Below are 48,422 nucleotides of genomic sequence, written 5' to 3'. Positions count from 1 at the left end.
AACAGCGTCCGTTGCCGCAGCTGTCGGTGGATCTCCGCTCGGTGCTCATCCCGCAGCATCAGTGGCGCAGGGGGTCGGCTCATGCATTGAGCATACACCACCCATCGTTAAGTATCAATACATTTCGGACAATGCACTAGTACGCTTCAGGAGATAGCTTTTGCTTTGGCGGTGTGAGGCGCGGTTCTTTCAACGACTGCTACTATGTGGCACATCTACGGGACGATACGAATAAGGGCCGACGTCGGCTAGGGACGAGAGACACGAGAGCCAATTAACCGGAGTGTCGCGTCTCCTTAGCGTTTGAAAACACGACCTCGTAGTGTCTCACGAAGTCATCGAACTCGGACAGAACGGCCCGGGCTTCCGGTTCCACAACGGCCACCTCGGGACGCTCCCCGGCGAATTTCTTGATGGTCCCAAACGTATCCCACAGGGTGATCGCGAGGAACTCCACATACCCATCGGTCTCGCGCCGCAGCAAGTACGCACCTCGGTGACCCGCAATTGCCTTGAGGTGATGCGCAACTCTGGTTGTGAAGTGGTGATAGTAGGCGTCGGCGTGCATCGGGGTGGCACTTCCACGCCATGTGCGAGCGATCATGGGACCCTCCGCAAGAGTAGGCTTCAGTCTGTTCGTACCATCCGCTACGCGCAAGCCGACTCGCGCAGCATAGTTGTATCATGGTGGCACCGTGTCGCTAGAAGCGTGCCACATGCGCCACGATGCCTCGCGGGACAAACCTGAGAGGCCATACAAATTGTCTAAGACTGTCCAAGAACGAGGGCAAGAAGTCCTGCGCGGAATTAGACAATCGGCAGAAGGGAGGGCATTACCCTCCCCCGGTGTTCGCGTGTCTCTGTGAGGCAACTATGGGGCTTCTGGCATATTCTGTAGCCGCTTGGCGACCTTCCCAAACAGCAGGAACCCTGGCCCGTTCATATACCCCGAACGAAGTCACGACGGAAAATATTGCGCAGGTGTAATGGATGCGCTTGCCTGTCACGAATGCAGTGGCGACAGCGGGAAAAAGCGAAGGAGGTTGATGCGTGTGCAGTCTCAGGAGCCGGTGAAAAGAACGGTCCTCCAGCGAGTGGAACTTCCGGACGGGAGGATGGCGGCCATTTTGATCTTGGTTGAGGTTCAACCGAATTCAGAGTCTCCGCGACATATGCATCCCGGTGTCGAGGTTGGATATGTGCTTGAGGGTGCAATTGAGTTCCAAATTGACGAACAGGCGCCCAGATTGTTCAAACAGGGAGATAGCTTTTCGATTCCGCTAAATACACCTCATGTGCTCAAGGTCGGTCCCAGCGGGGTGAAGCTGCTAAAGCAGGAGTTCCAATGTCGCTGTTTCAAGCCACGATAGGCTTCCGCGAGAGACCGCGTAACTTCTGGGAGCGCATATCCGAACTGACGAAACAGGATCACACGCTGCACGTCACGTCGTTGGCGCACCTACTGATGGTGGAGAGGCTCGGGGAGGCGTACCAGAGGATGTTCTCCACCCAGGTCTTCATCGAGATCACGAAAGACGAGGCGGACAAATTCGACAAGTAGAGGCCGATCATGAGGCTTCGCTCTGCGCGCCGCCGTCGGCCGGAAAGATAGTCGCGAACCGCTCCACTTATGTTCACCCGCAACCAGGAGTGCCGGCCGGCCACCCGCCGTTGGTGTTGACCCGTTGTTCGTGCCACGTCGGACTGCCTACCTGTTGCCACCAATAGTCGAGGTCGCCGCACGCGTCGGTCGTGGTGATGACGACTGAGCCGTCGGCCAACGCGATCGACCGCGGATCGGTCCACCCACTGTAATTACCGTTCTCTCCGTCAGGGTGTTGCAGATTCCACGCACCATTGCTACCGGGCGACTGCCACCAGTAATCCAAATACGTTGGTGTGTTCGCATTTTGGGTGGTATCGTCCGTGGCGACGATGACGGGGTTGCCGCGGGCCCAGGCGATCGATGGGGCGCTGAACTCCCGGGTGCCGTTGGTGTTCACTTGTTGCTTGTGCCACGTTGCCGTCCCCGCGGCTTGCCACCAGTAGACGATGTTGCCAGGGTTCTGGAGTGCGGCGATGACCACCGCGTTGCCGCTCCAGGCGATGGAAGGATAGGCATCCCCGCTGCCCGTGTCCACGACCTGTCGGTGCCACGACGCCGTCCCGGCCTGCTGCCAGTAGTAGCAGAGACCGACGTTGCATGTGTCGGCGATCACGACTGACGTCCCCGTCCACGCGATCGACGGCTGGCTGGGGTGGGCATTCCCATCTTGGGACGAGACCAGCTGATGGTACCAAGTCGTTTGGCCTTTCTCCTGAAACCAATAGTGCAGCCCGTCCTTGTCGATCGCGGCGATGACGACGGATCTGCCGGTCCACGCGATGCTCGGCATGGAGTAGCCTACCATGTAGGGGGTTGTGACGCCGTTTACTACGGACCCGAAGGAGCAGCAGCCAGGGGGGCCGCCGGCCACGGGCTGCTGGTTCCACGTGGTGCTGCCGTTCGCCTGCCACCAATAGTAGAGGCCGCCGTTTCGTTGGTCCAGGGCGGCAATGACGACCGACGTCCCCGTCCATGCGATCGCGTTTGACCGGTACCCGGTCGGCGTACCGAGTGTCCACCCGCTCTCGTTGTTCGGACAATCGTTGCCTGACGCGACCTGTTCCTTCTGCCACGATCCGGTGCCGCCTTTCTGCCAGAAGTAGAAGAGGTTGCCGCCGTTCTGACGCTGGGGCGAGGCGACGATCACCACCGACGCGCCAGTGTATGCGATCCCGCTGGTGTAGATGGCGTCTTGACACGTGAACGCGCGTGCGGCAGGGCCTGCATAGACAGTCAAGCTCAGCGCGAATGCGATCGAGAACGCTGCGCTCAGCCCGCAACGAGCCCGACGGACATTACGCATGGCAGGCCTCCTCCTCGAATCCGGTCTACCGCCGAGGCGGCATTACCCCGAGTTTCCAGGCATCTATTGAGATACCGGCGTACCGGACGAGTCGGGTTGCGGCGTTTCATCATCCGGCTCACTATTGTCTAGGCTCCCGGTGCCCTCGCCGTTTCGGAGTTCCGCAGTCGCATTGATTCGGCGCACGTCACGTCCGGAACACATCCGTCGTCAAGTAGCGGAGCCCTGAATCCACGATGATCGTGGCGACGGTGGCCCGGGGGCCGAGTCGCTCCGCGACGCGCAGGGATGCGACCACGTTTGCCCCGCTCGAGATCCCGGCGAAGATCGCTTCCTCTCGGGCAAGACGCCTGGCCATCGCCTTCGCCTCGTCCGTCGCCACCGTCAAGATCTCGTCCACCTCGTCAGGCTTCCAGAGCGGCGGGAGGAAGCCGATCCCGATCCCCTCGATCTTGTGGGATCCCGAGGGTTTTCCCGACAGCACAGCCGACTCCGCAGGCTCCACCGCGACGACCCTGATATCCGGTCTGTGAGGGCGCAGCGCACGGGCGGTGCCGTGAATTGAGTGAGCCGTGCTTACCGCGTGCACGAAGGCATCCACGCGCCCGTCGGTCTGCTGCCAAATCTCCTCACCCATCGCATAGTAACCCGCTTCTCCGTCATGGTTGTTGAGTTGATCCGCCCACCAGTACCCCGGGCGGCGGCTGATCTCGCCGGCGGTGGCGATCATCGTCTTGATCAATTGTTCGGTGATCTTGCCTTCGCTGCTTGGCACGTCGGTAATGTCCGCGCCGTAGGCGCGCATCGTGTAGCGCTTCTCCACGCTGAACGCGTCCGAGAACACAAAGTGGGTCTTGTACCCGAGCGCGGCGCACACAAAGGCAAGCGAGATCCCCGTCGTCCCCGCCGTATACTCGACAAGTGTCCCGCCAGGAGGTAGGCGCCCATCCGCCACCGCCCGCTCCACCACCGTCCGCGCCATTCGGTCCTTCATGCTGCCGGTAGGGTTCGCGGATTCGAGTTTCACGACGACACGGGCACTGCCCGGCGTCACGACGTGCCGTAGCTCCACGAGCGGGGTGTTGCCGATCGCGTCCAGCACGTGTCTCGAGGTGGCGTTGACGTCTCTCACGGAGAACCTCCAACAACTCGCTGAGCAGGGCGCATTCCAGGTTCCGTCTTGCGAGAGGTTCTGCCCCGGTTCCTCCCGGCAGCCCATGCGAATATGCTTCCCGTGCTTCGCGAGCCCGCGCTGGTTTCCCCCTTCAACTCCGCAAAGCGGTCGCCGAAGTTCTCTGCGACGTGCATGGCCCGCAGGAGCCGCGGCGACCCGCCCGGAAGCGATCGACCACATCCGGTTGTCGATCGGCAGCGGTGCCCGCATGACCAGGGGGGAAACACGTGCTGCCGGCGCGCCTGCACGCGGGCACGGCAATCGTGCGGTGCGCGTGAGGAGGAGTCACAGCGGTGGAGCGCAAGCGGGATCTGCGGATCGCGGCGGACGTCGGCGGCACGTTCACCGATCTGGTGATGGTGCGCGAGGGAACCGGCGAGACGTATATCGCCAAGACGCGGACGACCCCGGCGGATCCCGCTGTCGGCCTGATGACCGGCGTGCGCCAGCTCCTCGCGATCGCAGACGCCGCTCCCGGCGACGTCTCCCATCTGCTGTTCGCGAGCACCGTGGCGACGAACGCGGTGTTGCAGCTCGCGGGCGCGCGGATCGGCCTCATCGTCACGAAGGGGTTCCGACACATTCTCGAGATCGGCCGCGCGAACATCCCCGGCCGGCTGACGAACGAGCTCCGGTACCGGCGGCCGGAGCGGCTCGTCCCGATCGAGCGCATCCGCGAGGCCGACGAGCGGTGCCTCGCGGACGGCACCGTGCTGCGGGCGCTCGACGAAGGGGCCGCCCGCGGCGCGATCCGCGAGCTCCTCGCCGCGGACGTCGAGTGCATCGCCGTCGTGCTGCTCCACTCCTACGCGAATCCCGCGCACGAGCGCCGCATCCGCGATCTTGTGGCGGAGCAGTCGGCCCAGACGGCCGTGACGTTGTCCTCCGACGTCCTGCCGGAGTACCGGGAATACGAGCGGACCATGACGACGGTGCTGAACGCGTACGTCATGCCCGCGATGGCGCGGGCGGTGCGCGGCGTGGAGCGGCGGCTGCGGGAAGACGGTCTGTCGCCGGCGCTCGCGGTCGTCCGCTCGGACGGTGGGCTGATGAGCGCGGACGCGGTCGTGCGGCAACCGGTCAATACGGTGCTCTCCGGCCCGGCGGCCGGGGTCAGCGGGGCCGCGTTCGTCGCGCGGCTGGCCGGATACCCGAACGCGATCTCGCTGGACATGGGCGGCACGTCCACCGACGTCTCGCTTGCCGCGGGCGGCACCGCGCGGATCCGCGCGGACACGTTCATCGGTGAGTACCCGGTGAAGGTGCCGATCACCGACGTGGTCACGATCGGGGCGGGGGGCGGGTCGATTGCGCACCTGACGTCCACCGGCGCCCTGCATGTCGGCCCGCGCAGCGCGGGCGCCGAGCCCGGCCCCGTCTGCTACGATCAGGGCGGCGAAGACGTGACCGTCACGGACGCCAACCTCGTCCTCGGCCGCCTGCCCGCCGTCCTCGCCGGCGGCGCCGTCATGCTCAACGTGGAGCGCGCGCGCGCCGCGATGCACGCGCTCGCCGCGCGGGTCGGCATCGAACCGCTCGCGCTCGCCGAGGGGATCCTCCGCATCGCGAACGAGAAGATGCTCGGCGCGCTGCGCGTCGTTTCGGTCCAGCGGGGCTACGACCCGCGCGACTTCGTGTTCATCCCGTTCGGCGGCGCCGGGCCGGTGCACTCCGGTGACCTCTGTCGGCTCCTCGGGATCCGCACCGCGGTGATCCCGCCCACGCCCGGCGTGCTGTCGGCCGTCGGAGCGCTCGTGTCCGACATCGTGTGCGTGTTCGGCCGGACGCGGATCCAACCGGTCGCCCGGCTCGCGTTCGACGAGGTCAACGCCGCGGTGGCCGCGCTCGGCGACGAAGCGCAAGCGTGGCTCGACGCCGAGCACATCGGACCGGACGCGCGCACGCTGGCGTTCAGCGCGGACCTCCGGTACGTGGGGCAGGCGTACGAGGTCGCGGTGCCGGTTCCGGAGCGCCTCGCGCCGCCGGGGCTCGCGGCGACGATCGAGGCGTTCCACGCGGAGCACCGTCGGTTGTACGGGTTCGATTGGCGCGGGCACGTCCCGGTCGAGATGGTCGCGCTGAAGGTGACCGGGCGCGGCCGCGTCGCCCCGGTGCGGATTGCCGGAGGGCCGTCCGGCGACGCGCGCGTCGGGGACGCCCGGACCGGCGCGCGTCCGGTGCGCTTCGATGGACGGTTCCTGACCACCCCGTGCTACGATCGCGGGCGTCTCGCGCGCGGTGCGCGCATCCCGGGGCCGGCGATCGTCGAGCAGCTCGACTGTACGAGCGTGATACTCCCGGGGCAGACGGCGCGGGTGGACGCGTCGCTCAACCTCGTCGTGGAGGAGGGATGACCGCCGTGGTGGATCCGATCACCCTCGAGGTGGTGGACAACGCCCTGTACTCCATGGAGAAAGAGATGGAAGCGACGATCGTCAGGACGGCGATGTCGATCGTGATTCGCGACATCTACGACTTCGGGATCTCCACGCTGGACGCCGGAGGGCGGCTGGTCCACGGGCTTCCGATGTCGGGGACGCTGATCCGCGAGGTGTTTCCGCTCGACGAGATCCACGAGGGCGACGTGTTCGTGTTCAACGACCCGTACCTCTCGCGGGGGGAGATGACCCATCTCGGCGACACCCAATTGTGCCGCCCCGTGTTCGCGGGCGGGCGGCTGATCGCGTTCGCCGCGGTGTGGGGTCACCACATGGACATCGGCGGGATCTCGGTGTCGGGGTTGCCGGCGACGTCGCGCGAGATCTTCCATGAGGGGATCCAGATCCCGCCGGTCAAGCTGTACGAGCGAGACATCCTCAACGACGCCGTCCTGAAGATCATGGCCCGCAACTCGCGCACACCGGAGATGATGATCGGCGACACACTCGCGATGGCGGCGGCGTGCACGATCACGGAGAAGCGCCTGCACGAGCTCGTGGACAAGTTCGGGTTGGACACGGTGCTCGCGTGCTTCGACACGTACGCCGCGCGGGCGCACGAGGCGATGGGCCGGCTGATCGCGGGGTTGCCCGATCGCCGGGTCGCGTTCGAGGACTTTTTGGATGACGATGGGGTGCGCGAGGGCGCGCTCCGGCTGTGCGTCGCGCTCGAGAAGCGCGGGGATCGGCTGCACCTCGACTACACGGGCACCGCGGGCCAGGCCGAGGGCGCGATCAACCTGATCCTGAACCCCAACCGCGTCACGCTCGAGATGTGGCGGTACCTGCTCAACTGGATCGGCCCGCAGCTCGGCATGGACGCGGAGGCCAGCCCCAACTACGGCGTGTTCGACCTGGTGGACGTTACGATCCCGCACCCGAGCCTGTTGTCCCCGGCGTACCCGGCCGCCGTGGGCGCGCGGCACCTGACGAGCTCGATGATCTACCGGGACACGTTCCGGGGGCTGATGAGCCAGTTGTTTCCGGGGAGCGTGCCGGCGTGCAGTAACGGTGTGATCCCCACGTACATGTTCCGCGGCACCCATCCCGTCACGGGCAAGGGGTACGTTTCGATGGAGTGCATCGCGGGCGGCGGGGGCGGCCGGCCGGACGCCGACGGCATCGATGCCCTGTGCCCCAACGCGAACCTCATCATCGCGCCCGTTGAGTTCCTTGAGACGACGTACCCGCTGCTCGTCGAGCAGACGGCGCTGCGCCGGGACACGGCGGGACCCGGCCGGTTCAGGGGCGGAGCGGGCGTCATCCGGTCGTTCGAGCTGCGCGCGCCCGAGGCCTATCTGTCATGGCTCGACGATCGCCAGACGCACCCCGCCTGGGGACTCGACGGCGGCCGGCCGGGCGTCCCCGGCGACGCCTACCTCGTTCGGGGCGGACGGACGTTCCGGCTGCCGACCAAGTACGACAACCTCCGCCTCGAGCAGGGCGATCGGATCGTCGTGCGCACCGGGGGCGGCGGGGGGAACGGCTGCCCGTGGGAGCGCTCGCCCGCGCTCGTCGCGCGCGACGTGCTGCGCGGTTTCGTCTCCGTCGCGAAGGCGCAAGAGGAGTACGGGGTGGTGTTCTTGGGAGACGAGCTTCGGGTGGACGACGCCGCGACTGAGGCGCGCCGCCGGGAACTCGCGCGGCGTCCCGTCGAACGCGTCGATCGCGGCACGGTGCTCGGCGGGCCTCCGCCAGGACGACTCCTCGAGGTGGACGGAATCCCGGAGCGGCCGTAGATGGCGGTCGCGCGTGCGGGGCCCGGCCGTCGCCGACGGCGCGTTGGCCTGCGCGCGCGGGACTAGGAGTTGTCCTTCCGTTCGTGGAAGGAACGGGCGCGCCCGACGTAGGGATCGGCGCGACGCGCGGCGCGGGAGGGGGAGTGGGAGTGACGGTGGTCGTGGGAGCGATGCGGTCCGTGGGAGTCCGGCTGGCGATTGCGGCCGGGCTCGTGCTCGTGGTGTTCAGTGTGGCCCCGTGCGCCTCGGTCGGCGCACCGGTCGGCGCGAACCAGACGCTCGTGGTTGCGGTCTCCCGCGACATGCAGAATCTCGATCCGACGAACGCCTCCTCGGACAGCTTCACCCTCGAGACGCTGACGAACGTCTACTCGTGGCTGATCGACTACAAGCTCGTGAAGCAGCCGAACGGGCAGACGATCGGCTCGCCGAACGAATTCGTCGGCGGCCTCGCGGAGTCGTTCCGGTTCACCGACGGCGGCCACAAGCTGGTCGTGACGCTCAGGCCGGGGCTCAAGTTCAGCAACGGCGATCCCCTCGACGCCGCCGCGGTGAAGTTTACCTACGACCGGTTGTACGACCAGAATGCGACGACCGCCGCGCTGACCCGCATGGCCAAGGTCATGGACAAGGACTCGGTCAAAGTGATCGACGCCCGGACCGTTGAGTTCGATATCTCGGACCCGAACACGCTCGTGCTCGGCAACATGTCGCAGTACGGGCACGCGATCCTGAACCCCCGCGTCGTCCGACCCCACATGACCGCCGCGGACCCGTCCGCGCACGAGTGGCTCAAATCGAACACCAAGGGCAACGAGACCGGACCGTACCTGCTCGAGTCGTGGGACCCGGGCGTGCAGTTCACGTTCGCTCGGAACCCGTACTACTGGGGGCCGCCCGCGAAGATCGCGCGGGTCGTCCTGCGGATCGTGCCGGATCCCTCGACGCGCCTCGCGTTGCTCAAATCCGGCGACGTCGACATCGCACGGGACCTGGCCCCGCTCGACGAGGTGGAGCTGTTGCACGATGCGAACGTCACCGTGTACCGGTTCCCGACGCGGATCACGTCGTTCCTCGGGATGAACGCGAAGATCGCCCCGTTCAACAACCCCAAGGTCCGGCAGGCGATCTCCTGGGCCACCCCGTACAACACGATCATCCGGAACGTGATGGTCGGGTTCGCGCAGCCCCTGACGAGTCCGGTGCCGGCCGGGATGCCGACTCACACCGACCAGTACTTCACGTACAAGACCGACCCCGCGAAGGCGAAGGCGCTGTTGGCCGAGGCGGGCTACCCGAACGGGCTCAGCCTCACGTTCACGTCGCGCGCCGACCTGGCCGAGTCGAAGGGCATCGCGGTGTGGGTCAAGAGCGCGCTCGCCAAGGCGGGAATGACGGTGACGATCAACGAGATGCAGGGGGCGGCGTTCACCGCGGCGCTCCAGCGGCACGAGCTGGCGTTCTTCCACCACCCGGGATGGAACTCGATCAACAACGACCCGTTCTATCACCTCTACTGGTTGCTCCAGAGCACGTGCTGCGACTACACCAACTACTCGAACGCCACGATCAACGACCTGATCAACAAGAACATCATCTCCACGGACCTCAAGGCGCGGGACGCCGCGTCGCGTCAGATTCAACAGATCGCGACCGACGAGGCGGCGTGGGTGTTCCTGTACCAACCGGATCTCGTGCTGGCGACCCGGAAGAACATCGGCGGGGTGATCTTCTACCCGGCCGACGTGCGGTTCCGGTACTACTTCATGACGAAGCAATAGCGGGGCCCCACGCGTCCGCTCCGGCTCGTCGCCCGACGGCTGCTCCTCGCCGCGCCCGTGCTGCTGGGGGTGACGCTGCTCACGTTCGTGCTGACACGCGTGCTCCCCGGCAGCCCGATCGATCAGATCGCGGGGCCGATGGCGAGTCAGGCTCAGCGCCAGGCGCTGCTCGTCCACTACGGCCTCGACCGGCCGCTGTGGGCGCAGTACGTCGCGTATCTGCGCGGGCTCGCGCAGGGTGACCTCGGGACGTCGTTCGTCACCAGCCGTCCCGTAGCCGCGGACCTCGCGGCGTTCTTCCCAGCGACGATGGAGCTGACCACCGTCGCGATGTTGCTCGCGGTCCTGCTGGGCGTGCCGCTCGGGGTGTGGGGCGCCGTCCGGCAGGGCTCCTGGGTCGACCACGTGACTCGTGTGCTCGCCGTCGCGGGCGTCGCGCTCCCGGTGTTTTGGGTGAGTCTCGTGCTGATCTACCTGTGCTTCTATCGGTGGCACCTGGTGCCCCCGCCGATGGGACGCCTCGGCGCCCTGGTCACGCCGCCCCCGACCGTGACGGGGTTCCTGCTCATCGACAGCGCGCTCGCCCGGGACTGGGCCGCGCTCGGCGACGCCGCTCGCCAGCTGATCCTGCCGGTCGCGGTGCTCGCGTTCGCCGCGGTCGCGCCGCTCGCCCGAATCGCGCGCACCAGCATGCTCGACGTCCTCGCGACGCCGTACATCCGCGCGACCCGATCGCTCGGCGTCCCATGGCGCAGCGTGGTGTGGACGTACGCGCTGCGCAACGCGATGCTGCCGGTGCTGACGATGGTCGCGATCGTGTACGGGTTTCTGCTCGGGGGGTCCGTGCTGGTGGAGACGCTGTTTGCGTGGCCGGGGATGGGGCGGTACGCGTTCAACGCGATCAGCGGCAACGACTACCCGGCCGTGCAGGGGTTCATCCTGTACGCCACGGTCGTGTACCTGGTGATCTTCGTCCTGGTCGATCTCGTCTCCGCGCTGCTCGACCCGCGCGTTCAGACGTGATGGACGGGCGGGGAAGAAGGGGGCGCCGTGGTCGCTGAGGCGGCGTACCTGCTGCGGCGAAACCCGATCACCCTTGTCGGGTTGCTGCTGCTCGTCCTGATCGCGGCCGCGTCGCTGGCCGCCCCGCTGCTGGCGCCGTACACGCCGCTGGGGACCGACCCGGGGGCGGCCCTGCAGCCGCCGAGCGCGCAGCATTGGATGGGGACCGACGAATTCGGCGAGGACGTGTGGTCGCGGGTGTTGTGGGGCGGCCGGATCGACCTCCTGATCGCGCTCGGCGCCGTCGCGATCGCGCTCGTCTCCGGCTGCGCGCTCGGCGCGCTCGCGGGGTTCTCGGGCGGATGGGCCGACGAGGTCGTGATGCGCGCAATGGACGTGCTCCAGGCGTTCCCGTCGTTCATCCTCGCGATGGGCATCGCCGCGGCGCTGGGCCCGAGCCTTCGGAACCTGATCGTCTCCGTTGCGCTGATCAACGTCGGGGTGTACGCGCGGCTGATGCGCGCGCGGCTCCTCGTCGTGAAACACGCCCCCTACGCCGAGGCCGCGCGCGGCGCAGGGAACCCGCCGTGGCGCGTGCTCCTCGTGCACCTCATCCCGAACTGCCTTACCCCGATCTTCGTGCAGTCGAGCCTGCAGTCCGGCTGGGCGATCCTGACCGCCGCCGGCCTGTCGTTCATCGGGCTCGGCGTGCGCGTGCCGACGCCCGAGTGGGGCGTGATGGTCGCGATGGGCGTGGCGCGCATCAACGCCGGTGAGTGGTGGGTTTCGTTCTACCCGGGCGTGATGATCGCGCTGGCGGTGATGGGTTTCAATCTGATCGGCGACGGTCTCCAGGACCTCCTGGACCCGCAGCGGCGGTAGCGATGCTGGACGTGCGCGGCCTCCGGGTGGCGTTCCATACGCGGCGCGGGGTCGTGCCCGCGCTGCACGGCGTGACGTTCTCGTTAGCGCCGGGCACGGTCACCGGGCTCGTCGGCGAGAGCGGGTGCGGCAAGACCCTCACCGCGCTCGCGATCATGCGTCTGCTGCGCCCACCGGCGGAAATTCAGGAGGGGGACGTGCGCTTGGAGGGGCGCGACCTCCGCTTCCTGCGCGAGCGGGAGATGGCGCGCGTCCGGGGCGAGGGGATCGCGATGATCTTCCAGCAGCCCCGCGCGTCGCTCAACCCCGTGTTTCCGGTGGCCTCGCAGCTCGTGCACGTGCTGCGGCTGCACCGCCGCCTGTCCCGGGGCGCGGCGCGGGCGGAGGGGGAGGCGCTGCTCGCACGCGTCGGTCTGGCGCGGCCGGACGCCGTGATGCGCGCGTACCCGCACCAGCTCTCGGGCGGGATGTGCCAGCGCGTCATGATCGCGCTCGCGCTGGCGTGCCGGCCGCGCGTGCTGCTTGCGGACGAGCCGACCACCGCGCTGGACGTCACGGTGCAGCTTCAAATCGTCGAGCTGCTGCGCGGGCTGCAGCGGGAGCTCGGGCTGACGGTGCTCCTGATCACGCACGATCTCGGGCTGGTCGCGGAGATGTGCGACCACGTGCACGTGATGTACGCGGGGCGCATCGTCGAGTCGGCGACGGCGGCGGCGTTGTTCCGGCGGCCGGCGCACCCGTACACGCGCGGCCTCATGGCGGCACGGGTGGGGACGGGCGGCCGGGCGCTCCCGACAGGGATCCCGGGACGCGTGCCGGCGCTCGCCGAGACGCCGTCCGGGTGCCCGTTTCATCCCCGCTGCCCGCTCGCCGGGCCCGGCTGTGCCGAGCAGGATCCCGGTTCGGAGGCGGTCGAGGCCGGTCACGCCGTGCGGTGCCACTACTGGCGGAGCGGGGTGGCGTAGGTGCTGCGCGTCGAGGGGCTCATGAAGCGATACGCCGTGCGCGGGGCAGGGGGACGGCGCCAGCAGCTGCATGCGGTCGACGGCGTGGACCTCGAGATCGCCGCGGGCGAGACGGTCGGCCTGGTCGGAGAGTCCGGCAGCGGCAAGTCGACCACCGGCCGGTGCATCCTCCGCTTCGAGGAGGCGTCGGGCGGCCGCGTGACGCTTGACGGCGCGTCCGTGACCGGCGCGCGGGAGGCGCGGCTGCGCCCGCTGCGCCGGAAGATGCAGATGGTCTACCAGGATCCGCTCGACTCCCTCAACCCCCGGATGCCGATCGGCCGGCAGATCGCGGAGCCGATCTGGCTGTTTGGTCTGGCGACGCGGCATGAGGCCGACCGACGGGTGGGGGAGCTGTTGGATCTCGTCGGGCTGCCCGCGGACCTGGCCCATCGGTACCCCCATCAGCTGTCCGGGGGACAGCAGCAGCGCGTGGCGATCGCCCGAGCGCTCGCCCCGGAACCGAGCTTTCTCATTCTCGACGAACCGACCGCGTCGCTCGACGTCTCCGTGCAGGCGCAGATCGTCCGGTTGCTGGCCGAGATCCAGAGCCGACGGGGTCTCGCGTACCTGCTCATCTCCCACGACCTCGCGCTGGTCGGCGTGCTCGCGCACCGGGTGGCGGTGATGTACCTCGGCCAGATCGTAGAGCTCGGGGCGACGGACGAGGTGTTTGCGCGACCCGCCCATCCGTACACGCGAGCGTTGTTGAGCGCGGCGCCGAAGGACACCCCCGGGGAGGAGCGCACCCGCGTGTTCTTGGGCGGCGAGCCCGCGGCGGCGATCGATCCCCCCGAGACGTGCCGCCTGCACCCGCGCTGCCCGTTTGCCGCGCCGTCGTGCCTCGACCGCCCGGCCGAGCTGCAGGGGTTCGCGCCCGGCCGGGCGGTCCGCTGCGTTCGGTTCCTCGATGAACATCTCGGCGGCGCCTGGACGTGGGTCCCAGGAGGCACCGGCACCGACGCGTAATTCCGTACCGAGCGCGCGGATCCACCGGGACCGCGCGGATCACAGGAGGTGGACCGATGCCGTTGTCGTCCGTGCTCGAGTTCGTCACCGGGCAGGCGCCGTTGTTTACGGAGCTGAGCGATCGGATCTGGGACACGCCGGAGCTCGGCCTGCATGAGACCAAGAGCAGCGCCACGCTGGCGGATGCGTTGGAGGCTGCGGGGTTCGCAGTCGAGCGTGGCGTCGCCGGGATGCCGACCGCGTTCATCGCGACCTACGGGCAAGGCGCGCCGGTCATCGCAGTGCTCGGCGAGTTCGACGCGCTGCCGGGGCTCAGCCAACAGCGCGGTGCGACGGAGCACCGCCCAATCGTTCCCAACGGTCCGGGTCACGGCTGCGGCCACAACCTGCTCGGCACCGCGGCAGCGGCCGCCGCGATGGCCGTCCGCCACGCGATCCGCCGCGGGGAGGTCAAGGGCACGGTGCGCTTCTACGGCTGTCCCGCCGAGGAGACGCTCGTCGGCAAGACGTTCCTGGTGAAGGAGGGTCGCTTCAAGGACGTGGACTGTGCGCTGACGTGGCACCCCGGCGCGGGGAACCAGCTCATGACCGAACAGCACACCGCCATGAACTCCGCGCGGTTCACGTTCCACGGGGTGGCGTCGCACGCGGCGGCGATGCCGGAGAACGGCCGCAGCGCCCTCGACGCGGTGGAGCTGATGAACGTGGGCGCGAATTTCCTGCGCGAGCACGTTCACTTCTCGACGCGCCTCCACTACGTGATCACCGACGGCGGTCTCGCGCCGAACGTCGTGCCGAATCGCGCCGAGGTCTGGTACTATGTGCGCGCGCCCCGGCGGTCTCAGGTGGAGGACGTCTACGCGCGCCTGCTCGACATCGCGCGGGGCGCCTGCCTGATGACCGGGACCACCCACGAGGTTCGGCTCGTCGCCGGGTGCTACGACACGTTGCCGAACAAAGTCCTCGACGGCGTGCTGCAGCGCACGATGGAGGCGATCGGCGCGCCGACGTACACCACCGAGGAGAAGGCGCTCGCGCGGGCGTTGCAGGCGACGTTTCCCGAGGGCGCGTTGCGCAAGGGGCTGGACGATCTGCGCCGGCGCGGCGTGGACTTGGGGCAACCCGGCGATCCCGGCACCGACCTGGTCGAACAGATCCTGCCGCCTCCGCCGTACGGCGAGCCGGCCGGCGGCTCCACGGACGTCGGCGATGTCTCCTACGTCGTGCCGACCGCGGAGATGCGGACGGTGACGGCGCCGGTCGGGATGCCGGGCCACTCCTGGCAGAACGCGGTTAGCGTCGGCAGCCCGATCGGCCGGCGGGGGATGCTGTTCGCCGCGCAGATCCTCGCCGCGGCGGTCTGCGACCTCATGAAAGACCCGGACCTGGTTCAGCGCGCGAAGGACGAGCATCGGGACGCGACCGTGTCGACGCCGTACGTCTCGCCGGTGCGGGACGTGCCGGGACCGGCGCTCGATCTGTAGGCGCGACGCCTCAAGACGCGAGCCCGCTCGATCCGGTCCCGGCATCGGGAGGGAACGCGGCGCACCGCACGACGAGACCGCCGAGAGGGAGGCCGCGATGCCGGAAGTCTACGTCCACGCCGTCAAGGGACGGACGCTCGAGCAAAAGCGCGCACTCGTGAAGGACATCACGGACGCCGTGGTCCGCAACTTCACCGTGTCTGCCGATGCGGTCATGGTGGAGATCGTGGAAGTCGAGCCGACCTGCAAGGCCAAAGGCGGCGTGCTGTTCAGCGAACGTCGGTAGGATGCCCGCGCGCCCCGCGGGGAAGGAGACCGGGTGACCTCATGGAAGTGAGCCGACATATGGCACATCGGTGGAGGACGTCATGACGCCCGGGGCACAGAGCGCCAAACTGGATCGCGAGGCCGATCTCCTGGACCGCGCCGGCCGGTACCTGGCCGGAGGCGGGCTGGGGCTGTTCGTGTTGCCCCCGGAGGTGAACCTCGTGATCGCCGAGGGCCACGGGAGCCACATCACGGACGTGTCCGGCCGGGATTTCATCGATTACCACCTCGGGTCCGGACCGGCCCTGCTCGGGCATGCCCATCCGGAGATCGTCGAGGCGGTCCAGCGGCAGGTCGCGAAGGGTTCAACCTACTACTTCCTCAACGAGCCCGCGATCCGCCTCGCCGAACGCATGGTCGGCGCGATCCCGTGCGCGGACCAGATCCATTTCACCGGATCCGGCACCGAGGCGACGTTCTTCGCGCTGCGTGTGGCGCGCGCGGCGACGGGGCGGCAGAAGATCCTCAAGTTCGAGGGCGGCTGGCATGGGATGAACGACTACGGGCTCTGGGGCACCGTGCCCTCGCATCCGAGCGCCTATCCCAACGCCGAGCCGGATTCGCGCGGGATTCCCGACGCCATCCGCGGGCAGGTGTTGGTCGCGCCGTTCAACGACGCGGCGCGCGCGGCGTCGCTCATCGAGCAGTACGCGAGCGAGCTGGCCGCGGTGATCGTGGAACCGCTCGAGCGCGTGCTGGTCCCGGTGCCGGGGTTCCTGGAGACGTTGCGCGACGTCACGCGGCGCCACGGCATCGTCTTGATCTTCGACGAGGTGGTCACGGGCTTTCGCATCGCCTGGGGCGGGGCCCAAGAGCGCTACGGCGTCGTGCCCGATCTCGCCACGTACGGCAAGGCGATGTCGGGAGGGTTCCCGATGGCGGCGATCGCGGGCCGGAGCGACGTGATGAAGCACCTCGACGCCCGGCGCGTCGACCGTGCGCACCTCGTCTGGGCCAGCGGTACGCTGAACGGCAATCCCGTGAGCTCGATCGCCGGGCTGACCGCGCTGGAGATCCTCTCGCGCCCCGGATCCCTCGAGCACTTCCACCACATCGGCGGCCGGCTGCGGCGCGAGATCGAGGCCCTGGGCGCCCGGTACGGGTTCGCCGCGCAGACGCCGGGTGAGGACGCGGTGTTCGGCGTGCGATTCACGAACCGGCGCCCGCTGCGGACCTGGGAGGACCTGCTCACCGCGGATAAGGACCTCAACCTGCGCTGGTCGATCGAGATGATCCGGCGCGGGATTCTCGTCAACCCCAACGAGAAGTTCTACCTCTCGCTGGCGCATACCGACGCCGACGTCGACCGCACGCTCGAGGCGTGCGATCAGGCGTTCGCGGCGATCAGGGGCTGACCGGAAATGGCGGAACGCACGTCGGACACGCGGTCGGGCGCGAGCTCCGGGTACGCCGACTGGCAGTTCTCGAGCTCCACGCGGCCGGTGATCCGAGGCCGCTCGCTCGTCGTCGCGTGCGGACACTACCTGGCCGCCGCGGTCGGGATGCGCATGCAGGCGCTCGGCGGCAACGCGTTCGACGCCGGCGTGGCGATGGTCTTTGCGCAGTCCGTGCTGGAGTTCCAGAGCTTCGGATTCGGCGGCGAGGTCCCGATCCTGGTGTACGACGCGCGGGAGCGCCGGGTCGTGGTGATCGACGGGAACACGCGCGCGCCGGCCGCGGCGACGATCGAGTGGTTCCGCGCGCGCGACATCGCGCTGATCCCGGGCGACGGGTTCCTGGCCGCGGGTGTCTGCGCGGTGCCCGATGCGTTGATCACCGTGCTCGACCGGTACGGCCGCCTGACGCTCGAGCAGGTGCTCGCGCCGGCGATCGAGCTGGCCGCCGGCGGCTTCCCAATGTACGAGGGCATGCTGCGGTCGATCGTCGACCATCAGGAGCGGTTCCGCACGGAGTGGCCGACCTCGGCGGCGTTGTTCCTCCCGGGCGGCGCCGTCCCCGCGCTCGGGGACACCTGGCGGAACCCCGACCTCGCGCGGACGTTCGAACGGCTCGTGGAGGCGGAGCGGGGGGCCCGGTCGCGCGGGCGCAGCGAGGCGCTCCGGGCAGCGCGGGATTGCTTCTACCGGGGCCCGATCGCGCGCGAGATCGTGGCGTACCAGCGCGACACCAAGACCCGCGACGCCAACGGAACGGTCTCGAACGGGTTGCTCGCGGAGGAGGACTTCGCCGCGTTCAACGTCCGTGTCGAGGCGCCGGTGTCGTCCGACTATTGCGGATACCAGGTCCACAAGTGCGGCCCCTGGTCGCAGGGGCCCGTGTTTCTCCAGCAGCTCGCGCTGCTCGAAGGCTTCGATCTGAAGCGGCTGGGGCTCAACTCGGCCGACTACATCCACACCGTGATCGAGGCGACCAAGCTGGCGATGGCCGACCGTGAGCGGTATTACGGCGATCCGGAGTTCGTAGACGTGCCGCTGCGCGGTCTTCTCTCGAAGGCGTACGCGGAAGCGCGGCGCGGCCTGATCGATCCGCGCGTGGCGTCCGCGGAGCTGCGGCCGGGCGACCCGTATCCGTTCGACGGACGTGCGGCGCCGTCCGGCCAGGTCGCGGTCGAGGGCCGCGGGTGGAGCGGAGGCACGACCGGCACGCGGGCCGTGGACGCCGACGGGAACATGTTCTCCGCGACGCCGAGCGGCGGATGGTTCCGCAGTTCTCCGGTGATCCCCGGGCTCGGCTTCTGCCTCGGCACGCGGATCCAGATGTTCTGGCTGCACGACCCCGCTCATCCCGGGGCGCTGGCGCCGCGGAAGCGGCCCCGCACGACGCTGACGCCCTCCCTCGTCACGCGGGAGGGGCAGCCGTATCTCGTCTTCGGCACGCCGGGGGGCGACCAGCAGGACCAGTGGACCCTGCAGTTCTTCCTCAACGTCGTGGACTTCGGCATGGACGTCCAGGATGCGATCGACGTGCCGAGCTTCCACACCGGCCACATGCCGAGCTCGTTCTATCCGCGGGCGGCCAAGCCCGCGGAGGTGACGCTCGAGGCGCGCGTGCCCGGCCCGGTGCTCGACGAGTTGCGCGCGCGGGGGCACGACGTCAAGGTCGTCGGCGCTTGGAGCCAAAACTACACGACGGCGGTCATGTACGATCCCCGGCGCCGGTTGATGGAGGGCGGCGCGAGCTCCCGCGGCGAGCGCAACTACGCAATCGGCTGGTAACGGTCGATTCGGGCCTCCCAGCGTCGCCGGGAGGGGTCGCCCGCGTCCTGCGGGGAGGGATCGATGTTCTCGGAGTCGGAGCGCGCCTACCTTCGGTCGCAGCGGCTCGCCCGGATCGCGACGGTGTCGCCGGCGGCGCAGCCGGACGTCGCGCCGGTGGCGTACGAGTTCGACGGGACGCACCTCTACGTGGGCGGGCTGTCGATGACGCGCACGCTCAAGTACCGCAACGCCCGTGCTCACCCCCGCGTCGCGATCGTGGTGGACGATGCCGGCGAGGGCCCGCGAGCCCCGCGGGGCGTGAAGATCCACGGCAGCGCGACGCTCGAGGCGCGAGACGGGCCCCGAGGGCCGAGGCCGGTCCTGAAGATCACGCCGGCGGCCCACTGGAGTTGGGGGATCGAGGGCCCGACGTTTCGCGAGGGTGCGCCCGTGATCAAAAAGACGAGCTGGTCTCGGGGATCGTGACGTCCGAGTCGGGCACCTCGTGATCGTCGACGCGCCGCCGGGGCGAGACGAGCGTCCGTGCCTCCCACACCTCGACCCCAGGGTCGATCCCACGCGGCATCCGCGAGCCATCCGGGGTCCGCGCGGGCGTCCCGACCGCACCCGCAGGCCTCCTGCTCCGCCCTCGATAGGGATTTCCGCGCGGGCCACGTATTTGATCCCCTACCTCGCCGCCTGACATCGAGTGAGGCAGGACTGCCCCGCTCTGAGCGGGGACGACCGCGACGACGCGCCAGAGGCGAGAAAGGGGCCGCGCGATGAGCGTTGTGATTCTTGATGGCGCACGCACCGCGTTCGGCCGCTTCGGCGGAGGTCTCCACCGCGTCTCGGCCACCCAGCTCGGCGTCGCGGCGGCACGCGGTGCCTTGACGAAGTCCGGGGTCGCTCCCAACGCCGTCGACCACGTTGCGTTCGGCAACGTCGTGCAATCGAGCGGGGATGCCGTGTACCTGGCGCGCCACATCGGGCTCGGCGCCGGCCTTCGCATCGAGTGTCCCGCGGTGACCCTCAACCGCCTGTGCGGATCGGGGCTTGAAGCGGCGGTCTACGGCGCCCGGCTGATCGAGGCGCGGGAAGCCGACGTGGTGCTGGCCGGCGGCGCGGAAAACATGAGCCAGGCCCCGTTCGTCGTCCGGGGCGCCCGCGAAGGGCTGCCGCTCGGACCGGCGACCTTGGACGACACGTTGTGGGCCGCGCTGACCGACCAGGCCTGCGGACTCGGGATGGCGGAAACCGCCGAAAATTTGGCAGACCGCTACCACCTCACGCGGGAGGCGCAGGACGAGTTTGCGGCTCGGAGTCACGCCCTGGCCGCCCGCGCGCGGACGAGCGGCCGGTTCGCCGAAGAAATCATCCCGGTCGATGCGCCGGGTCCCGGTGGACGCACCGCGGCGGTCGCCGAGGACGAGCACATTCGGCCCGAGAGCACCGTGGACAGACTCGGCAAGTTGCCCGCGCGGTTTCGGGAGGCCGGCACGGTCACCGCTGGAAACAGCAGCGGCATCAACGACGGCGCGGCGGCCGTGGTCCTCGCCTCGCCCGGCGCGGCCGACCGTCTGGGTGCCCGGCCGCTCGGTCGCTTGGTCTCGTGGGCCGCAGTCGGCGTGCCTCCGGACATCATGGGCATCGGGCCGGCCCCGGCGAGCCGGGAGGCGCTTGCGCGTGCCGAACTGCGGCTTGACCAGATGGATGTCATCGAGATCAACGAGGCGTTTGCCGCGCAGTACCTGGCGGTCGAGGCCGAGTTGGGACTCGATCGCGCCCGCGTCAACATCAACGGGGGGGCGATTGCACTCGGGCATCCGATCGGCGCAAGCGGCGCGCGGCTGCTGCTGACTCTGCTCTACGAACTTCGGCATCGCGGCGGACGGTACGGCCTGGCGTCCCTCTGCATCGGCGGGGGGCAGGGGATCGCTGCGGTGGTCGAGGCTGCCTGAGGCCGCACCACCGACGGGAGGGCGACGTGGAGACCGGCACGGAGACGAGGACCGCGGCCGTTGACGGTCGGGTGGTCCACGCGCTGTGCGTCGTCGGCGCCGGAGCGATGGGCCACCAGATCGCGATGCTGGGTGCGCTCGCCGGCTGCCGGACGTCCGTCGTGGACGTGCGGGCGGAGGCGCTGGACACCGCGCGGAGCAGCGTCCGAGCACACGCGGAGCGGTGGACGCAGCACAACCGCCTGACCGAAGCGCAGGCGGCGGACGCCCTGGCGCGGCTGCGCTGGTCCACCTCGTTGGCGGACGGCGCGGCGGAGGCGGATTTCGTCATCGAGGCGGTGGTCGAACGGCTCGACGAGAAGCAGGCGGTCTTCCGCGCGCTCGATCGCCTGGCGCCCGCTCACGCGATCCTCGCCACGAACTCCAGCACGATTCGCGCGTCCCTCCTCGCCTCGGTGACCGCGCGCCCCGATCGCGTCTGCAACATGCATTTCTTCAACCCGCCGCTCGTCATCGAACTCGTCGAGGTGGGGATGTCTCCGCAGACCAGCGAGACGACGGCCGCGACCGCGATGCAGCTCGCCCGCCGCATGCGCCGCACCCCCGTGCTGCTGCGCAAAGAGATCTCCGGATTCCTGGTCAACCGCATCCTCGCCGCCCTCGTCGACGAGGCGGTGCGTCTCTACGAGGGCGGGATCGCGTCGTTCGAAGACATCGACATCGCGGTGAAGAAGGGGCTGGGCCACCCGATGGGCCCGTTCGAACTGATGGACTTCGTCGGCATCGACGTTGCGCACGACGTCCGGATGCAGCGGTTCCAAGAAACCGGCGACCCCGCGCAGCGCCCCGCGCGCAGCGTGACCGACAAGTGCGAGCGCGGCGAGTTTGGGCGCAAGACCGGCAAGGGATGGTACACGTACCCGTCGCCGTCCGCCGGTGCGACCCGGCGTGACGGCGCGGACGGTGGGGAGTGAGCAGGAGATGGGCGCGCCGCACCCCGTAGGCGGACAGTGGCTGCTCGAACCGTCTCTCCCCGGGGACGTGTACACGCCCGAGCGCTTCACGGACGAACACCGCCTCATGGCCCGCTCCGTCCGAACGTGGCTCCAGCACGAGGTCGAGCCGGTCGACGCGCGGCTGGAGGAGAAGGATCTGTCTCTCCTCAAGAGCGTGCTCAGGAAGGCCGCCGACCTCGGCGTCTTCGCGGCGGATGTGCCGGCCGACTACGGAGGCCTGGAGAGCGACCGCATCATGGGCCTGGTGCTGGCCGAGACCATCTCCCGCGGGTCCCTCTCGTCGAGCGTTGGCGCACACGTGACGATCGGGATGCTGCCGATCGTCTTCTTCGGCACACCCGCCCAGCGTGCGCGCTATCTGCCACGGATGGTGACGGGGGAGCTGATCGGCGCCTACGCGCTGACCGAACCGACCGCCGGCTCGGATGCCCTCTCGATCCGCACCCGCGCGGTGCCGGAGCCGGGCGGCGCGGCGTACCGCATCAGCGGCACCAAGCAGTTCATCACGAATGGGGGCATCGCCGACGTCTTCATCCTGTACGCCAAAGTCGACGGGACCCAGTTCACGTGCTTCATCATCGACCGCGAGACGCCCGGGTTCGCCGTCGGCCCCGAGGAACACAAGCTCGGCATCACCGGGTCGTCGACCACGTCGTTGTTCCTGGACGACGTCCGGGTCCCTCGCGACCGCGTGCTCGGTGAGATTGGCCGGGGGCACACGATCGCGTTCAATATCCTGAACGTCGGCCGGCTCAAACTGGCCGCGGGGTGCGTCGGCGCGGCCAAGCACGCCCTCCGTCACGCGGTGGCGTATGCGCAAGAGCGCTCCCAGTTCGGGCATCCGATCGCGTCGTTCGGGCTGATCCGGCAGAAACTTGCGGCGATGGCCACGCGCCTGTATCTCGCCGAGAGCATGGTGTACCGCGCGGGCGGCCTGCTCGATCGCGCCCTGGGCCGAGTCGACCGCGACGGAGACGCGGAGCCCAAAGACGTGGCCGGGGCACTCGAGGAGCACGCGCCCGAGTGCGCGATCAACAAGGTCTTCGCCTCTGAGATGCTCGATCTGGTCGTGGACGAGATGGTGCAGATCTACGGGGGCTCCGGGTTCATCGAATCGTATCCCGCCGCGCGGGCGTACCGGGACGCGCGCATCAACCGGCTGTACGAAGGCACGAACGAGATCAACCGGCTGCTGATCTCCGGACAACTCCTCCGCCGGGCCGCCGGCGGACGCCTGCCGCTTCTGGACGCGGCGCGACACGCCGCCGACACGCTCGGTCAAGCCGCGACCGGGCCGACGCCACCCGGCGGGGAGAGTGACCCCGCCGATGTGCTGTCGCGGATGAAGACGGTCGCGCTCGCGTGTCTCGGACGGGCCATCGAGCGGTTCGGGAAGGAGGTCACCGAGCAGCAGGAGGTCCTGGCCTGGCTCAGCGACTTGATCATCACGGTGTTTGCCGTTGAGTCCGGCGTGCTGCGCGCGCGCCAGAACGGCGGGGCGTCGGGCGACGGCCTGATGGCGCGGATCGGCGCGCTGGCCGCGGCCGAGGCGCTGCCGTCCTTCGCCGATGCCGCGGCCAGGATCGTGGTGGCGGCCGAAGGGACCGCGGGGGCCCGCCAGACGCTCGCCGGCGTCCAGCGGTTGCTAGCGACGACGCCGGTGGACCCTGTCGCGGGACCCCGGGCGGTCGCGGAGAGCGTGCTCGAGATGGGCGGATACCGGCTGGGACTGCCGGCGGTGTAGGGACGAACCCGAGGAGGGACGCAGACGATGGCGACGATGCGGTACCAGTTGACGTTGCCGGCCATGCTCGAACGAGGCGAGGGGCTCTTCCCGGGGCGGGAGATCGTATCGCGGACCGCCTCCGGGATCTTCCGGTACACGTACCGAGACTTCGGACAGCGGGTGCGACGGCTGGCCTCGGCGCTCACCACGCTCGGCGTGCGCAAGGGTGATCGCGTCGCCACGTTGGCCTGGAACCAGCACCGGCACCTGGAGGCGTACTTCGCGATTCCGTCGATCGGTGCGGTGTACCACACCCTGAATCTCCGGTTGCCCCAGGCGCACCTCACCCACATCATCAACCATGCCGAGGATGGGATCATCCTCGTTGATGCGGACCTGATCCCGCTGCTGGAAGCGATCGCGCCGCAACTGACGACCGTCACCCGCTACATCGTCATGAGCGACGGCGATGTTCCGGCCACCGGGCTGCCGAACGTGTCGTCCTACGAGCAGCTGCTGTCGTCGGCGGCGCCGATGCGTCGGTGGCCGGAGCTGGACGAGTGGGACCCGGCCGGCATGTGCTTCTCTTCAGCCACGACCGGCATGCCGAAAGGCGTCACGTTTACGCACCGGGCCCTGTGGCTACACGGACTGGCGCTGTCGCTGGCGGACACGGTCGCGGTCTCGCAGCAGGATACGATCCTGCCCATTGTGCCGATGTTCCACGTCAACGCGTGGGGCCTTCCGTTTTCCGGCGTGTGGATGGGCGCCAAGCTGGTGCTGCCCGGGCCGCGCCCGGACGCGCGTGCGTACTGCGAGCTGATCCAGAACGAGAAGGTGACGCTGGCGGCCGGGGTCCCATCCGTGTGGATGGCGGTCCTCGCGCTGCTGGAGAACGAGACATTCGACCTATCGAGCCTGAACCGGGTGTTGTGCGGCGGGTCCGCAGCGCCGCGCGCGGTGATCGAGGGCATGGAGAAGCGGCTCGGCGCGCGGTTCATCCACGCGTACGGCATGACCGAGGCCGCGCCGCTCACGCACGTGTGCAGCCTCAAGCCGCACATGGCGGCGTGGGACGACGACCGCAGGTACGACGTGAAGGTTCGGCAAGGGCTCCTCGTCCCCGGCCTGGAGATGCGGGTCGTGGGCGGTGATGGCGGCGACGTGCCGTGGGACGGCAAGACGATGGGCGAGGTCTGGCTCCGCGGCCCCTGGATCGCCGATGAATACTATCGGGACCCACGCACGGCCGACACGTTTCAGAACGGCTGGTACCGCACGGGGGACGTGGCGACGGTCGACCCCGAGGGATATCTCGGCATCGTCGACCGGATGAAGGACGTCATCAAGTCCGGCGGCGAGTGGATCTCGTCGGTCGATCTCGAGAACGCGATCATCGCCCATCCCTCGGTCGCCGAGGCATCGGTCGTCGGCGTCGCGCATCCCAAGTGGCAGGAGCGGCCCCTGGCCTGCGTCGTCGCCAAGCCCGGGCGCACGGTGACGAAGGAAGACATTCTCGAGCACCTCAAGGGCCGGTTCCCATCCTGGTGGACGCCCGACGACGTGGTCTTCATCGCCGAAGTGCCGAAGACGAGCGTCGGCAAATACGACAAGAAAGTGCTCCGGGAGCGGTACGCAAACTACCTGTTGGAGGCCAAGACCGAGCGGGCGCGCTGAGCACACCCCAACGCTCCGCTGGCCAGGGTTGAGTCGACTCGCCTCCGGCGCGCCCTATCCCGGGTCGCGCTCCGAGCCCGGTGGCGTTCCGTGGTCGGAGGATCCCTCCCCAGGCGCGGTTTCCGGCGCCGGTGCGCTTGGTGCATCGGGGGCAGGGGACGGTGGCGTGTCGCGATGTCCGCGCCGCCCGCGACCGCCCGCCACCAGCACGTAGAGCACGGGGATAAAGAAGATCCCCATCAAGGTGGCCGTGGTCATGCCGCCCACCACGCCGGTGCCGAGCGAGTGGCGCGAGTTGGCGCCGGCGCCCGTGGCGAACACCATCGGCATCGCGGCGAACACGAACGCGAGCGACGTCATCAGGATCGGGCGAAGCCGCAACCGCGCCCCCGCGATCGCGGCGTCGATCACAGGCAACCCCTCCCGTTCATGCTGTTCCTTGGCGAACTCGACGATCAGGATCGCGTTCTTCGCCGTGAGACCGATGAGCATGACCAGTCCGATTTGCACGTAGACATCGCTGAGCACATCCCGGAACAGGATCCCGCGCACCATAATAGCCGCGAGCGAGCCGAACGCCGCGATGGGCACGCTGAGCAAGATGCTGAACGGAATGGACCAGCTCTCGTAGAGCGCCGCGAGAAGCAGAAACACGAGCACGAGCGCGAGCATGAAGATCAGCGCCTGAGTGCCCCCGGCCTGTTTCTCCTGATAGGCCAACCCGGTCCACTCGTATCCGTACCCGGCGGGAAGCGCCGTGCGCGCCACCTGTTCCATCACGTCGATCGCACGCGCGGAGCTGGCGCCGAACGGGGCCTGCCCGTCGATCTCGGCGGCATAGTAGCCGTTGTAGCGCGTGACGGTCGCCGGTCCGCTGCCCGGGGTGACCGCGACGAGCGTGCTGAGCGGCACCATGCCGCCTGCCGCGCTGCGGACGTACAGCCCCCCGATGTTGTCCGCGGTCATGCGGAACGCCGGCTCGGCCTGGATCATGACCTTGTAAACCCGCCCGAAGAGGGTCACGTTGTTGATCTGCAGCCCGCCGAGGAACGCGGACAGGCCCTGGTAGACGCTGTCCAACGACACGCCGAGGGTCGCGGCTTTGTCCCGGTTCACGACCACGTTGTAGCGCGGCGTCGTCGTGCGGAACCCGGTGGACAGCGCGGTCACCTCGGGATGGGTGCTCGCGGCGCCGATGACCCCCTGCGCCACCCGCGCCAGCGCGTTGAAGTCGCTGGTGCCGTTTCGGTCTTCCGCGATGAACTGGAACCCGTTGACGTTGCCCTCCCCGGGGAGCGGCGGAAGCGGGAACGCGAACCCGATCGCTTCGGGAAACCGGGAGAACGCGGCGTTGGCGCGCACGAGGAGCGGAAACAGCTGCTCGTCGCGGGAGCGGCGTTCGTCCCAGGGCCGCAGGGTGACGAACGCGGCAAAGGCGTTGGAGTTGATGACCCCGCCGCCGAGAATGTCGTAGCCCCCGATCGTAAAGATCTGGTCGACGCCGGGAAGAGTCCGCAGGAACTGCTCGGCCTTCCGCTCGACGTTTTCGGTGCGATCCTGCGTTGCCCCGTCGGGCAGGCGGAACGCGACGACGAAGAACCCCTGGTCCTCGATCGGCACGAACGTTGACGGTAGGATGCGTACGATCTCGAACGCGATCAGGGCGACAAGCGCGAGGGCGACGAGCATACCCCACCGGACGCGGATCGCCCAGCGGAGCAGCCTGATGTAGAGATCGGTGCCCCACGCGAAGAGGGCGTTGAACCCCCCGAAGAACCAGGCGAGCGGCCCGCGGGCGGCGGCGCGGGGCTGCAGCAGCAGCCCGCAGAGCGCCGGCGTCAGCGTGAGCGCCACCAGCCCAGAGAGGGTCACGGCCGAGACCAGGGTGAGCGCAAACTGCCGGTACAGCTGTCCGCTGAGGCCGCCGATGAAGGCGGTCGGGAGGAACACGGCGTCGAGCACGAGCACGATGCCGATGATGGGCGCCTGGACCTGGCGCATCGCGGCCTCCGCTGCGGCGAGCGGCGCAAGGCCCTCATCGATGTGGCGCTCCACCGCTTCGACGACGACGATCGCGTCGTCCACGACAAGCCCGATCGCGAGCGTCAGGGCGAACATCGTCAAGATGTTGACGGTGAAGCCCAAGGCGTTGAAGATCGCAAACGCGCCGATGAGGGACACGGGGATGGCGAGCATCGGGATGAGGGTCGCGCGGGCCCGGCCGAGGAAGACCGTGACGACGACGAGGACGAGGAGCACCGCCAGCCCGAGGGTTCGGGTGACGTCGTTCAGCGCCGCGGTGATGAACAGCGTGCTGTCGAACGCGATGTCCGCGGTGAGTTCCGGCGGGAACTGCTTAGACAGGCCCGCGAGCGCGGCGCGCACCCCCTGGGACGCCGCCAGTGCGTTCGACCCCGGGCTCTGCAGAAGAATGATGATGGCGGAGGGGTGCCCATTCCGCCAGCCGCTCGTGCCGTAATCCTGCGCGCCGAGTTCGGTCCGCGCGACGTCCCGCAGGCGCACGACGGTGCCGTCGGGCAGCGTGTGCACCGCGATGTTGTCGAGCTGGCTCGCATCCGACACCTGTCCGTTCGCGGTTACCGTGTACTGGATCTGCGTGCCCGGGAGGCTCGGCCGCAGTCCGAGCGTCCCGGTCGGGGCGATGACGTTTTGCGACGTGATCGCGTTCGACACGTCGCCCGACGTCAACCCGAGCGCCGCCAGCCGGTCGGGGCTCAGCCAGGCGCGGAGCGCGTAGCTCCGCTGCGGGAAGATGAAGTAGTCGCCGATGCCGGGAACCCGGAGGAACGGATCCACCAAGTGGAGCAACGCGTAGTTGGAGAGAAACGTGGGGTCGTAGCTGTCGTCCGGCGAGTACACTGAGACGCCCATCAAGAAGTTGGGTGACGCCTTGCGTACCGTGAGGCCGAAATTGTTCACGGCGGCGGGCAGGTTGGCGGAGGCTTGACTGACGCGGTTCTGGACCGCCACGGCATCGAGGTCGGGGTCGGTCCCGAGCGCGAAGGTCACGGTCAACGTGTACTGCCCGTTCGCCGTGCTCTGCGATTGCATATAGAGCACGCCGGGGGTTCCGTTGACGGCCTCCTCGATCGGTACGGCGACGTTCTGGGCGACCACCTCTGCGCTCGCGCCGATGTAGGTGGTGCTGACGGTCACGGTCGGAGGCGCGATGTTCGGGTACTGCTCGCGCGGGAGCGCGGTGTAGGACAGGGCGCCAACGATGACGATCAATATCGAGATCGCCATCGCGAAGATCGGGCGGTGAATGAAGAACCGACTCAGCACGGGCGGCCCCCGGTCGGAACCGCGAGCCCGTTCGTCCCGGGGAGGGGCGGTGCGGGCCGGGTCGTCGGCGACACCCGGATCCCCGGGCGCACCTTTTGCACACCCTCCACGATCACTCGCTCCCCGGCGCGCACGCCGTCGAGGACGATGAAGAACTGCCCGTACGGCCCACCGTCCGTGAGCGACCGCACCGAGACCGTGTTGTCCGACCCAACCACGAACACCGTCTTGACGCCCTGCACTTCCTGGATCGCCACCTGCGGGACGAGGACGGTGTTCGGACGATCCTGCAGCTTGGCGCGCACCCGAGCATACATGCCCGGCCGCAGCAGCCGCTCGGGATTGGGGAATACCGCTTGCACGATGATCGTCCCGGTCTGCGGATCCACGGCCCGGTCAAGGGTCCGGAACGTGCCGGGGTGCGGATAGGTGCTGCCGTCCGCCAGCACCAACTGGAACGACGGCACGTTCAGGGCGCTCGCTCCCGTGCGGGCCGCCTCCGTGGAGGCGCGCTTCAGGAGGCCGAGGAACGTCACCTCGCTCAAATGGAACTGCGCGACGATCGGGTCCACCGTGGACATCGTCGCGAGCTGCGCGTTGGCCCCGACGAGGTTGCCCTGATCCACGCTCAACAGCCCGACGACGCCGTCGACCGGCGCCTGGACCGTCGTATAGTGGAGGTTCAGCTGGGCCTGCGTCACGGCCGCCTGGGCCTGCTGGACGCCCGCGCGGGCCTGCTGGATGCCGGTCTGCGTCGACAGGGCCGTGTTCTTCACCACCGCGACTTGCGCCGCCACGTTGGCCGCCGCCGCCTGCTCCGCCGCGGTATCGTTGTCCAGCTGCTGCTGGGCGACCGCCTGCTGCGCCACGAGATAGCGGTCGCGCTCCACCTGCTTCTGGGCGTTCACCTGCGTCGCTTGGAGTGCCGCCAGTTGCGCCTTGGCCTGGGCGAGCTGCACCTGTTCGAGCGCCTGCTGCAGGTTGGCCTGCGCGGTCGCCAGCTGCGCCTGCGCCGATTGGAGCGCCGCCGTGTACGGACGCTGATCGATGACGAACAGCAGCTGTCCGTGTTTCACCTCGGCGCCCTGCTTAAACAGGACCTGCTCGAGCGTGCCGCCGATCTGTGCCTTCAGGTCGACGGTCTGGACGGCGACTGTTTGGGCCACGTTCTCTTCGTAGATCGGCACGGTCCGCTGGATCGCCTCCGTGACGACGACGGCCGGAGGCGGCGGGGCGACGGCCCGAGTGTCTGGCGTCCGTGCCCGGGCGCTGCACCCGGCGAGGACCAAGCCGGCGATCGCGGCCGTCAGCGCGAGGCCCCGCCGGCGCCATCCGTGGTGCGGGGACGATCGAACCGGTTGTGGCGGCCTCGCCGAGGGGCGCGGTGCGCCCGTCCGGTATGTCATGGGTCCATCCCACCTCTCCGATTAGCTTGTTAGCTTGGACGCCCCGCGCCCGCTCCCTGCCCGGCCGGGCGGGCACACGGTACCCCGGGGTCCCGGGGGCAACTGCGGTCCCTACGCTAAACGACGCGAACGGCGGCGCGCATCCGCGGCGCGTCGGTTGGACCCCCCCGGGTGCCGAGGAAGCGGCGGCGATTTCGGCTACGCGACGGAGCGAAGCCGCGGGTCGAACGCGTCACGGACCGCATTCCCGAGCAGGTTGAAGCCGAGCACGGCGAAGAAGATCGCCATCCCCGGAAACGTCGGATACCACCAGGCATCCACCATGTAGCTGCGCGCCTGTGCGATGATCGCGCCCCACTCCGGCGTGGGCGGCTGCGCGCCGAGGCCGATGAAGCTCAGGCTCGCCGTCGCCAGGATCGCGAACCCGATGTCGATCGAAGCCTGGATCACGACCGTCGTGCCGACGTTGGGGAGGAGGTGGCGGAGCAAGATGCGCGGTCGCCCCGCGCCGAGGGAGACGGCGGCCTGGACGTACTCCTGCTCGCGCATCGACAGCAACTGCCCGCGAACGAGGCGGGTGTACCACGGCCACCACGACAGGGCGATCGCGAGCACGGTGTTGGACAACCCGGCCCCCAGCGTCGCGGCGATCGCGACCGCCAGGACGAGCCGCGGAAACGCGAGAAACACGTCGGTGGTGCGCATCAGCACTTCATCCACCCATCCGCCCCAGTAGCCCGCGATCAGCCCGAGACCGACGCCGAGCACCATCGCCAAGACGAGGACGACGACGGCGACGGCGAGGGAGATGCGGGCGCCGGTGAGCACCCGGCTGAGCAGATCCCGCCCCAGGTCGTCGGTCCCGAACCAGTGGTTGGGCGACGGGCCTTGGAGCTTCTCCGCGGCCGAGATGTGGAACGGATCGTGCGGCGCCACCGCCGGGCCGAACAACGCGACCAGGACCAGCAGCGCGACGCTCGCCGCGCCGATCCACGCTCCCGGGATGCGCGTGAGCAGCCGGAACGAGCGGCGCAGATAGCTCGTCCCGGCGGTGGTCCCGATACTAGTAGCGGATGCGGGGGTCGACGACAGCATACAGGATGTCCACGCCGAGGTTGATCAGGACGAACATCACGGTCAGGAGCAGAGACGTCCCCATGATCGCCGAGTAGTCGAGCGTCGTGATTGCGTTGACGCTGTAGAGCCCGACGCCCGGCCAGTTGAAGATCAACTCGACCAGGAAGACGCCACCGAGCAGGCTGCTGGTGTACAGTCCCAGGACGGTGATCACCGGGATGAGCGCGTTGCGCAGTCCGTGGTGGAGGAACACGCGCTTCGACACCAGGCCCTTGGCCCAGGCGGTTCGGACGTAGTCCTGCGAAAGGACCTCGAGCATCGTTGAGCGCGTCATCCGGATCGTGGGCGCGAGCGCCGTGAGCGCGAGCGTCAGGCTCGGCAGGACGAGGTGGAGCGCGGCGCTCTGCAGGTCCCCGAGGTTGCCGGCGAGCGCGCTGTCCACCACGTACAGGCCCGTCACGTGCGGCGGGGCCGTCGCCGTGATGGCGAGGCGTCCTGCGAGCGGGAACCAGTTCAGCCACCGGACGAAGATGAGCTGCAGCAGGATGCCAAAGAAGAAGATCGGGAACGAGAGCCCGCTCACACTCAGGACCTGCGCGAGCAGGTCGATCACACTGCCGGACCGGACGGCGGAGAGCACGCCGATGGGGATGCCGACGACGATGGTCAGCAGCATCGCGGCTCCCGCGAGTTCGATCGTCGCGGGGACGTACTCCGTCAGGTCGCTCAGCACCGGGCTGTTGGTCTGCATCGCCATGCCGAGGTCCCCGCGCGCCAGCTTCCCGAGGTACACGACGTACTGCACGGGCAGGGGCCGGTCCAGGCCGAACGCGTGCCGGACCGCGGCGACCTGATCCGGCCCGGCGTGCTCGCCGGCGATCAGCTTCGCGGGGTCCGCCGGGACGAGATGGGTGAGGATAAAAAGAAGCAGGCTCACCCCGACCAGCAACGGCGGGAGCAGGGCGAGCCTTCTCAGGATGTAGGCAGCCAACGGCTGCGGCGCCGGCTAGCTCTTCGAGATCGCGTACAGGTCGAACGTATTGCCCAGGTACGGATTGAAGCTGTACCCTTGGACGTTCGACCGCATCGGTACGCGGTTGATCAAGGTCCCGATGAAAATCGCGGCGGCCTCGTTCACGATGACCTTCTGGGCGTCTTTGTACAGCTGGATGCGCTTCGGCTGGTTCGTGATCTGGTTCGCCTGCTTCATCAGCGCTTCGACCTTGTCGTTCGCGTAGAAGCTGAAGTTCCACCCCGCGGTGCCCCACGCGTCCTTGCCGAACGTGGCGTCGAGCATCGACGAGGGGTCCGCGTAGTCGGGGTAGTTGCGGATCGGCAGCAGGTCCGGCGCGGTCTCCGGCTTGCCGGCCTTGTCCAGCAGGACGGAGGACTGCATCTCCTGGATCGTGACGGTGATGTTGAGCGGTTTGAGCTGCGCCTGGATGATCTGCGCGACCTTCTGGTACGTCGGGTCGCCCTGGAACACGAGCAGGCTCAACGTGAAGCCGCCGGTCGGATGGCTCGACTCGCTGAGGAGCTGCTTGGCTTTCGCCATGTCCAGATGGTACGGCTTGTCTTCGGCAAAGAGATGCGCCGGATCCGTGTTGGGCAGCGGGCCGTACAGCGGGTCCAGCTTGCCGTTGAAGATCAGGTCCCGGGCGCCATTGTAGTCGAACGCATAGGAGATCGCCTGCCGGATCTTCACGTCGTTGAGCGGCGGGCGTTGGCAGTGCATCGCGATGTAGAAGATTCGCTGGGTCGGGAACGACGCGACCTTGATCCCGTTCTCCTTCGAGAGCGCGTCGATGAGGTCGGGTGCCACGATCGTGAGGACGTCCGCATCGGCCTGTTCGAGCATCAGGCGTTGCGTCGACGCCTCCGGGGTGATCTTGAAGATGATCCGCTTCACGTGCTGCCCCTGCCACCCGCCCCAGTACCCCGGGAACGCTGAGAGCACGACCTGCCCGGCGCCCTTGTCATAGCTCTCCAGCACGTACGGTCCGGTGCCGGCCGCGTTGGTCGCGAGCCAGCCCTGCCCCATGTCGGTGCCGGACGTATGCGCGGCGATCGCCGCCGGGCTGACCATCAGCGCGCCCGACACGGCCGCCAGCTTGGCCGCGAACGCCGCGTCGGGGCCGGTCAGGTTGAACTTGACCGTCAGCGGGTCGGGGGTGTCGATGGTGTCGACGACGCCCTTGTACGCGTAGCCCATGCCCCGGTTGATCTTGATCAGGCGCTCGACCGTGCTCTTGACCGCCGCGGACGTGAACGCCGTCCCGTCATGGAACTTGACGCCGGACCGCAACTTGAACGTCCAGACCTTCGCGTCCGGCGTGCTCTGCCACGACGTTGCGAGCCTCGGGACGATCTGCGCCGTGGCGCCCCGCAGCGTCACGAGACTTTCGTAGATGCCCCGGGTGATGCGGACGGTGTTGTCGTAGACGATGTTGGGGTCCAGGGTCTGCACCGACGTGTCCTGCGCCACGACCAACGTGTCTGGGCCCGCCGCGGCCGCCGCGGCGCCCCCGGGACGGAGCAGATCGTCGAGGCCGGCCGTGCCGGCCCCAAGCGCGGCCGCGCCGAGGCCGAGGGTCTGGAGGAACCTGCGGCGAGAGATCCCCGACCGCCAACCACCATGCGTCATCGTGTCCCCTCCTTCACGAATGATGCTGTTCCGCCTACGGTCGTTCCGCCTGGATCGTTCCGGCGACAATGGCCGACACGTTTCGTGAGCGGTCGGGGCGAGTCCTCTGTGGCCCGTTACATACCGCTTGCGAGACAGTCCTCCGCCGCGCGGCAGGCGGTTCGCACCGCATCGACCACCGCGTTGCGGCCGCGTACCAGATCGACGCGGAGGAACCGGGCCTCGTCGCTGTCTGGGGCCAGCGCCCCAAGCCGCCGGGCGGCCGCGAGTCGCGGCAGGAACGTGTGGTCGAGCGCCGGGTCGTGCGCGTACCGCCCGGCGACCGTGTACGTCGCCGGGATGAGCGCGCGTCCGAGCGCCCGTAGACAGTCGTTGATCGCCCCCGCGCGCGCGCCGGTGGCCCCGGCGGCAGCGCGCTGCACCCGTGCGCAGAGCGCCTCCAGGCGCGCGACCGCGTCGATCGCCGGCGAGAGGTCGAACGACGGTCCGGCGTCGCCGGCCAGGCCCTCCAACCGACCCCGGAGATCGGCCGCGCTCGCGGTGTAGTCGAGCGGGAGGACCGGGTCCGTGAGCAGGCGGTCCAGGGCCAGCGCGAAGACCTTGGCGTCCCGCGCGAGCCGCGCCGGGTCGATCTTGTCCAGGGTATCGTGCGGGGTGTGCCACCACCACCCGAGGCTGCCGTCGTCCTGGTGCGAGAGAGAGCCGAACAGTGACGGGATCCCGATCCCCGTGAACGACTGGTCGGAGTCGCGGCCGACGCGCTTGGGCGTGAGTTCCGCCCCCGCCACCTGTCGGACGGCCCAGACGCCGAGCCCCGCCGTCTCGGGCATCGAGTTCGTGACAAACCGGTCCGCCCCCACCGCCCCCACGGAGTCGATGTTCACGTGCGCGACGCAGTGGTCGGCGAGGTCGAACCAGTGATTGTCCGCGTACCACGCCGACGACGAATACCGGCCGTGGGAGTGGCCGGACCACAGGGCGAGGCGGAGGCCGCGGCGGAACCCGCCGCGTCGGGGCGCAAGTACTCTCGCGACCTCGAGCATCGTCGCGTTGGCGCTCCCGTTGTCCATCGCGCCGAGGTGCCACCCGTCGAGGTGCCCTGAGAACAGGACGAACATCTCCGCCTCGGCGTCGGGGTGCCCGGGGCTGAGATCGGCGATGACGATCGGCGTCCCGGTCCAGCCGGTCCGGACGTCCGCCGTCATGTGGACCATCGCGGGACCGTCCTCGCAGAGGCGGCGCAGCCGCTGGCCGTCCTCTTGGTGCACGGAGACCATCGGAATGCGCGGCAGGGTGCCGGCCGTGCTCGGGGCTGGGTTGCCCCAGACGGGGGAGACGCACATCTCATGCGCATGCCGGCCACTGATGAAGATGAGCCCCGCCACGCCCAACTCGGTCCCCGCGACCGCCTGCTCGGGGGTTGCGAGATCGTCGATGAGCGCGATCTTCCCGGCGGCGCCGGCGCGCGCGTAGTCCTCGGGGCGGCCCTTGCCGACGTAAACGAGATCGCCGGACACACCGGCCACCCCGGTCGATCGCCCCATCGAGTGCGTGATGCAGAAGACCTCGCGCGGCTCGGGGCGCGTGACGCGCAGCGTCGCCGCGCCGGGCAGGCTGATGTAGGCGTCGTGCGTCACGACCTGCGCGGCATAGCCGAACCCGCGGAGCTGTGCCGCCGCGTACGTCGCGGCGTGCTGCTCGTCCGGACTGCCGGACAGGCGTGTCCAGCGCGCGATTTCCCGATTGTACTCGACAAGGTGAGACTGCGAGACTAGGTCCAACTCGAGCACGGGGTTCCCTCCTTCGCGGTACTGCAGATGGCCCACGTCTCCCGCTGGGGTGGCGCAGGCCGCCGGGCGCCTCGAGAACTTCTCGGCACGACCCTGTCGCGTCCTCTCCGTCGTGCAGCACCGCGCCGGCGTGACCCGTGGGAGTGGCCGTGTCAGTTTGTTACAATGGCGCCGATCTGTCGGCTGTGACGGTCGGGCGTGCCGGATCGGGGCCAGCCGCGCGTGAAGAGGAACAATGCGATGAGCCATGTACGCCAGACGCACGGCCACCGCGTCGTCGTGGCGCCTGGCTGCGTCATCCCATATCAGGCGCCGTCGGCGAACCTGCTCGCGGCGCGGCGGGAGGTCGACGGCCTCACCCCGGCGTGGCCAGGGCGGGGCGGGGATGAGGGATGCCGGTACCGTTCTTCCTCGCGCTCAACCTCGCCGAGTGCGCGATCTTCCTCGCCGCGTACCTCTATATGCGCGTCTACCGTCCGCGGGATGTGCGGTGGACCGCGGCCGTGGTGGCGCTCGCGGCCGCGACCTATCTCGCGACGTTCGTGGCGATGTTGGTGGCCGGCGCGCGCGCCCGGTGAGGCGCGTGCCAGGATCTCCCGCCCTCGGCGTAGTAACCCCACTCGTGATCATGGACGGTAGGCGCGGACGGCGGGCGGGGGAGTTTCGGTGACACCCGAGCGGTCGACGCGCGGCGCGGCGGGGCCGTCCATCGTCCTTCGGGCCGTCTCCATGTCGTTCGAGCGCAACGGCGAGCCGCTCGAGGTGCTCCGCGACATCACGCTTTCGATTGCTCAGGGCGAGTTCATCTCGCTGCTGGGACCCTCGGGGTGCGGCAAGTCAACCCTGCTGCGGCTCGTCGCGGATATTCTCCCGCCGACGGGCGGCACGATCGAGATCCTCGGCACGACGCCGGCCGACGCGCGCCGGACCCGCGCGTTCGGGATGGTGTTCCAGCAACCGGTGCTGCTGCCGTGGCTGTCCGTGCAGGAGAACGTCACGCTGCCCCTGCGGATCGGCGGCTGGGGCAGAACGCACGCGTCGGGCCCCTCGCCCGCGTCGCTGCTGGAGCTGGTCGGGCTGCAGGGGTTCGAGCAGGTCCGGCCGGCGCAGCTCTCCGGCGGCATGCAGCAGCGCGTCGCGATCGCCCGGGCCCTCGTGAGCGACCCGCGCGTGCTCCTGATGGACGAACCGTTCGGCGCGCTCGACGCGATCACGCGCGACCGGCTGAACGAAGAGCTGCTTCGGATCTGGACCGAGACGCGCCGCACGGTCCTGTTCGTGACGCACAGCATCCCCGAGGCGGTGTACCTGTCGTCGCGCGTCGTGGTGTTCTCGCCGCGGCCCGCGCAGATCCGCCGCGCGGTCGAGATCGGGCTGCCGTACCCGCGCCGCCCGAACATGCGCGACACGCCGGAGTTCACGAGATTTTCGGCGGAGCTGCGGGAGGCGCTGGAGCACTGATGGCGGCGACCGGGCGGTCTCCGGCGGCGGAGAGCGCGGCGACGGCGCGGCGGCCGCGGCGCCGGGCGCCCGGCGAAGATCCGTGGCGCCGGCACGCGATCTCGATCGGGACCTTCGTCATCGTGCTGCTGCTGTGGCAGGCGATCATCGTCGTGTTTCACGTGCCGGTGTACCTCGCGCCCGCCCCGCTGCAGGTCCTCGGCGCGCTGCGGACCGAGACCCACACGCTGCTGGTCAATACGTGGCCGACGCTGATCGAGACGGTCCTGGGGTTCGTCCTCGGCAATCTGATCGCGGTCGTGACCGCCGTCGGGTTCGTGCACAACCGGACGTTCCGGCACAGCGTGTATCCCCTCGCCGTGACGGTCCGCACCCTCCCGATCGTGGCGATCAGCCCGATCCTCGTGTTGCTGCTCGGCAACGGATATGCGCCGAAGGTCGCGATCGCCGCCCTCATCACGTTCTTTCCCACCCTGGTGAACATGGCCGACGGCCTCACCGCGGTCGACGCGCAGGCGCTGGAGTTGATGCGGGTGCTGTCGGCGACGCGGTGGGAGGTGTTTCGCTACCTGCGCTGGCCCACCTCGCTGCCGTACCTCTTTTCGGCGCTGCGCATCGCGAGCACGGCGAGCCTGCTCGGGGCCATCGTGGGCGAGTGGATCGGGTCCAACGCCGGCCTGGGCTATCTGATCGTGGCGGCGACGTACGACTACCGTACGCCGCTCCTGTACGCGACGATGACGGTCGCCTCGGTGCTCGCGCTCCTGCTGTTCAACGTGGTCACGATCGTGGAGCATTACGCCGTGCCGTGGCGTCCGAGCGGCGGCGCGCACGTCGAATGAACACGAGCGCAGGCCGTAGCGCCTCGCGCGACGACGAGACCGTGAGCCCACGCGTTTGTGAGGGGGAGTCGCCATGACGGTGGTGCACGAGCCTGCCCAGGACGTCCCGGTCGTTGCGGAGGCCGATGTGGTGGTGGTGGGCGGCGGGCCGGCGGGACTCGCCGCGGCGGTCGCCGCGGGCCGCGCCGGCGCGCGCACGCTCCTCCTCGAGCGGTACGGCTACCTCGGAGGCATGGCCGCCGGCGGGATGGTGCTGCTGCTCGACGACATGGCGGACCGAGAGCGCCGGACCGTCGCGGGGATCGGGTACGAGATGGTCCGCCGTCTCGTGAGCGTGGGGGGCGCGGTCGAACCGCCGGAGGCGGACTGTTTCAAGCAGGACATCGAGTTGTGGTGGCGGTGGGCGCGGTGGGGGTTCGAGGATTTCTACTCGCGGATGCAGCCGCACCCCACGACGTACGCCGCGGCGTTCGACCCCGAGGCGTGGAAGCAGGTGGCGTTTGCGATGGCCCGCGAAGCCGGGGTGGCGCTTCGGATGCACTCGTGGTTCTCCCGCGCGATCGTCGAGGACGGCCGGGTCCGCGCCGCGATCGTGCAAACCAAGGCCGGCCGCCAAGCGATCCTCGGCCGGATGTTCATCGACGCGAGCGGCGACGGGGACCTCTACGCGGCGGCCGGCGCGCCGTTCGTGCACGGACGATACATGCTGAGCCTGGTCCACCGGCTCGCGGCGGTGGACGTCGAGCGCGTCGTCCAGTTCGAGCGCGGGCACCCCGAGGAGGCCCGCGCCCTCAACGCCGAGGTCAAGCGCATCATCGGCGGGTCGTGGGACCTTTGGTGGCTGCGCACCCCTCGTGAGGGCGTGATCTGGTGCAACTGTCCCCACGTGTACGGGCTCGACGGCCTGTCGGTGGAAGACCTGACCCGGTTGGAAGTGGAGGGGCGCGAGCGGTTCGTGCGCGCGCTGACGTGGCTGCGCGGCCACATGCCGGGGTTCGAACGGGCCTATATCCTGGACGCCTCTCCGCAGGCCGGCGTCCGTCAGACGCGCGTGCTCGAGGGTGAGTACGTCATGACGAAGGACGATGTGTTGCACGGTCGCCGGTTCCCCGACGTGATCGGCCGCGGGCGGGACTACTTCATGCCGTACCGGGCGCTCCTGCCGAAGGGCGTCGAAGGGATGCTGGTGGCCGGCCGGTGCTATTCGGCGACGCCGGAGGCGCAGCGGCTGGCGCGGGAAATCGCGCCGTGCATGGTGATGGGTGAGGCCGCCGGCACCGCCGCCGCCATGGCGCTGGAGGCCGGGGTCGAGCCGCGCGCGGTGGACGTGCCGGCGCTGCAGCGGCGCCTGGTCGCTCTCGGGGCGGACCTGGGGCTCGGCGGCGAAGCGGCGGCGAGCGCGGCGGGAGGAGGGACGCGATAGCGATGACGGAGGCGACGACCGACGCGGGCATCCGATACGAAAAGGACGGGGCGGTTGCGCGCGTGACGATCGACCGGCCAGAGGTCAGGAATGCGCTCACCCGGGCGGCCCACGAGGCGCTCGAACGCGCGTGGGACCGCGTTCGGGACGACCCCGAGATCCGGGTGGCGATCCTCACGGGGACCGGCACGCGGGCGTTCTGCGCCGGGGCGGACATGAAGGACGCGCAGGAGGCGAGTGGGATCGAGTACCTTGCGCGCGCGCTCCCGCTCGGGGCGGGCGGTCTCTCGCTCCGGCGCGACCTGCTGAAGCCGGTGATCGCCGCGGTGAACGGCTTCGCGCTGGGCGGCGGGTTTGAGCTGGCGCTCGCGTGTGATCTGATTGTCGCCGCCGAGCACGCGGAGTTCGGATTTCCGGAACCCCGCGTCGGCCGCATGGCGATGGACGGCGGCATCGCGATGCTCGCGCGCCAAATCCCGCTCAAGGTCGCGATGGGACTTTTGCTGACCGGCCGGCGCATCGGCGCGCAGGCGGCACTGGCCGCCGGGTTGGTGAACGAGGTTGTGCCCGGCCCCGCGTTGGGCGCCGCCGCGGACCGCTGGGCGGCGGATGTCGTCGCGTGCGCGCCGCTCTCGGTCGAGGCGACGAAGCAGGTTGCGCTCGGCGCGCTCGATCTGCCGGCCTCGGTCGCCGCGCGATGGTTCCCGCGGCGGATGCTCGACGCGATCGCATCCGCGGACGGGGACGAGGGCGTGCGCGCCTTTCGCGAGAAGCGGGCGCCCCGGTGGACGGGCCGATGACGGCCGGAGCGGCTCCGCAGCCGCTCAGCGGCCTCCGCGTGCTGGACTTCACGCAGATCACGCTCGGGCCGATCGCGACTCAGATGCTGGGCGACTTCGGCGCGGACGTCGTCAAGATCGAGCGGCCGGGTAATGGCGACTGGTTGCGTTCGACGCTCGCGCTGCCGAACGGGGTGAGCTACGTCTTCTTGGCAAGCAATCGCAACAAGCGCGCGCTGACCGTCGACCTGCGGCAGCCGGCCGGCACGGAGCTGGTACTGCGGCTCGCGACGCGCGCGGACGTGCTCGTACACAACTTCCGGCCCGGTACGATGGAGCGGCTCGGGCTGGGCTACGAGGCGCTCCGCGGGCTGAACCCTCGCTTGATCTATGCCGTCGGCAGCGGGTACGGCCTCACCGGTCCCTACCGATTGAAGGGCGGCCAGGACTGCATCGCACAGGCGCTCGGCGGAGCGCTGCTGCGGCGCGCCGAGCCCGACGCACCGCCGGAGCCGTTCAGCACGGCGCTCTGCGACTTCGGGGCCGGGATGCTGCTCGTGCAGGGGATTCTGCTGGCCCTGCTGGCCCGCCACCAGACCGGGGCCGGCCAGCTCGTGACGTCGTCGCTGCTCGACGCCATGCTGTACATGCAGCAGCAGGAGGCGACCCCGTTGCTGAACGCCGGACAGGTGGTCAACTGGATCGCCCTGCCCCGCAACGGCGCGTTCCACACCAAGGACGATCATTGGATCGTGCTGATCGGCGCGTTCAAACAGGATCCGCTCGGCGACATCTGCCGCGCGCTCGAGCTGCCGCCGCTCGGCGCGGATCCGCGGTTCGCCACCGAGGAGGCGCAGGCGGCGCACCGCAGCGAGCTGCAGGCGATCCTCCGCCAGCGGTTCGCGGAGCTGACCCAGGAGGACGCGCTCGCGCGGCTGGAACGGGAGGATCTGCTGTGCGCGCCGGTCCACTCGCTCCAGGAGGCGCTCGACGATCCGCAGGTCCGACACAACGAGATGGTCGTGGAACTGGCGCATCCGCGCCTCGGCGCCATCCGCACGGTGGGTGTGCCGGTCAAGCTGTCGGACACACCGGCGCAGATCCGGCGGCACCCGCCGGATCTCGGGGAGCACACGCGCGAGATCCTCGCCGAGGCCGGGTACGGAGAAGCGGAGATTGCACAGCTCGTTCGAGACAAGGTCGTCTGATGCGAGCCGAGGAGGGCGAACGGCCGGCGGGAGGTCGGCGTCGAGGTGAACGGACGCGGAGTGGGGAGTTCCTGAGGCGGGAACGATTTGACGGGCGGAGCCGTGAGATACGGAGTCATGTTGCCCGCGCGAGTCGAGACGAGACGGGGGTGGGGAAGATGGGACGGGACCGAGTCACGCTGTTCACGCAACCGATGACGCGCAGGACGCTGCTCAAGGGTGGGGGGACGCTCGCGCTCGCGATGACCGGAGGGCAACTCGCCGGCCTGCTGCCGCCGGCGCACGCCCAGGGGATGCTGAGTCTGTCCGAGCAGCTCGGCTGGCTGGCGAACGCGCAGATGGCGGGCGATTTCGTGGCGACCTCCAAAGGCTACTTCAAGGACGCCGGGATCGACCTCAAGATCCAGCCGGGCGGGCCGAACATCGACGCGGTCCAGGTGGTCGCGGGCGGTGGCATCCCGATGGGGAACGTCTCATCGGTGGCCGTGCTCGTGAATGCGCGCAGCCACGGGCTGCCGGTCAAAGCGTTCGCGACGGCCCTGCAGAAGCACCCGTTCGCTTTCATCTTCCTCACGAAGTCCGGGATCCGCACGCCACGCGATTTTGCCGGTAAGACGATCGGGATCCAGGCCACGGCGCGCCCCCTGCTCGAGGCCGTGCTGGCCAAGTATCAGATCCCGCCGGACAAGGTGAAGGTGCTGTTCGTGGGCGGCGACACGCATCCCCTAGTGACCGGGCAGGTGGACGTCATCACCGGGTGGATCATCGACGCGCCGCAGATCGCGGCCGTGCGGCAGGCGGGGAGCTACAGCTACTTCCCACTCTGGGATCTCGGCATCCGACTGTACGCCTACACGTACTTCACGACCGACAAGATGCTGAGCGAGCGCAAGGACGCGCTGGTGCGGTTCACGGCCGCGAGCGCGAAAGGCTGGTTGTACGCCGCCCAGCACCCCGATGAGGCGGCGGACATCGTCATCAAGAGCACGACCGGGCTCGACCGGACGCTCGAGCTCCAGACATGGAAGAACGAGATCCCCTACATGTTCTCGCCGCTGACGAAGCAGGCAGGGTGGGGCGCGATGGACCCCAAGGTGTGGACGGCGATCAGCGACACCTACTACGGGCTCAAGCAGATCCCGCAGGCGGTGCCGGCGACGGACGTGATGACGACGGAGATCGTGGAGATGGCGAAGACGCCGAAGGTCTAACGCGCGGCCGCGGGGGAACCCGGGCAGGCCGTTGGGTCTGCCCGGCCCGTCGCGCGGCGGACGGCCGGGACGCCCGGGGGCGCAGGCGCCCCCGGGCCTAACTCGTTCGAGCGAGGTCAGCCGGTGCAGAAGTACATCACGGAACTGATCGGTACGTTTTTCCTCGTGTTGACGGTCGGTTGTACGGTCATCGCGGGAGCCACCGGGGTCATCCCGCCCCTGGCGATCGGCGCCGTCCTGATGGTGATGGTCTTCGCCGGCGGCCACATCTCGGGCGGCCACTACAATCCGGCGGTCACCTTCGGCGTCTGGATCCGGGGGCGGTGCGCTTCCGGAGATGTGGTGCCGTACTGGATCGCCCAGGTGGTCGGCGCGCTCTTTGCGGCGGCCGCGGTCGGGCTCCTGCGCGCCGGGGCGGAGGTGAAGCCGATGCCGCTGTCGGTGGGACCGGCGCTGCTCGCCGAGTTCCTGTTCACGTTCGCGCTTGTGTACGTCGTCCTCAACGTCGCCACGGCGAAGGGTACCGCCGGCAACTCGTTCTACGGACTGGCGATCGGGATGACCGTGATGACCGGCGCGTTCGCCGTAGGAAACATCTCGGGAGGCGCCTTCAACCCCGCGGTCGCCTTCGGGATCACCGCGATGGGGCTCTCGACGTGGACGAACCTCTGGATCTATCTCGTGGCGAACTTCGCCGGCGCCGCCGCGGCGGGCGGAGTATTCAGGTTCCTGAACCCGCAGGACGCGTAGCCCCGCGTATGGTCTCGTTCGGCACCCTCGCCCTCTACATTCCCGCGGTGTTGCTGATGGTGCTCACCCCCGGTCCCGCCATCCTGCTTACGCTCAACCGGTCGCTGTCGTTTGGCCGGCGGGCCGGCCTGGTGACCGCGGCGGGGCTGCTCTCCGGGACCTGTCTGCTGCAGGCGAGCGCCGCGCTGGGTCTCACGGTCGTGTTGCAGGCGTCGGGGGTGGCCTACGAGGCCCTCAAGATCGCCGGGGCGCTCTACCTCACGTACCTCGGCGTCCGTACCTTTCTTGCCGGAGCCGACGACCTCACGCGCGCCCGCAGGGACGGGCCGCGTCCGTCGTCGCGGCGGCACTATCTCGGCGGGATCGCCACCGAGCTGCTCAACCCGAAGACGGCGATGTTCTACGTCTCCATCCTGCCGCAGTTCGTCGACGTCGGCGCAGGGCGCGTCACCACGCAGCTGTTCCTGCTCGGCGCTATCTTCGTGGTGTTCGCCACGTGCTCGTTGGCGGCGATCGTGATGACCTCCACCCACGTGCGATCTCTGCTGGTGCGCCGCCCCGGGATCTGGACGATCGCCCGCCGGGTCACCGGCTGTGTGTTCATCGGGTTTGGCGCGCGGCTGGCGCTCGAGCCGCGATAGGGTCGGGAGCGCCGGACGGACGGAGCTTCGGGGTCCGGTTCGCCGGCGGCTTGGGCGGGACCGGTGGCGCCGCATGTGCGCGGCGGATCCGCCCCGCGCGGCGCTACGCGGCGCGCCGCCACTGCAGCGCCGCGATCCCGCCCACCACGGTGACGATCCCGACCGCGCGCAGCCACGTCATCGCGTCGCCGAGCAGTAAGACGCTGCACACCACGGCGACCACCGGTTCCAGCATCCCCAGCATCGCGGCGCGTGTGACGAGCAGCGCCCGCAGCGCCAGGAGCACCAGCAGAGACGCCGCGGCGGCGGCGACGGTGGCCCCGGCGACCGCCAGGAGGCCGGGCAGCGGCATCGCGAGGTGAATCTGGTTCGTGGCGAGGCCGGCGATCCAGTACACCGCGGCGGAGCACGGAAGCACGACGGCCAACACGCTCAACGGGTGCGTGTTTCGCACGAGCCGCCGCTGCGTCACGAGGTAAAACGCGGAGACGAGCGTGGACAGCCCGAGCACGACGAACCCGAGCGTGTGCCCGCCCTGCGGCGTCTGCCCCGCGACCAGCATCGCGCCGGAGACGATCACCACAAGGATGGCCACGTCGGCGCGCTTCAGGACCTCCCCGAGAAAGAGCCGGCCCATCCACGCCACGTGCACCGGCGCCGTGTTGGCGATGACCGACGCGGACGATGCCGGGAGGATCGTCAGCGCGTAAAAGTAGGCGAAGACCTGGATGGGCAGCACCGTGACGCCGAGCGCGATGAGTGGGGCGAGCAGGGGGGGCCCTGGTATCGTGGCCCCTCGCGTGACCCCGAGTCCGATCCATACAAACGCGGCGCCGAGCGTCGCGCGAATCGCGAGCAGGGTGAGCGGCGTGACCCCGGACGCATACGCGATCTTCGCCAGGATCGGCGAGACTCCATAGAGGAACGCCGAGATGAGGATGAAGACAGATGGCATTCACGACCCCGCCGGTGGCACGGCGGGTCGTGCGAGCCGTGGACACGCGCGCGTCGAGGGGGTTCGCGGCGGCCCGGCGCTCTCCTGCGATGCGGGGGCGGTCCGATCCCGCCCGTCCCCCGGTCCGGTTAGGCGATGATCGGTTTCGTCAGCACCGAAACGAGCAGGGCTGCGACGAGCAGGCCCGCGACGACGACGGCGGCGGCACCCGTGATCTCCGTCGGCCGTTGCTGCCACCCGATGGCCTGGGCGAGCCGGTGGTAGATGTCGCGCAGCTCCTGCCCCGACTGCGGATGATAGTACAGCCCGCCGGTGTGGTGTGCGATGTCGCGCAGCGTGGTCTCGTCGAGCGCCCCGCCGATCATGAACACGCCGCTGTCCGAGACCGCATCCTTACCGATGCCCACGGTGTAGACTGTGACCGACTCGCGCCGCGCCAGATCGGCGGCCCGCATCGGATCCATGCCCGCGTTGTTCTGACCGTCGGACAAGAGCACGACGAAGCCGGGGGGCCGAGAGCCGGGCGGCATCGGCGGCAGGGTCCCGTCCGGCCCCGGGCGCACCCGGCCGGGCAGGGCGGCGACCGCCTCCATCAGGCCGTCCCCGATCGCGGTACGGTGCTGGACGGTGATCCCGTCGATCGTGTGCGCGACCTGGGCGTGCTCCGTGGTCGGCGGCGCCAGCACCGTGGCGTACCCCGCGAACGTGACGAGGCCGACACGGACGTGGCTGGGCAGCCCGAGGACGAACGACTTGGCCGCTTCCTGCGCCGCCCGCAGCCGCGACGGCTTGACGTCCTGCGACATCATGCTGCCGCTCACGTCGATCGCCAGCATCACCGCGGCCTGATCGGACGGCACGGGGAGGAGGATGACCGGCCGCGCGAGCGCAACGGGCACGAGGATGAGCGCGCAGAGAAACACGGCGGTCGCCGCGTAGCGGCGGACCCCCCGCGTCTGGCGCGTCGCCTCGGCGACCGCGTCGAGTCGTGAAAACGTGACCCCGGGCCGGCGGCGGCGCCGCAGCGCGGCGACCAGCGCCGCGAAGCACACCGGCACGGCGATGAGCCCCCACAGGAACACCGGCCAGAGGAACGTCATGGCTTGGGGAGTCCTTCACTCGACGTGCGGGAAGGTTCACTCCCCGGGACGTGCGTCCCTGCCGCGGTTGCACGCTCGTTACGCGGCGATCAGGCTGCGGCGTCCGGGACGACGCGCTAGGCGCCGTCCGGGACTCGCTCCGTCAATTGGAAGGAGATGCCGCCGGTCGTCTCCTCGACGGTCCAGGCGTTCAGGGTCGTACCGACTCGGCGGGGCGCGGGTGTTGTGAATTTCACACCGAGCGCCGTGAGACGATCGAAGACCGCCGGCAGGTCCTTCACTTCGACCGCGATGTGCTCGATCCGCGCCTTCGCGTTCCCAAGGCGCTTCTGCCGCATCGCCGGGTCGCCGATCGTGAGCACCTCGATGTCGACGTCCCCGCCCCCGAAGAACTCGCCGTGGATCTGTCCCTCCGGCAGGTCCACCGTCCTGCGCAGCGGCATCCCGAACACCTCCACGAGCCACCGCCGCGCCTCCGCGAGATCATCGACGATCACGCCGATGTGGTTGATCCGCCGGACCATCGGATTCGAATCTGCCGTCATGTGCTGTCACTCCTCCCGTGATGAGTGGGGCCTGAAGTCCCACGCCTCTTCCTTCTCGGCGGCGCGTCGATTCTCCGGTTGCGAGCCTCCAGCGGGCGGCGGGACCGCCGGTCGGCGGTCGAGAACTGAGCAGCGGCGCGCCGCGAGCGGTGTGCCGGGAGTGGGGGTGGTGGGGTGCCCAGAATTCTGGTCGCCGAGTGCATGCAGGAGATCTCGTCGTTCAACCCGGTGCCGAGCGAGTATCACAACTTCTCCGTGCGGCGCGGGGACGCGATCCTCGCCGATCAGCGCGGGCGCAACGCCGCCGTGGGCGGTGCGGAGGCGGTGTTTGCCGCGCGCGGGAACGTGGAGCTGGTGCCGACGTACAGCGCGCGGGCGGGGAGCGCGGGGCTCTTGTCCGCGGCGGGGTGGCAACGGCTGTCACGCGAACTGCTGGACGCGATCGCAGAGCGCGCCCGGGACATCGACGGCGTTTACTTCTCGATGCACGGCGCGATGGGCGCCGACGGTGACCTGGATCCCGAGGGGACGCTGCTCACGGAGACGCGACGGCTGCTCGGCGACCGCGTGCCGATCGTGGTCTCACTGGATCTCCACGGCATCCTCACCGCGAGGATGCTGCGCGCGATCGACGGCCTGGCCGTGTACCATACGTATCCGCACGTGGACTTCGCGGACACGGGGGCGCGGGCGGCGCGCCTGTTGCTGCGCATCCTCGACGGGCAGGTCGTTCCGGCGATCGCACGGGTGGCGATCCCGGCGCTCGTGCGCGGCGACGAACTGATCACCAAGTCGGGCTGCTACGGGGATGTGATTCGCGAGGCGCAGCGCCTCGAACGCGAGGAACGCGCCCTCGCCGCGGCGGTGATGATCGGCAACCCGTTTACCGATGTCCCGGAGCTGGGCAGCCAGGCCGTCGTGGTCGCGGAGGATCCGGAGACGGCCTCGGCGGACGCCCTTCGCCTCGCCGAGGAGTTCTGGCCGAACCGCTTCCGGATGCAGGCCAAGCTGATCGCGCTCGACCGCGCGATCGCTCAGGCGCGCACCATGGCCGGGCCGGTGATCTTCACCGACGCCGCGGACGCAACCTCGTCCGGCGCGACCGGAGACAGCAACGCAATCCTGGCCGGGTTGCTGCGCGCCGGCTACGAGAAGCCCGTGCTCGCGCCGATCGTTGATCCTCCCGCGGTCGCCGCCGCGTTCCGGGCTGGGGTGGGCGCGACGCTCCGGGTGCGCCTCGGGGGCGCTCTCGACCCGCGCTTTGCCCCGGTGGAGCTGACCGTCGACGTCGACATGCTCTCGCGCGGGCGCGCCGCGTTGGAAAACAGCCGGAGCGCGCTCGATGCCGGTCCGACCGCGGTGCTCATCGCCGGGAACGTTACGATCGTGGCGATGACGCGGTCGGTCAGCCTGTTCGACCGGGCGATGTTTCTCGCGCACGGGCGCGACCCCAGACACTACCACCTCACCGTCGTCAAGTCGCCGTACTGCGAGCCGCACATGTTCGACGAGTGGGCGGAGAAGGATTTCAACGTCGATGTGCCCGGGTCTACGAGCGCCGATCTGCGATCGCTCGGGCACCACATCTGCCGACGCCCGATGTTCCCGCTCGACGACGACGTGACGTTTACGCCCGCCCCTGAAGCGTATCGGCGTGGGCGGTGAGTGCGTGCCGGCACCGGGACTGGCCGACGGGAATCCCGTTGCGGACCTCCCGGCGCTCCGCAGCGTGCGGGCGGAGACTCACGATGGGTGGGCGGGGCACGGCCAGGCGCTCGCGGAGTTCGGCGATGCGTACACACTGAGGGGACACAACGGAGGCGATCGATGAGCGAGGCGACGGCACGGACCGAGGATCTGACGGGGACGTTGGTCGACTATCTTGTTGGTGCGGGTTCCACGCGCCTGGATCCGGCGGTCGACACGGAGGCGACGCACATGATCCTGGATCTCATCGGGGCATGTGTGGTCGCGTCGTCGCCGCGGTACGCCGCGGGGAGGCTGCTGGGAGCGTTCGTGGATGCCGAGGGCGGGGCG

At 69.3% G+C, this 48,422-nt stretch carries 42 protein-coding genes and 1 pseudogene (1 of these 43 cut by a window edge); 31 read left to right on the top strand and 12 right to left on the bottom strand.

The genetic code is table 11. From position 1 onward, the window contains the following. Positions 1-274: 274 nt before the first annotated feature. Positions 275-604 carry an antibiotic biosynthesis monooxygenase gene (locus VKZ50_18995; protein ID HLJ61817.1) on the bottom strand — a complete coding sequence of 110 codons (330 nt, stop codon included), beginning with the start codon at positions 602-604 and terminating at the stop codon, positions 275-277. 382 nt (positions 605-986) lie between these two features. Between VKZ50_18995 and VKZ50_18990 the strand changes: the two genes are divergently transcribed. Both VKZ50_18990 and VKZ50_18985 read left to right on the top strand, forming a co-directional pair. Continuing rightward, positions 987-1,370, top strand: coding sequence for a cupin domain-containing protein (locus VKZ50_18990; protein ID HLJ61816.1), 384 nt, complete (start codon positions 987-989; stop codon positions 1,368-1,370). Further along, a complete protein-coding gene (locus tag VKZ50_18985; protein ID HLJ61815.1) occupies positions 1,346-1,561 on the top strand; it encodes a hypothetical protein in 216 nt (71 codons plus the stop codon). The genes VKZ50_18990 and VKZ50_18985 overlap by 25 nt, the downstream gene beginning before the upstream one ends. Before the next feature lie 73 nt (positions 1,562-1,634). Here VKZ50_18985 and VKZ50_18980 read toward each other — a convergent pair whose 3' ends face one another. Beyond that, positions 1,635-2,909 carry a hypothetical protein gene (locus VKZ50_18980; GenBank protein HLJ61814.1) on the bottom strand — a complete coding sequence of 425 codons (1,275 nt, stop codon included), beginning with the start codon at positions 2,907-2,909 and terminating at the stop codon, positions 1,635-1,637. 187 nt (positions 2,910-3,096) lie between these two features. Continuing rightward, positions 3,097-4,041 carry a cysteine synthase family protein gene (locus VKZ50_18975; protein ID HLJ61813.1) on the bottom strand — a complete coding sequence of 315 codons (945 nt, stop codon included), beginning with the start codon at positions 4,039-4,041 and terminating at the stop codon, positions 3,097-3,099. Positions 4,042-4,376: 335 nt separating this feature from the next. On the opposite strand from VKZ50_18975, the gene VKZ50_18970 reads away from it, so the two are divergent. The 17 genes and pseudogenes from VKZ50_18970 (at position 4,377) to VKZ50_18890 (ending at position 25,247) form a co-directional block, all read left to right on the top strand. Further along, positions 4,377-6,437 carry a hydantoinase/oxoprolinase family protein gene (locus VKZ50_18970; GenBank protein ID HLJ61812.1) on the top strand — a complete coding sequence of 687 codons (2,061 nt, stop codon included), beginning with the start codon at positions 4,377-4,379 and terminating at the stop codon, positions 6,435-6,437. Next, positions 6,434-8,260 (top strand): hydantoinase B/oxoprolinase family protein, encoded by a 1,827-nt coding sequence (locus VKZ50_18965; GenBank protein HLJ61811.1) that lies wholly within the window; start codon positions 6,434-6,436, stop codon positions 8,258-8,260. The genes VKZ50_18970 and VKZ50_18965 overlap by 4 nt, the downstream gene beginning before the upstream one ends. 149 nt (positions 8,261-8,409) lie before the next feature. Next, positions 8,410-10,041, top strand: a complete 1,632-nt coding sequence (locus tag VKZ50_18960) for an ABC transporter substrate-binding protein (GenBank protein ID HLJ61810.1) — start codon at positions 8,410-8,412, stop codon at positions 10,039-10,041. Between the two features lie 30 nt (positions 10,042-10,071). Continuing rightward, positions 10,072-10,350 (top strand): annotated as a pseudogene (locus tag VKZ50_18955) (ABC transporter permease). Further along, positions 10,351-11,064, top strand: coding sequence for an ABC transporter permease (locus tag VKZ50_18950; GenBank protein ID HLJ61809.1), 714 nt, complete (start codon positions 10,351-10,353; stop codon positions 11,062-11,064). A gap of 27 nt (positions 11,065-11,091) precedes the next feature. Then, complete coding sequence (locus tag VKZ50_18945) at positions 11,092-11,925, top strand: ABC transporter permease (GenBank protein ID HLJ61808.1); 834 nt, start codon at positions 11,092-11,094, stop codon at positions 11,923-11,925. Between the two features lie 2 nt (positions 11,926-11,927). Next, positions 11,928-12,890: an ABC transporter ATP-binding protein gene (locus VKZ50_18940; GenBank protein HLJ61807.1), complete on the top strand. Its 963-nt coding sequence runs from the start codon at positions 11,928-11,930 to the stop codon at positions 12,888-12,890. After that, the gene (locus tag VKZ50_18935) at positions 12,891-13,898 is read left to right on the top strand and encodes an ABC transporter ATP-binding protein (GenBank protein HLJ61806.1); all 1,008 of its coding nucleotides are present in this window, start codon (positions 12,891-12,893) and stop codon (positions 13,896-13,898) included. It begins immediately after the preceding gene. Between the two features lie 56 nt (positions 13,899-13,954). After that, positions 13,955-15,382 (top strand): amidohydrolase, encoded by a 1,428-nt coding sequence (locus VKZ50_18930; protein ID HLJ61805.1) that lies wholly within the window; start codon positions 13,955-13,957, stop codon positions 15,380-15,382. 97 nt (positions 15,383-15,479) lie between these two features. Next, positions 15,480-15,668 carry a tautomerase family protein gene (locus tag VKZ50_18925; GenBank protein ID HLJ61804.1) on the top strand — a complete coding sequence of 63 codons (189 nt, stop codon included), beginning with the start codon at positions 15,480-15,482 and terminating at the stop codon, positions 15,666-15,668. 82 nt (positions 15,669-15,750) lie between these two features. After that, positions 15,751-17,064, top strand: a complete 1,314-nt coding sequence (locus tag VKZ50_18920) for an aminotransferase class III-fold pyridoxal phosphate-dependent enzyme (protein ID HLJ61803.1) — start codon at positions 15,751-15,753, stop codon at positions 17,062-17,064. A gap of 6 nt (positions 17,065-17,070) precedes the next feature. Beyond that, the gene (locus VKZ50_18915) at positions 17,071-18,885 is read left to right on the top strand and encodes a gamma-glutamyltransferase family protein (protein ID HLJ61802.1); all 1,815 of its coding nucleotides are present in this window, start codon (positions 17,071-17,073) and stop codon (positions 18,883-18,885) included. Positions 18,886-18,948: 63 nt separating this feature from the next. Next, the gene (locus VKZ50_18910; GenBank protein ID HLJ61801.1) at positions 18,949-19,353 is read left to right on the top strand and encodes a PPOX class F420-dependent oxidoreductase; all 405 of its coding nucleotides are present in this window, start codon (positions 18,949-18,951) and stop codon (positions 19,351-19,353) included. Between the two features lie 296 nt (positions 19,354-19,649). After that, positions 19,650-20,828 carry an acetyl-CoA C-acyltransferase gene (locus VKZ50_18905; GenBank protein ID HLJ61800.1) on the top strand — a complete coding sequence of 393 codons (1,179 nt, stop codon included), beginning with the start codon at positions 19,650-19,652 and terminating at the stop codon, positions 20,826-20,828. Between the two features lie 26 nt (positions 20,829-20,854). Then, positions 20,855-21,802, top strand: coding sequence for a 3-hydroxyacyl-CoA dehydrogenase family protein (locus VKZ50_18900; GenBank protein HLJ61799.1), 948 nt, complete (start codon positions 20,855-20,857; stop codon positions 21,800-21,802). Beyond that, a complete protein-coding gene (locus VKZ50_18895) occupies positions 21,777-23,588 on the top strand; it encodes an acyl-CoA dehydrogenase family protein (GenBank protein ID HLJ61798.1) in 1,812 nt (603 codons plus the stop codon). The genes VKZ50_18900 and VKZ50_18895 overlap by 26 nt, the downstream gene beginning before the upstream one ends. Before the next feature lie 36 nt (positions 23,589-23,624). Next, positions 23,625-25,247: a long-chain fatty acid--CoA ligase gene (locus VKZ50_18890; GenBank protein ID HLJ61797.1), complete on the top strand. Its 1,623-nt coding sequence runs from the start codon at positions 23,625-23,627 to the stop codon at positions 25,245-25,247. 54 nt (positions 25,248-25,301) lie between these two features. Here VKZ50_18890 and VKZ50_18885 read toward each other — a convergent pair whose 3' ends face one another. The 6 genes from VKZ50_18885 to VKZ50_18860 all read right to left on the bottom strand — a co-directional run bounded on the left by VKZ50_18885 (position 25,302) and on the right by VKZ50_18860 (position 35,470). Continuing rightward, complete coding sequence (locus VKZ50_18885; GenBank protein HLJ61796.1) at positions 25,302-28,553, bottom strand: efflux RND transporter permease subunit; 3,252 nt, start codon at positions 28,551-28,553, stop codon at positions 25,302-25,304. Further along, a complete protein-coding gene (locus VKZ50_18880) occupies positions 28,547-29,959 on the bottom strand; it encodes an efflux RND transporter periplasmic adaptor subunit (protein HLJ61795.1) in 1,413 nt (470 codons plus the stop codon). The genes VKZ50_18885 and VKZ50_18880 overlap by 7 nt, the downstream gene beginning before the upstream one ends. 198 nt (positions 29,960-30,157) lie before the next feature. Beyond that, positions 30,158-31,054 carry a nickel transporter permease gene (nikC, locus tag VKZ50_18875; protein ID HLJ61794.1) on the bottom strand — a complete coding sequence of 299 codons (897 nt, stop codon included), beginning with the start codon at positions 31,052-31,054 and terminating at the stop codon, positions 30,158-30,160. Continuing rightward, positions 31,023-32,027: an ABC transporter permease gene (locus VKZ50_18870; GenBank protein ID HLJ61793.1), complete on the bottom strand. Its 1,005-nt coding sequence runs from the start codon at positions 32,025-32,027 to the stop codon at positions 31,023-31,025. Before VKZ50_18870 ends, nikC begins: the two co-directional genes overlap by 32 nt. Positions 32,028-32,042: 15 nt before the next feature. Beyond that, entirely contained in the window at positions 32,043-33,680 is a 1,638-nt protein-coding gene (locus tag VKZ50_18865; GenBank protein HLJ61792.1) for an ABC transporter substrate-binding protein, read from the bottom strand. A gap of 116 nt (positions 33,681-33,796) precedes the next feature. Continuing rightward, complete coding sequence (locus tag VKZ50_18860; GenBank protein HLJ61791.1) at positions 33,797-35,470, bottom strand: M28 family peptidase; 1,674 nt, start codon at positions 35,468-35,470, stop codon at positions 33,797-33,799. A 392-nt stretch (positions 35,471-35,862) separates the two neighbouring features. Between VKZ50_18860 and VKZ50_18855 the strand changes: the two genes are divergently transcribed. The 9 genes from VKZ50_18855 to VKZ50_18815 all read left to right on the top strand — a co-directional run bounded on the left by VKZ50_18855 (position 35,863) and on the right by VKZ50_18815 (position 43,785). Then, positions 35,863-36,048, top strand: coding sequence for a hypothetical protein (locus VKZ50_18855; GenBank protein ID HLJ61790.1), 186 nt, complete (start codon positions 35,863-35,865; stop codon positions 36,046-36,048). 88 nt (positions 36,049-36,136) lie between these two features. After that, positions 36,137-36,931 (top strand): ABC transporter ATP-binding protein, encoded by a 795-nt coding sequence (locus tag VKZ50_18850; protein ID HLJ61789.1) that lies wholly within the window; start codon positions 36,137-36,139, stop codon positions 36,929-36,931. Beyond that, positions 36,931-37,773, top strand: coding sequence for an ABC transporter permease (locus tag VKZ50_18845; protein ID HLJ61788.1), 843 nt, complete (start codon positions 36,931-36,933; stop codon positions 37,771-37,773). Before VKZ50_18850 ends, VKZ50_18845 begins: the two co-directional genes overlap by 1 nt. A gap of 73 nt (positions 37,774-37,846) precedes the next feature. Then, a complete protein-coding gene (locus VKZ50_18840; protein HLJ61787.1) occupies positions 37,847-39,196 on the top strand; it encodes an FAD-dependent oxidoreductase in 1,350 nt (449 codons plus the stop codon). Between the two features lie 2 nt (positions 39,197-39,198). Further along, on the top strand, positions 39,199-39,996 hold the full coding sequence (locus VKZ50_18835; protein ID HLJ61786.1) for an enoyl-CoA hydratase-related protein: 798 nt from the start codon (positions 39,199-39,201) through the stop codon (positions 39,994-39,996). Further along, positions 39,993-41,183: a CoA transferase gene (locus VKZ50_18830; GenBank protein HLJ61785.1), complete on the top strand. Its 1,191-nt coding sequence runs from the start codon at positions 39,993-39,995 to the stop codon at positions 41,181-41,183. Before VKZ50_18835 ends, VKZ50_18830 begins: the two co-directional genes overlap by 4 nt. Positions 41,184-41,341: 158 nt before the next feature. Continuing rightward, positions 41,342-42,394, top strand: a complete 1,053-nt coding sequence (locus tag VKZ50_18825; GenBank protein HLJ61784.1) for an ABC transporter substrate-binding protein — start codon at positions 41,342-41,344, stop codon at positions 42,392-42,394. 123 nt (positions 42,395-42,517) lie between these two features. Further along, the gene (locus VKZ50_18820; GenBank protein ID HLJ61783.1) at positions 42,518-43,144 is read left to right on the top strand and encodes an aquaporin; all 627 of its coding nucleotides are present in this window, start codon (positions 42,518-42,520) and stop codon (positions 43,142-43,144) included. Positions 43,145-43,152: 8 nt separating this feature from the next. Continuing rightward, a complete protein-coding gene (locus tag VKZ50_18815) occupies positions 43,153-43,785 on the top strand; it encodes a LysE family translocator (GenBank protein ID HLJ61782.1) in 633 nt (210 codons plus the stop codon). Positions 43,786-43,888: 103 nt separating this feature from the next. On the opposite strand, the gene VKZ50_18810 is transcribed toward VKZ50_18815, so the two are convergent. From VKZ50_18810 to VKZ50_18800, 3 genes are all read right to left on the bottom strand, one after another. Next, on the bottom strand, positions 43,889-44,740 hold the full coding sequence (locus VKZ50_18810; protein ID HLJ61781.1) for a DMT family transporter: 852 nt from the start codon (positions 44,738-44,740) through the stop codon (positions 43,889-43,891). Positions 44,741-44,868: 128 nt separating this feature from the next. Continuing rightward, entirely contained in the window at positions 44,869-45,840 is a 972-nt protein-coding gene (locus VKZ50_18805) for a VWA domain-containing protein (GenBank protein HLJ61780.1), read from the bottom strand. Between the two features lie 116 nt (positions 45,841-45,956). Continuing rightward, complete coding sequence (locus VKZ50_18800) at positions 45,957-46,385, bottom strand: VOC family protein (protein ID HLJ61779.1); 429 nt, start codon at positions 46,383-46,385, stop codon at positions 45,957-45,959. Between the two features lie 174 nt (positions 46,386-46,559). Here VKZ50_18800 and VKZ50_18795 point away from each other — a divergent pair, with 174 nt between their 5' ends. The 3 genes in view from VKZ50_18795 to VKZ50_18785 are tightly spaced (at most 4 nt apart) and all read left to right on the top strand, a layout consistent with a single transcriptional unit that may run on beyond the window. After that, complete coding sequence (locus tag VKZ50_18795; protein HLJ61778.1) at positions 46,560-48,050, top strand: M81 family metallopeptidase; 1,491 nt, start codon at positions 46,560-46,562, stop codon at positions 48,048-48,050. Between the two features lie 4 nt (positions 48,051-48,054). After that, positions 48,055-48,216 carry a hypothetical protein gene (locus VKZ50_18790; GenBank protein HLJ61777.1) on the top strand — a complete coding sequence of 54 codons (162 nt, stop codon included), beginning with the start codon at positions 48,055-48,057 and terminating at the stop codon, positions 48,214-48,216. After that, positions 48,213-48,422: the start of an MmgE/PrpD family protein gene (locus tag VKZ50_18785; GenBank protein ID HLJ61776.1), read on the top strand. 1,173 nt of this gene lie beyond the right edge of the window; only the first 210 of its 1,383 coding nucleotides appear in the window; the start codon lies at positions 48,213-48,215; its stop codon lies off the right edge, out of view. Before VKZ50_18790 ends, VKZ50_18785 begins: the two co-directional genes overlap by 4 nt.

It is taken from the genome of bacterium (genome assembly GCA_035295165.1).
In the GTDB taxonomy this organism is placed as follows: Bacteria; Sysuimicrobiota; Sysuimicrobiia; order Sysuimicrobiales; family Segetimicrobiaceae; genus JAJPIA01.
The sequence above is the reverse complement of the archived record's forward strand: the minus strand, read 5'-3'. Positions and strand labels throughout refer to the sequence as shown.

What these genes read in the sequence shown, in the direction of transcription:
- VKZ50_18995 (HLJ61817.1), bottom strand. Translation starts at nt 604, where the DNA reads ATGATCGCTCGCACATGGCGTGGAAGTGCCACCCCGATGCACGCCGAC.
- VKZ50_18990 (HLJ61816.1), top strand. Translation starts at nt 987, where the DNA reads ATGGATGCGCTTGCCTGTCACGAATGCAGTGGCGACAGCGGGAAAAAG.
- VKZ50_18985 (HLJ61815.1), top strand. Translation starts at nt 1,346, where the DNA reads ATGTCGCTGTTTCAAGCCACGATAGGCTTCCGCGAGAGACCGCGTAAC.
- VKZ50_18980 (HLJ61814.1), bottom strand. Translation starts at nt 2,909, where the DNA reads ATGCGTAATGTCCGTCGGGCTCGTTGCGGGCTGAGCGCAGCGTTCTCG.
- VKZ50_18965 (HLJ61811.1), top strand. Translation starts at nt 6,434, where the DNA reads ATGACCGCCGTGGTGGATCCGATCACCCTCGAGGTGGTGGACAACGCC.
- VKZ50_18950 (HLJ61809.1), top strand. Translation starts at nt 10,351, where the DNA reads ATGGAGCTGACCACCGTCGCGATGTTGCTCGCGGTCCTGCTGGGCGTG.
- VKZ50_18940 (HLJ61807.1), top strand. Translation starts at nt 11,928, where the DNA reads ATGCTGGACGTGCGCGGCCTCCGGGTGGCGTTCCATACGCGGCGCGGG.
- VKZ50_18930 (HLJ61805.1), top strand. Translation starts at nt 13,955, where the DNA reads ATGCCGTTGTCGTCCGTGCTCGAGTTCGTCACCGGGCAGGCGCCGTTG.
- VKZ50_18925 (HLJ61804.1), top strand. Translation starts at nt 15,480, where the DNA reads ATGCCGGAAGTCTACGTCCACGCCGTCAAGGGACGGACGCTCGAGCAA.
- VKZ50_18920 (HLJ61803.1), top strand. Translation starts at nt 15,751, where the DNA reads ATGACGCCCGGGGCACAGAGCGCCAAACTGGATCGCGAGGCCGATCTC.
- VKZ50_18915 (HLJ61802.1), top strand. Translation starts at nt 17,071, where the DNA reads ATGGCGGAACGCACGTCGGACACGCGGTCGGGCGCGAGCTCCGGGTAC.
- VKZ50_18910 (HLJ61801.1), top strand. Translation starts at nt 18,949, where the DNA reads ATGTTCTCGGAGTCGGAGCGCGCCTACCTTCGGTCGCAGCGGCTCGCC.
- VKZ50_18905 (HLJ61800.1), top strand. Translation starts at nt 19,650, where the DNA reads ATGAGCGTTGTGATTCTTGATGGCGCACGCACCGCGTTCGGCCGCTTC.
- VKZ50_18890 (HLJ61797.1), top strand. Translation starts at nt 23,625, where the DNA reads ATGCGGTACCAGTTGACGTTGCCGGCCATGCTCGAACGAGGCGAGGGG.
- VKZ50_18880 (HLJ61795.1), bottom strand. Translation starts at nt 29,959, where the DNA reads ATGACATACCGGACGGGCGCACCGCGCCCCTCGGCGAGGCCGCCACAA.
- nikC (HLJ61794.1), bottom strand. Translation starts at nt 31,054, where the DNA reads ATGCTGTCGTCGACCCCCGCATCCGCTACTAGTATCGGGACCACCGCC.
- VKZ50_18865 (HLJ61792.1), bottom strand. Translation starts at nt 33,680, where the DNA reads ATGACGCATGGTGGTTGGCGGTCGGGGATCTCTCGCCGCAGGTTCCTC.
- VKZ50_18855 (HLJ61790.1), top strand. Translation starts at nt 35,863, where the DNA reads ATGCCGGTACCGTTCTTCCTCGCGCTCAACCTCGCCGAGTGCGCGATC.
- VKZ50_18845 (HLJ61788.1), top strand. Translation starts at nt 36,931, where the DNA reads ATGGCGGCGACCGGGCGGTCTCCGGCGGCGGAGAGCGCGGCGACGGCG.
- VKZ50_18840 (HLJ61787.1), top strand. Translation starts at nt 37,847, where the DNA reads ATGACGGTGGTGCACGAGCCTGCCCAGGACGTCCCGGTCGTTGCGGAG.
- VKZ50_18835 (HLJ61786.1), top strand. Translation starts at nt 39,199, where the DNA reads ATGACGGAGGCGACGACCGACGCGGGCATCCGATACGAAAAGGACGGG.
- VKZ50_18830 (HLJ61785.1), top strand. Translation starts at nt 39,993, where the DNA reads ATGACGGCCGGAGCGGCTCCGCAGCCGCTCAGCGGCCTCCGCGTGCTG.
- VKZ50_18825 (HLJ61784.1), top strand. Translation starts at nt 41,342, where the DNA reads ATGGGACGGGACCGAGTCACGCTGTTCACGCAACCGATGACGCGCAGG.
- VKZ50_18815 (HLJ61782.1), top strand. Translation starts at nt 43,153, where the DNA reads ATGGTCTCGTTCGGCACCCTCGCCCTCTACATTCCCGCGGTGTTGCTG.
- VKZ50_18810 (HLJ61781.1), bottom strand. Translation starts at nt 44,740, where the DNA reads ATGCCATCTGTCTTCATCCTCATCTCGGCGTTCCTCTATGGAGTCTCG.
- VKZ50_18805 (HLJ61780.1), bottom strand. Translation starts at nt 45,840, where the DNA reads ATGACGTTCCTCTGGCCGGTGTTCCTGTGGGGGCTCATCGCCGTGCCG.
- VKZ50_18800 (HLJ61779.1), bottom strand. Translation starts at nt 46,385, where the DNA reads ATGACGGCAGATTCGAATCCGATGGTCCGGCGGATCAACCACATCGGC.